Genomic DNA, 56,991 nt, shown 5'->3' on the forward strand with positions numbered 1-56,991 from the left:
GGCCTCCACCTTCCTGGCCATGCTCGGCATCGCCTGCATCCTCATCTGCTACAAGCACCTGGCCAAGCATGCCGATGGCTTTTGAGATGAGCTCTTAGGGATGCTGATGCTCCACGGAGTGGACGTGTTCGCGCCCTTGGAGTGCCGCACGTAGTAGATGTCAGGCTTGCCCTTGCTGTTGTTGACGACGATCTGGATTTGCACGCTGTGTGAGTCTGCTTTGGTGTCGAAGAGCGTGCCATACGCCGTCCATGAGGTGCTGTTTGAGCACGATGTCGTGCGTCCAGTTGCCTTGGCCCCGGTGGTGCTGACCGTCTTGGTGGTCGTGGTCTCGCATGCGGCGGCTTCCGCCGGCGCGCCCATCAAGCCGAGCGCGAGCATAGCGCTTAGCGCCACGGCTGCGGCTCGTAGAGGTTGACGCATTGGGGAACCTTTCTCGCTGGGGGTTGTTTTCGGTTCCAAGTATGGGCGGGGGGATTGGGCCTGGCCAAGGGTTGGCCGTATGTGGCTTTTGGTGGCCGGGTGTGGCCGTAAGGGTTTGGCGCGAGAAACTCCGGCGCCGCGCGCTGGGCCCCGCTCCACCGCCCTCCGCTCCGGGGTGCGCCGTCGCGCGGTCCGAGCGTTGTGGGCCGGGAGGTCCGCCGCTTTGCCACCGACCCGCCGGGTCCACGTGGAGACCGAACGGTGGATTCTCGCGTTCCACCCCGATGATCCGAAGCCGGATCTACGGAATCAGCGGGGACCTCGTCCTTGTTGGGGTCGCGCAGGCCACCGAAGTCACGACCTAAGACGGCTACGCCATACATGGTGCCGTTCACTGTGTTGTTGGTGCCCAGTCCCGAAGTTCGGAGCATTTCGACCAACTCATGTCTGCCCCTTCAGTAATCTCGCGTGCACGTGCTTTCCTCTCACGCTTGATTTACGCGCTCGTGCGCATGGAAATCTCGGTCAACACGAACACGGAGAATGTCGGCGACTCCGCGAGCGAGTCGCGAGTTCGGAGGAAGGACGAATCGTGACCAGGCCCGCCGTGAAGGCCACCCGATCGCCGTCATGGCGCTTTTTCATTCAGAAGCTCCTCGGGGTGTGTCAGGGGGTCTCATTGTTGTCCATGCGGCGATTGAAGGGCTATTTCTGCTCACCTGGATTCATAGTTCCGCAGTGACTCGAAGAATCCCTTTCAGGGCCATTTGCGTGAACATCACCAACCTGAATCACAGTCCCGTTGGTCGGTCCGCTCACGGGAAGTGGTGAACCCCGCGCACGGGGGTGGGGGTGGCCTGTATCGGTCATGGCCTGAGTCGGCGGAACGGTTGAGGTCCCGCAGCCGGGAGAGCAACGTGGAGGGGGTCAAACCACTTCCAGGAATCAGGGGTTCACCTTGTCACTTCGCTCCCGGTTGGTGTCAGTCGTCGGCGCGGTCGTTGTCGGGCTCGGCGTGAGCATGGCTTCCGCGCAGCCCGCGGCGGCCGATCCGCAGGACTGTGTGGACGTGCTCAGGTCCTATCTGGACAGGGTCACGGAGGACCACAAACAGGCCTGTCGGCTCGGAGGGGGGATCGGGGGCGGGACCGGTGCGTGCCAGTCGCAGCTCCGCGACCTCGGTGTGTCCGAGTGGTTGGTGCGGGAGGCGTGCGCGGCCGCCTAGCCCGCGCACCCTCGGGCGTTGTCCAGGACGCGCATGACCAGGCCGGTGCGGGGTTTGGGGCCGAAGGACGTCGACTTGCGGGGGGTCAGCTCCCCGCGGTCGGCGACCGCGTACACCTGTTCCACCCGCATCGGCGGCACGATCACCGCGGTGCCCTTCTCGTCGCGCGCGGCGGCCGCCGCCTCGGCGGGGTCGTCGTGCACCATCCGCACCCTCTCCTCGGGGTAGAGCCACAGCGGCATCAACACCTCGTGCAGGGCCGCGGTGGCCAGGTGGCGCCACTCGGGTGAACGGTCGGGCATGGCTCGGCGGAGCGCGGCCTCGCTGAACCCGCTGAGCAGGTGGGTGTCGCCCTCACCGGAGACCACCAGCAGGGCGGGGGCGGCGACGTCGGCCAGCAGGGCCGGGTCGGCCCCCGCGACGTGTTCGACCGTGGCGACCGTCGCGGCGGCGGCGAGGGCCTCGGCCGTGTCCAGGCCGGGTAGCACCCGGTGGATGGCGCCGAGCTGCGGCGGGTGGGTGTCGCTGTCCACGAGCAGGGCCAACCCGTGGTCCCAGCCCGGGCCGCCGATCTCCCGGCGCAGCTGACGGTAGGCGGCGTAGCGGTGGTGGCCGTCGGCGATCAGGGCGGAGCGTCCGGCCAGGTCGTCGGCCACACGGCGCAGGGTGGCGGGGTCGGTGACGGCCCACAGCCGGTGTTCGGAGCCGTCCCGCGTCCGTGTGGACACCAGGGGCGCCTGGGTGGTGACCTCCTCGGTGGTGGCGGAGGCCGCCCCGCCTCCGCCCCGGTACACCAGGAAGATGGGTTCGAGGTTGGCGCGGGCCACCTCCATGAGGCGGAACCGGTCCCGTACCGGGGGTTCGGCCACGTCCTCGTGCGGGCGCACGGCCGGGGTGGAGGTCCCCTCGTCGGGGAGCCCGAGGGCGCCCACGAGGCCGCGCTGCACCCGGCCCTGGGGGGTGACCTGTTCGTACACGTACAGCGCCGGTTCCTCGTCGCGTGCGAGCACCCCGTCCGTGATCCAGCTGCGCAGGAGGTCGGCGGCGGCCCGGTAGCGCCGGGAGTCGGGGTCGTCCGGCGCGTGCCGGGAGAGTTCGAAGGGGAGTGTGACCCTTGCCGCGTTGTGCGGGTCGGAGCGTTGGAGTTCGCGGGCCTCGTCCGCGTCGGGCATGTCGTAGGGCGGCGCCAGCAGCCGGGCGATGTCGAAGACACCGTCGATGAAGCGGTCGACGTCGGGGGCCGCGTAGCGCAGGCCGTGGAAGGGGGCCAGGACGAGTGGTTGGCGAGGCATCCCAGCAAGGTACCCGCCGCAGGTGACGGCCGCTGCCTTCCGCGGCCGGCTCAGAGCACGCGTCGCAGGCGGAGCATGTCGCTGAGGGTGGCGTCGACCTTCAGGCGCCGGGTGAGCAGTGCCACCGCCGGTTCGAGTCGGTCCTCGGCCAGGGCCACCAGGTCGCCGCTGGAGACGGTCACCCGGACCTGCGGGGTGCCGGAGCGCTCGTCGAGCCCGCGGGCGGTGACGTCGCTGAGTCCGTCCACGGTCAGACGCATGTCGAAGGCGGTCTCCAGGTCGGGGACGACCACGCGCACCGTGCGTTCGCGGATGTGCGCGCGGCGGCGCTCCAAGGGCTGGGCGAGGATGCGCTCGTTCGCCCGGGCGATGCCGTCCAGGCACGCGTCGATGCTGCTCATGGGCTCATGATGCCCTATATGGCGGGTGTGCCCGGGGCGGCGGCCTCGGGAGCCCCTGCGCGTGGAGTTTCGGGAGGGGCGGTCGGGCTCCGCTGTTTGCGTGTCAGGCGCGTGCCGGTCCCGGTAGCGTTGACGTCGAACCCCCCGGAGCACGAGGCCCCTCCCTCCCCGCGCCCACTTTCGTCCCCTTCCCTCCTGCGGTCCCTTCAAGGAGCACGTCATCATGGTCGTCGACGCGGTACGCACCTATCTGGACGCCGCCAATGGCCTCACCGAACTCTCGCGCAAGCAGGCCGTGGCGGCCGCCAAGACGCTGTTGCGCGCCAACGGGGCGACGCCCGCTCCCTCGGTCCCCGACGGTGAGGCGCCGCCGAGGGTGGGGCAGAGCATCCAGGCCCTGGCGAGTGAGCTGATCGAGACCAGCCAGGCCAACCGCGCGGCCGTGGCCGAGCTGGTGCGCGCCGAGGTCCGGGGCGCGCTGGAGCAGATGGACATGGTGCCGCGCGCCGAGCACGAACGCGTGGTGCGCCGGGTGGCGGAGCTGGAGCGCCGGATGGCCGCCCGGCACGCGGTGGAGCGGGTGCTGGAGCCGAGGGGCGGCGCCTCCTCGGAGCTGCCCGACGGTGGGAAGGCCCCCTCCGGGAGGGTGCGCGCTCCCGAAGCCGAGACCCGGGCCGCCGAGGTGGCCGACGTCGCGGACGGGGCGGCGCCGGTCGTGGAGCCGGAGCGGGCCGCCGCCCCGGTGGAGGGTGAGACCTCCGAGACCGGTCGGGAGGACCCGGCGTCCGCCAAGGGCGACCCCTCATCCGAGGAGACCGCGCCGGTGGCGGACGGCGCCGCCGGGGGCGCCGGGGACGCCGACCCGGCTGAGGGAGCGCGGGCCGACACCCCGGCCGGGAGTGGTGCGGGGCGAGCCAAGGCCAAGGCTCCCGCCCGGGCCACCCGGCCGCGTTCGACCGCCAAGCGCACCACCAAGGGCAAGGGCGCCAAGAAGTAGGGTCCGTTGCGGGCGCCGGTGCGTCGGCGCCCGCGGAGCGGTGCCCGGGTGAAGGGACGGGGAGCGATGGACGCGAGTGAGCAGGCCGAGGCGTTGGCCGAGCAGACCCTCGGAGCGACGCAGGAGCGGTTGGCGGCGTTGGACGAACTGCCTACCCACGAGCACGTGGAGGTCTTCGACACGCTCCAACGGGAGCTGTCGGGCGTCCTGGGCGCGCTGGGGCACAACACCCGGGGTACCCGATAGTGCGCGTGACGGCCGGTACCCTAGGTGACCATGGCAAAACGTAGTCGGCTCGACGCGGAACTGGTCCGCCGAGGCCACGCACGCTCCCGGGGTCACGCGGCCGAGCTGATCGAGGACGGCGTCGTCCTGGTCGCCGGGATGGTCGCGACCAAGGCCGCGACCCAGATCGGCACCGACCAGCCCGTGGTGGTGCGTACGCGTTCCGAAGAACCGGCGTACGTCTCGCGGGGCGCGCACAAGCTCGTCGGGGCGCTGGACGCCTTCGACCTGGACGTCAAGGGGAGGCGCGCCCTGGACGCGGGGGCCTCCACCGGGGGTTTCACCGACGTCCTGTTGCGGCGCGGGGTGGCGCACGTCACGGCGGTCGACGTCGGTTACGGCCAGTTGGCCTGGTCGCTGCGCAGCGACGACCGCGTGCGGGTGATGGAGCGGGTCAACGTCCGTGAGCTGACCCCGGAGGCGCTCGGCGAGCCCCGTCCCGACCTGGTGGTCGGCGACCTCTCCTTCATCTCCCTCAAGCTGGTGCTGGGTGCCCTGCGCGCGTCGGCGGCCCCTGACGCCGACTTCTCGATGATGGTCAAACCCCAGTTCGAGGTGGGCAAGGAGCGTGTGGGCGCGGGGGGTGTGGTCCGCGAACCCGCGCTGCGTGCCGAGGCCGTCTCCGACGTGGCCGCGCACGCCCTCACGCTGGGTTTGGGCGTGGTCGGTGTGACCGCGAGCCCCCTTCCGGGGCCTTCGGGCAACGTCGAGTACTTCCTCTGGATGCGGGCCGGGGCACCGCCTCTGGACCCCTCCGCGGTGGAGCGGGCGATCGAGGAGGGGCCGTCCTGAGGGGCGTGGCCTCCTGTCGCAGGAGTCCGGTAGCGTGACCCGGCCGGGTGCGGTCGAGCACTCGGCCTGTACCAGGCTTCCCACGGGGAGCGAACGTAAGGGGACGGCGATGACCAGCGGACGCAGCGTTCTCCTGCTGGCCCACACCGGTCGGCCCGCGGCCGTGCGCAGCGCCCAGTTGGTGCACGCGCGCCTGAGCGCGGCGGGGTTGACCGTCCGGATGCTCAAGAGCGAGGTCGAGGAGCTGGCCGAGGCGGGTTGTCCGCTGTCCCCGGTGGAGCCGGTCGGTGTGGCGGGGGCCGCCGAGGGCGTCGAGCTGGTCATGGTGCTCGGCGGGGACGGAACCCTGCTGCGCGCCGCCGAGCTGGCCCGGCCGGCCGGTGCGCCGCTGCTGGGTGTGAACCTGGGCCACGTCGGTTTCCTGGCGGAGGCCGAGCGCGAGGACCTGGGCGCCACGGTGAGCAGTGTCGTGAACCGCGACTACGTGGTCGAGGAGCGGATGACGCTCGACGTGGCCGTGTTCAACGGCGGTCGGGGCGACGGCGCTCCGCCGGTGCGTTCGTGGGCGCTGAACGAGGCGACCCTGGAGAAGGCCGACTCGCGGCGCATGCTGGAGATGGTCCTGGAGGTGGACGGGCGGCCCCTGTCGAGCTGGGGCTGTGACGGCGTGGTGTGCGCGACCCCCACGGGTTCGACGGCTCACGCCTTCTCCGCCGGGGGGCCGGTGGTGTGGCCGGACGTCGACGCGCTGCTGGTCGTGCCGATCAGCGCGCACGCCCTGTTCGCCCGGCCGCTGGTGGTCGGGCCGGAGGCGACGGTGGCGCTGGAGGTGCTGCCGGACACCACGCCGGGCGTGCTGTGGTGCGACGGACGGCGTATGGTCGAATTGCCCGTGGGAGCACGAATCGAGATCACCCGTGCCGATACGCCGGTCCGGCTGGCACGGTTGCACCGTGCGCCGTTCACCGACCGGCTGGTGGCCAAGTTCGGCCTCCCGGTCACGGGATGGCGGGGACGGGCCGCGCACGGCCGCTGATCCAGCGCCGTCGCATGCAAGGGCGTCAACTATCAGGAGAGGGATCGGTGCTCGAAGAAGTCCGAATCCAAGGCCTCGGTGTCATCGACGACGCCGTGTTGGAACTGTCACCGGGTCTGACGGTCGTCACCGGTGAGACCGGCGCGGGCAAGACCATGGTCGTCACCGGGCTGGGACTGCTCTTCGGTGGACGCGCCGACCCCCAGCGGGTGCGCCCGGGGGCCGATCGCGCCGTGGTCGAGGGCCGTTTGACGGTGCCCCGGGGCGGCCGGGTGGCCGATCGGGTCCTGGAGGCGGGGGGCGACATCGACGACGACGTCCTGATCCTCACCCGCGCGGTGTCGGCGGAGGGCAGGTCGCGGGCGACCATGGGCGGCCGTTCGGCGCCGGTGAGCCTGCTGGCCTACCTGGCCGACGACCTGGTGGCCGTGCACGGGCAGTCCGACCAGCAGCGCCTGCTGCGCGCGGACCGTCAGCGCTCGTCGTTGGACCGGTTCGCCGGGGACGACCTGGCGCGGGCGATGAAGCGTTACACGGCGGCCTACCGGCGCCACCGTGAGGTCTCCGCCGAGTTGGACGAGTTGGTGGAGCGGGCGCGTGAGCGCGCCCAGGAGGCCGACATGCTGCGGTTCGGGGTGGAGGAGATCTCCGCGGCCGAGCCCCAGCCGGGTGAGGACGCCGAGCTGTTGGCGGAGGAGACCCGCTTGGCGCACGCCGACGGTCTGCGGGTGGCCTCGACCACCGCGCACGAGGCGCTCACGGGCGATCCGGCCGCCGCCGACGTCCAGGCCGACGTGGTGGGGCTGTTGTCGGCGGCCCGCCAGGCGGTGGGGGCGGTTCGTGAGCACGACGCGGAGCTGGCCGCCATCGGTGACCGTCTTGACGAGGCGTCCTACATCCTCACGGACGCGGCCACGGAGCTGGCCTCCTACGCGGAGTCGGTGGACGCCGACCCGGCCCGGCTGGCCGTGGTCCAGGAGCGGCGGGCCCTGTTGACGCAGCTCTCCCGTAAGTACGGGGAGACCACGGACCAGGTACTCGCCTGGGCGGAGTCGGCGGCCAAGCGCCTGGGGGAGCTGGACGGCGACGACGAGCGGATCGACGGGTTGCGCGCGGAGGCCGAGGAGCTGTACGCGAGCATGGACGAGGCGGCGGCCGAGCTGACCGCCGTGCGCTCCGGGGCGGCCGAGCGGTTCGGCGCGGCGGTCACCGAGGAGCTCAAGGCGTTGGCGATGCCGCACGCCCGGGTGAGCGTGCGCATCACCACGGGGGAGGAGTTCGGGGCGCACGGGCGCGACGAGGTCGAGCTCCTGTTGGCCCCGCACCCGAGTTCCCCGCCGTTGGCCCTGCACAAGGGGGCCTCCGGGGGTGAGCTGTCGCGGGTGATGCTGGCGATCGAGGTGGTGTTCGCCGGGGCGGACCCGGTGCCCACGTTCGTGTTCGACGAGGTGGACGCCGGGGTCGGGGGCAAGGCCGCGGTGGAGATCGGTCGGCGCCTGGCCCGGCTGGCTCGGTTGGCGCAGGTGATCGTGGTCACGCACCTGCCGCAGGTGGCGGCGTTCGCCGACGCGCACCTGGTGGTGGAGAAGTCCACCGAGGGTTTGGTGACCGAGAGCGGTGTGGTGCGGTTGGACCGGGACGGTCGGGTGCGTGAGCTCTCGCGCATGTTGGCGGGTCTGGAGGACTCCGAGCTGGGGCGCGCCCACGCGGAGGAGCTGATGGTCAACGCCGATCCGGACCGGGCCTACCCGGCCGGATGACCCGGGTGGGCGGGGTCCGGCTTCCGTGGTGTCCGCGCCGGGGGGTGCGGGCACCACTGGTGTGACGGCATGGGCTGTTTTGCCCTGAAAACGCCGTCCGTCCGCCTGTTGTTACTCAGCGTTATCGAGTTCTGACAGTATGCCACCGATGAAGGTATCGGATGCGCTCAGAGCCACAATGCGATTCCGCCGTTCCCGGGCGGAAGCCCCCTTCGGGCTGGTCGCGCCCGTCCGCTCGGACCGCCGCACCAAGAACCTGACCAAACGGCTGCGCCCGGGCGACATCGCGGTGATCGACCACGTCGACCTGGACCGGGTCAGCGCCGAGGCCCTGGTGGGCTGCGGCGTCTCGGCCGTGCTCAACGTCGCCCGCAGTATCAGCGGACGCTACCCCAACCAGGGGCCCGAGATGATCGTGGCCGCCGGTATCCCCCTGGTGGACGACGTCGACCCCGAGATCCTCACGCGCGTGCGCGACGGCGAGCGGCTCCGCCTGGAGGGGGCCACCCTCTACCGGGGCGACGAGGTCGTCGCGCGGGGCACACGCCAGGACAAGGAGAGCGTGGCCTCCGCCATGGCCCTGGCCCGCGCCGGGCTCGCCACCCAGCTGGAGGCGTTCGCGGCCAACACCATGGCCTACCTCCAGCGCGAACGCGACCTGCTGCTGGACGGGATCGGCATCCCCGTGATCGGCACCTCCATGGAGGGCCGACACGTCCTGATCGTGGTGCGCGGGTACCACTACCGCGAGGACATCGTCGCCCTGCGGCCCTACATCCGCGAGTTCCGGCCGGTGATCATCGGTGTGGACGGCGGGGCCGACGCCGTCATGGAGGCCGGGTACCGGCCCGACATCATCGTCGGGGACTTCGACTCCGTCTCCGACCAGGCGTTGTGCAGCGGCGCCGAACTCGTGGTGCACGCCTACCGCGACGGCCGCGCCCCCGGGCTGCAACGCCTGACCGACCTGGGCCACGAGGCGGTGGTCTTCCCCGCGACCGGCACCAGTGAGGACGTCGCGATGATGCTCGCCGACGGCTCGGGCGCCAGCCTCATCGTCGCGGTCGGCACCCACGCCACCCTGGAGGAGTTCCTCGACAAGGGGCGCTCCGGCATGGCCAGCACCTTCCTCACCCGGCTGAGGGTCGGCGGGAAGCTGGTGGACGCCAAAGGTGTGAGCCGGCTCTACCGCTCCCGCATCTCTCCGTGGGCACTCCTGGGCCTGGTGGCCGCGTGCCTGCTCACCATCCTGGTCGCCGCCTACAGCTCGCCGGCCGGGCAGGTCTATCTCACCTTTCTCGCGGCGCGCTGGGACGCGTTCGTCTACTGGATGACGGGGCTGTTCACGTGATCGACTTCCGCTATCACCTCGTGTCCATCATCGCGGTGTTCCTCGCGCTCACCGTGGGTCTGGTCCTGGGCACCACGATGCTCCAGGACCCGCTGCTCAACACGCTCCAGTCCGAGACCGCCGACCTACGGGGCCAGAGCGAGGAGCTGCGCGCCGAGCGCGACGACTCCGAACGGCTCAACGCGGGGGCCGACCAGTTCACCGACGCGGTCGCCGCCGACGTCCTGGAGGACCGTCTGCTCGACCGGGAGGTCGTCATGGTGTCGGCGCCCGGTGCCGACGAGGAGGTCGTGCGGGCCCTGGGGGAGCGGGTCGAGGAGGCGGGCGGCGCGGTGGTCGGCACGCTGTTGTTCGAGGAGGCCCTCCTGGAGGGGGGCAGCGCCACCTTCATCGACGAGCTCGCGCTCCAGGTCGCGGGCGACCCCGGCGATCTCTCCGGCAACCCCTACGACAAGGCTGGAACCGTGCTCGGCCGTGCGCTGGCCGCACCGTCGGCGCCGGAGGAGGCGCCGGAGGGGCAGGACGGGGACGGCGGGGGCTCCGAGGACGAGGACCAGAGCGAGGACGGGGACGGGAACGGGTCCGGGGAGGACTCCGGCGCCTCCTCGGACGAGGACTCCGGGGAGGAGGCCAACGGCCACGACGCCGCCGCGGTCCTGTCCGCCTTCACCGAGGGCGGTCTGCTCGCCGTGGAGGGCTCTCCGGCCGCGGCCGCCGACACGGTGGTCGTGGTGGCCCCGGCCGCCAACGCCCCCGAGGAGGACCAGGAGCGCGTCAACACCGCCCTGACCAGCCTCACCGCCGCGCTGCACCAGCAGGTCGGGCCCACGGTCCTGGCGGGCGGCACCGACTCCGGGCGTCCCGGAGGGCCGGTGGCGCAGGCCCGCGCACAGGAGCGCCCCCACGCCACCGTCGACGTGGTCGGCCGCCCCACCGGCGACGTGATCACCGTCCTGGCCCTGGCCGACTCCCTCAACGGCGACGGCGCCGCCTACGGGCTCGGGGACGGCGTGGTCGGGTTCCTGCCCGACCCGCTGCCCGGACCGATCGGACCCGCCTCCACGGAGGCCGGAGCCGAGGCCGACGCCGAGACGGGTACCGAGACCCGGGTCGAGGACGAGGCCCGCCGCCGGGCGCCCAGGAGCGGGGAGTGAGGCCCGCGCGCAGCGACGCGAAGGCGGGCCCGCGCCCGGCCTCGCCGGCCGCCCAGATGACCCGGGGCCTGACCGGGGCCGTGCTCGGCGCCCTGGCGGCCCGGTCCGCGTACCGGCTGCTGGACCGGACCACCGACCGTTCGTCCGCCTGGCGGCGCGTCAACTTCCGGGGTCGTACCGTCAGCCTCCAGGAGGGCCCCGCCCTCGCCTCCGGCGTCTGCGCGGCCTGCGTGCTCACACCGGGTCTGAGCCCCCGTGTCCGTGCCGCCACCTCCCTGGCGGCCGCGGCCTCGGCCGCCTTCGGGGCCTACGACGACCTGGCGGGGGACGTCCGGGCGAAGGGGCTGCGCGGCCACCTGGGCGCGCTCACCCGGGGCGAGGTCACCACGGGCGCCGTCAAGATGGCGGGGATCGGTGCGACCGGGCTGGCCGCCGCGTCGCTGCTGCGGCGGGGACCGCTCGACACCCTGCTCGATGGGGCGCTCATCGCGGCCAGCGCCAACCTCGTCAACCTCTTCGACCTGCGGCCCGGGCGCGCGGTGAAGTTCGCCCTGCTGGCCTCGGCGCCCGCACTGGCCTCCCCGGCCGCTCCGCTGGTGGGACCGGTCCTGGGGGCCTGCGCGGCACTGCTCCCCGACGACCTGGCCGAGCGCTCGATGCTCGGCGACTCCGGCGCCAACGCCCTGGGCGCCGCTCTCGGGACGGCCGCCGCCGCCCGCGCCCCCCGCCCGGTCCGTCTGGGCCTGCTCGCGGGGGTGGTCGGCCTGACCCTGGCCAGTGAGCGCGTCAGCTTCTCCCGCGTGATCGAGCGCGTGCCCGTACTGCGCGGCCTGGACCGCTGGGGGCGCTCCGACACCGGCCGACCCGTCTCCTCCCGGGCCTTGGCCGCCCGCCCCCGCGGCCCCCGCCCGTCCGGGGAACCGGAGGCGACGCGAACGCGAGTGGCGCACGACGACGGTTCCGGTCGCGTTCCGGGCGCACGGCGCTCCACCGCTTCACCGGCACCGGGGTGACACGCGGGGTCGCCACGGCGGCGGCGCTCATCGCGGTGGTCACCGTGGGCGCCCGTCTGGCCGGGTTCGGCCGCACCGTCGTCTTCTCCCAGACCGTGGGCGACACCTGCCTGGGCACCGCCTACGTCACCGCCAACCAGCTCCCGGCGGTGCTCTTCGAGATCGTCATCGGCGGAGCCCTGACCGCCATGGTGGTCCCGGTCCTGGCCGCCTCGGTCCAGCACGGGGACCACGAGCGGGTCCGGCACACCGCCTCGGCCCTGGTCACCTGGGTGTTGCTGCTCTCGTTGCCGCTGGCGGCCCTGCTGGCGCTGGCGTCGGTCCCGGCGATGACCCTGCTCCTGGGGGCGGGGACCGGCTGCGACCGTGCCGCCCTGGTCTCCCTCGCCGCGCGCATGCTGGTGGTCTTCGCGCCGCAGGTCGTCTTCTACGGGCTCGCGGCGGTGCTCTACGGGGTGCTCCAGTCGCACCGGCGCTTCCTGGGCCCGGCGCTGGCGCCCCTGGTGTCCAGCCTGGTGGTCATCGCCGCGTACCTGGCCTTCGTCCCCCTGGGAGCCGACCAGCGCCAGGACCTGGGCGCCCTGACCCTCCCCGCCGAACTCGTGCTGTCCCTCGGTACGACCGCCGGGGTGGTCGCGCTCTTCCTCACCGTGCTGGGGCCGGCCTGGAGCCTGCGGCTCCGGCTGCGGCCCCGGCTGACCTTCCCGCCGGGGGTGGGCGCCCGGGTGCGCTCACTGGCGTTGGCGTCCCTGCTGCCGCTGGTGGCCATGCAGGTGAGCCTGCTGCTCTCGGTGGCCCTGGCCAACTGGGGCGGCGGCGCGGGGGCCTCCGTGCTCTACAGCTACGCGTGGGCGCTGTTCACCCTGCCCTACGGGGTGATCGCCGTGCCCATCGCCACCAGCGCGTTCACCGCGCTGGCGGTTCACGTGGCCGAGGGGGACCGGGCCGGGTTCGCGCGGCTGCTGTCGGCGAGCGCGCGGGCGTGCGTGGTGATCACCGCCGGAGTGGGCACGGCCCTGGCCGCCGCGGCGGGGCCGCTGGCGGCGGTCCTGGCCCAGGTGGAGCCGGCTCCGCTCGAACGCGCGCTGCTCGCCTACGCCCCTGGTGTGGTGGGCTTCGGCCTGGTGGCGCTGTACAGCCGGGCGCTGTACGCCTCCCACCACGGGCGTCCCGCCGCCGCCGCGCAGGTGACGGGCTGGATCGTGGTGATGGCGTGTGCCGTGGGGCTGGTGTGGGCCCTGTCGCCCGGGTGGGCGATCGCCGGGCTGGGAGCGGCGAGCACCGCCGGACTCAGCCTCGCCGCCGCTCTGCTGTGCGCGGGCGTGGCGCGGGCCCACGGCGGGGGAGCCCTGGCCGGTCTGGGCCGCTCGCTGGTCGCGGCCCTGGTCGCCGGAGCCCTCGGCGGGGCGTGCGGCAGGTGGGTGTCGGCGTCCCTGGAGCGGGCCCTGGGCGAAGGGGTCGGCGTGACGGTGCTGGTGGCCGTCACGGCGGGGGGCGCGGCGATGGTGGTCTTCGGCGCGGTCGCGGTCCTGGTGGACCGTTCCGCGCTGCGCACGGTGGCGGACCGTGCTCGGAACGTTCGCGAACGAGGGAGGGGAACGCGGTGAACGGCAGGATCGCGTTGGTCGTGGGGACGGTCAGCGGCGGCGTGGGCCGCCACGTGCGCTCGCTGGGGGAGGGGCTGGTCGCCCGCGGGTTCCGGGTCGCGGTGGTCGGACCGCCCTCGGCAGACCGGGACTTCGGGTTCTCGGCGCTGGGCATGCGCTTCTCGCCGGTGGGGATCGGACCGGCCCCCTCCGCCGGGGACCCCGGCGCGGTGCTGCGGCTGCGCTCGCTGCTGCGGGGCGCGGACGTGGTGCACGCGCACGGGCTGCGGGCCGGAGCGCTGTGCGCGCTGGCGGGGGCGCGGCCGCTGGTGGTCACCGCGCACAACGCCCCGCCGGTGGTCGAGGGGGTCATGGGGGCGGTCTACCCGGTCCTGGAACGCATCGTGGCCCGCCGCGCCGAGGTGGTCCTGGGCGTCTCCGGCGACCTCGTGCGCAGGCTCACGGCGGCGGGGGCGAAGGACGCGCGGATGGCGGTGGTGGCCGCGCCCAAGACGGGAAGACCGGCGAGGGGGAGGAAGGAGACCCGCGCCGACCTCGCGGTGGAACCCGGCCGTCCGCTGTTGCTGACGGTGGCCCGGCTCGCCGAGCAGAAGGGCCTGGACACCCTGCTGTCGGCCGCCCCGGCGATCGCGGACCGGGTGCCCGAACCGGTGGTGGCGATCGCCGGGGACGGCCCGCTGTGGGGGGAGCTGCACGACACAGCCGCCGGGATGCGTGTGGACGTACGCATGCTGGGGCACCGCGACGACGTCGCGGACCTTCTGGCGGCGGCGGACGTCTTCTGCCTCACCAGCCAGTGGGAGGGTCCCTCCCTGGTCATCATGGAGGCCCTGCGCGCGGGTCTCCCGGTGGTCTCCACCCGGGTGGGAGGCATCCCCGACCTCTACTCGGGGACGGTGCTCATGGTGCCGCCCGGCGATCCGGCGGCGTTCGCCGCCGCGGTCGGTCGGGTGCTGGACGATCCGGACCTCGCCGCCGACCTGCGGGCCCGCTCCAGGGAGGCGGCCCGGCGGCTGCCCTCGGAGGAGGACGCGGTCGAGGCCGCTTGTTCGGTGTACAAGTCGGTCGCGCGGTGGTGAGGGCCGACGGCGGGAGTGGCCCCCGGGTGCGGGCGGGGTGTCCGCGCGCAACGGCGAACACCCCGTGCGGGTGACTTCCCCGGAGAGATCTTCGATGGCATGCTGGGGACCGGCTCGGATGGCGTACGCTTGGACGGTGCGCTCTACGCGCCTGCTTCACCACGTGAGGGGAGTATCCCTGTCGCGGCGGTGCCGTCATCACGGAGTACAACGGCGTGCTCCCGGTTCCGTCGGTTCGCGTCCTCCGGGCGTGAGCGGGAGAGACCTCCGGTTATTCGCCGTGCGTGCAAAACGCTCGCGCGCACCAACCGGAGGAGAATCCTTCTGTGAACGTTCCCCTGTGGGTGTGGGCCGCCACCATCGCGGCCATGGTCCTGATCCTGGCCCTGGACCTGGTGATCGTCGACCACCCGTGGAGCAAGACCAAGGGTCCCAAGGAGTTCGGGATCAAGCAGGCGTCCTGGTGGGCCGTCTTCTACATCGGCATCGCCATCGTGTTCGGCCTCGGGGTCATGTACTTCGGCAGCCCCACCTCGGGCGCCGAGTACTTCGCCGGGTTCGTCACCGAGAAGAGCCTGAGCATCGACAACCTCTTCGTGTTCTACCTTCTGATGACCGCGTTCGCGGTTCCGAAGAAGTACCAGCACGAGGTCCTGCTCGTCGGCATCGTCATCGCGATCGTCATGCGCGGCATCTTCATCGTGCTGGGCGCGCAGGTCATCAACGCCTGGAGCGAGGTCTTCTACCTCTTCGGCGTCTTCCTCATCTACACCGGCTACAAGATCGTCCGCGACCACGTCAAGGGTGACGACGAGGACAAGGACTTCACCCAGACCCCGGTCGTGCGGCTGGTCAAGCGGTTCTGGCCGGTGACCAAGGACTACCACGGCGCCAAGCTGACCGTGAAGCTCGACGGCCGCCGCCACGTGACCCCGATGCTGCTGGTGATCGTCGCCATCGGCGTCATCGACCTCGTCTTCGCCGTCGACTCCATCCCGGCCATCTTCGGCCTGACGCAGGACGCCTACATCGTCTTCACCGCCAACGCCTTCGCCCTGATGGGTCTGCGCCAGCTGTACTTCCTGCTGGCCGGTCTGATGGACCGCCTCGCCTACATCAGCTGGGGTCTGTCGGCGATCATGGTGTTCATCGGCGTGAAGATGATCCTGCACGCGCTGCACGAGAACGGCGTGCACGTGATCGACATCGGTATCGGCACCTCGCTCACCGTCATCCTGGGCATCATGACCGTCACCATCATCGGCAGCCTGGTCAAGTCCGGTGTGGACCAGCGCAGGCAGGCGGCCGAGGCCGTGGACGGGGACCGGGACACCAAGGTCGACCGCCCCTGATCCCGAACCACCCCGTTCCCGGACGTTGTGGCGCCCCGAGGGCACCGACCCGGGAAACCCCTCCGATTCGAACGGTTGTTCGCCTATAGTGGTGGTGTCCCGGCGCTCACGCGTCGGGGCACCGCCATTTTCGCGTGCCGGAAGAAACCGCCCCGGGTGATCGTTAGTGTTGACGGAGACGGGGGGACACGCGCTCCCCGACATCCCCTGAGCGGCCCGGTTCCGGGTCAGCGGCGGCCCCCGAGGGGCCCGCGACCGCCTCAACGCGAAGCCATACACGGGTCCACCGACGTCATGTGACGTGGTCAGCGTCCTGTGCGTCAGAGCCGAAGGATGTCTCACTCGATGGTCGAACAACTCGTGGTCCGTGGAGCACGGGAGCACAACCTCAAGGACGTGTCGCTGGACCTGCCCCGGGACGCGATGATCGTGTTCACCGGCCTGTCCGGTTCGGGCAAGTCCTCACTCGCCTTCGACACGATCTTCGCCGAGGGCCAGCGCCGCTACGTCGAGTCCCTCTCGGCGTACGCGCGGCAGTTCCTGGGGCAGATGGACAAGCCCGACGTCGACTTCATCGAGGGCCTGTCCCCGGCGGTCTCCATCGACCAGAAGTCGACCAGCCGCAACCCGCGCTCCACCGTCGGCACCATCACCGAGGTCTACGACTACCTGCGCCTGCTCTGGGCCCGCGTGGGCGTTCCGCACTGTCCGGAGTGCCACCGCGAGATCGCCCGGCAGACGCCGCAGCAGATCGTCGACCGGGTCATGGAGATGACCGAGGGCACGCGCTTCCAGGTGCTGGCCCCGGTCGTGCGCGGCCGCAAGGGCGAGTACGTCGAACTCTTCAAGGACCTGCAGTCCAAGGGCTACACGCGCGCCGTCGTCGACGGCCAGGCGGTCCGGTTGGACGAGGCCCCCAAGCTGGGCCGCTACGACAAGCACGACATCGCCGTGGTCGTGGACCGTCTCGCCGTCAAGCCCGGCGCGAACGGGCGGCTCACCGACTCGGTCGAGACCGCGCTCAAGCTGGCCGGGGGCACCATCGTCCTGGACTTCGTGGACCTGGAGTCCGACGACCCCGAGCGCGAGAAGGTCTTCTCCGAGCACCTCTACTGCCCCTACGACGACCTCTCCTTCGAGCAGCTCGAACCGCGCTCCTTCTCCTTCAACGCGCCCTACGGCGCCTGCCCGGACTGCTCCGGCCTGGGCACCCGGATGGAGGTCGACGCGGACCTGCTGGTCCCCGACCCGGAGAAGACCCTGGCCGAGGGCGCCATCGCCCCGTGGTCGGGCGGGCCCAACGGCGGCTACTGGGAACGCATCCTCAAGGCGCTGGGCGAGGCGGTGGGCTTCGACACCGACACCTCCTGGGAACGTCTGCCGCGCCGGGCCCGCAAGGCGATCCTGGAGGGCCACGACACCCAGGTCCACGTCAGCTACCGCAACCGGTACGGGCGCAGCCGCTCCTACTACACCGAGTTCGAGGGCGTGGTGCCCTGGGTGAAGCGCCGCCACTCCGAGGTGGAGAGCGACCACACCCGCGAGCGCCTCGAGGGCTACATGCGCTCGGTGCCCTGCCCCACGTGTGACGGCACCCGGCTCAAGCCGGTCGTCCTCGCGGTGACGGTGGGCGGCAAGTCCATCGCCGAGGTGGCCTCGATGGCACTCGGCGAGAGCGCCGCCTTCCTGGCCGGGCTGCGGCTCTCCGACCGCGACATGGTGATCGCCGCGCAGGTGCTCAAGGAGATCAACGCCCGGCTCGGGTTCCTGCTCGACGTGGGTCTGGACTACCTGAGCCTGGCCCGCTCCTCCGGATCGCTCTCCGGCGGCGAGGCCCAGCGCATCCGGCTGGCTACCCAGATCGGCTCCGGCCTGGTGGGCGTGCTCTACGTCCTGGACGAGCCCTCCATCGGCCTGCACCAGCGCGACAACGCCCGGCTGTTGGAGACCCTCCAGCGGCTGCGCGACATCGGCAACACCCTCATCGTGGTCGAGCACGACGAGGACACCATCCGCGCCGCCGACTGGGTCGTGGACATCGGTCCCGGCGCGGGCGAGCACGGCGGTCACGTCGTGGTCTCGGGCATCGTGGACGAACTGCTCACCTCGGCCGACTCGTTGACCGGCGACTACCTGGCCGGGCGGCGCGCGATCGAGCTGCCCGCCGAGCGGCGTCCGCTGACCAGGGGGCACGAGCTGGTGGTCCGGGGCGCCCGGGAGAACAACCTGCACGGGATCGACGTGTCCTTCCCGCTGGGCGTGTTCACCGCGGTCACCGGCGTGTCCGGCTCCGGCAAGTCCACGCTGGTCAACGAGATCCTGTACAAGGCCCTGGCCAAGGAGCTCAACGGGGCGCGCGACGTGCCCGGCCGTCACCTGCGGGTGAACGGAATGAACAAGGTCGACAAGGTGGTGCACGTCGACCAGAGCCCGATCGGCCGCACGCCGCGCTCCAACCCGGCCACCTACTCCGGCGTCTTCGACCACGTACGCAAGCTGTTCGCGCAGACCACCGACGCCAAGACGCGCGGCTACCAGCCGGGCCGGTTCTCGTTCAACGTCAAGGGCGGCCGCTGCGAGGCCTGCTCCGGTGACGGCACGCTCCGGATCGAGATGCAGTTCCTGCCTGACGTGTACGTTCCCTGCGAGGTCTGCCACGGAGCCCGGTACAACCGGGAGACCCTCCAGGTGAAGTACAAGGGCAAGAACATCGCCGAGGTACTGGACATGCCGATCTCGGAGGCCCTGGAGTTCTTCGAGCCGGTCAACGCGATCCGCCGCCACCTCCAGACGCTGGCCGACGTCGGTCTGGGCTACGTGCGCCTGGGCCAGCCCGCCACGACGCTCTCCGGCGGCGAGGCCCAGCGCGTGAAGCTCGCCGCCGAGCTCCAGCGCCGGTCCACCGGTCGGACGGTGTACGTGCTCGACGAGCCCACCACGGGCCTGCACTTCGAGGACATCCGCAAGCTGCTGGGGGTCCTCAACCGGCTGACCGACACCGGTAACACGGTGATCGTCATCGAGCACAACCTCGACGTGATCAAGACGGCCGACCACGTCATCGACATGGGACCCGAGGGCGGTTCCGGCGGTGGCACGCTCGTGGCCGAGGGCACCCCGGAGGAGGTCGCCGCGGTCGCGGAGTCCTACACCGGGCGGTTCCTCGCCAAGATGCTCTGAGCCCGTCCCGACCACCCGCGCGCCCGGCGCCCGCACGGCCTCCGTGCGGGCGCCGCGCCGTCTCCCGGGGGCCTTTCCCGGGCGCGGGTTCTCCGGCAGGCTGGCCACCATGATCGGACGACTGCGCGCTGTGACTCTCGACTGCCCCGACCCCGGGGCGCTGGCCGACTTCTACTCGGAGCTGTTGGGCATGCCCGTGACCCGACGCGACCACGACTGGGCGGGGATCGGTGACGGGACCCGGCCCGTGATCGACTTCCAGCGGGTGGAGGACCACCGGGCTCCGGACTGGCCGGACCCCGATCGCCCCCAGCAGATGCACTTCGAGATCCGGGTGGAGGACATCGGTGTCGCCCACGAGCGGGTCACGGCGCTGGGCGCCCGTCTGCTGGCGGTGTCCGAGGAGCGCCCCGACAACCTGTACCGGGTGTACGCCGACCCCGCCGGGCACCCGTTCTGTCTGGAGTTCACGGCGTGACCGCAGTCGGCCAGTCGTCGCGCGGACCTTCCCCTCCGGCGCCCGGGGGCGCTTCAATGGCCTCAACCCGCTGAGAACAGAGTGTCCCCCGAGCCGCGTGTGGCGGCCGGTCCTTCGGGGCCGGACCCGCTTCGCCGCCGCGTTCTCACGAGTACGAGAGGGCGATGTGCCTCTTCACCGCACGTTCAAGAAGACCCAGCAGCAGAAGCTCCCCCCGGGTGACTGGCGCAGTCTCAGGTTCGACGTCGACGACCGGGGCGAGGAGGGCAAGTTCTTCGCTCTGGTGGGCCAGCACGAGCCCCAGGGAGCGCTCTACGACCTGACCGTCGGCGTGGTCATCGAAGGGGTCGACCCCGGCGCCGAGGTGCAGTTGCGCGCCAGCGAGTACGTCAGGGCCGAGGACGAGTGGGTCGTGGCTCGGGAGCGGCCGATCGACAGCCCGGTGCACGCGAACGGCAGGGCGCACTTCACCTACACGTGGAAGGACTACCTGGAGCCGGGGCGCAGGGTGCGCGTCCGGGTGGCCCAGTTCGGTGGTTCACCGGCCGTCATCCTCAAGGCGGAGGCGACCGCGATCTTCTGGCCGGAGGGCCACGAGGAGCCCGGGCGCGAACAGACCGCTCCGCAGCAGGCGCACGCCCAGCCGTACCCGCAGCCCCACCCCTACGGGCCGCAGCAGCCGTACGGTCAGCCCCAGCCCTACGGCCAGCCTCCGGCCTACGGCGCGCCCGGCCACCACGCGCCGCCGCCCGGCGCTCCCGGCGGGCAGCCGCCGCAGGGCGCCTACCCGCCCCCGGCCCCGGGTGACCACTCGCCGGTGCCGCCCGGCGCAGCGCCCTACGGTCAGCCGTATCCGGGCACGGACGCCCACGGTCAGCCGCATCCCGGTCACGGCGCCTACCCGCCCCCGCACGAGCCCGACGCGTACCCGCCCCGGGATCAGGGCGAGTACCCGCCGCACACGCCGCAGGGCTGACGGCTCGGGCACGGCCGCTCGCTCCCTCCCGGACGGGGGAGCGGGTGGCCTCGCACGTTCGGACGCTCCGTGGCACCACGGGTGGGCGCGGTCGGCCGCACGTCGCTCTCCCCGTGCCCCGGGGCCGGTGCGGGGCACCCGACCCGACCTACTACGATTCGTAGTGGAATTCAGGCGCAGGTGAGGAGCGGTCGGTCGTGGCTGGAACGAGGGCATGCGGGTGCGGGGTGAGCAGGCGCCGTCTGTTCGGGACGGCTGGGGCGGCCGCCGCCGTGACCGCCGTGAGCGCCTGTGGTGAGCCCCCCGCCCCCCAGGAGGTGCGCCGGGGCCACGTGGTCGGTCAGACCACGGACGTCCCGGAGGGCGGCGGAGCGGTCTTCAGCCACAGCAAGCTGGTGGTGACCCAGCCCGAGGAGGGCGAGTACAGGGCGTTCAGCGCGGCCTGCACCCACGGCGGCTGCACGGTCCAGGAGGTCGAGGACGAGGTCATCCGCTGCCTGTGCCACGGGAGCGAGTTCGACATCACCTCCGGCGAGGTCGTCAAGGGCCCGGCGGAGGAACCCCTGGAGGAGTTCACCGTCTCCATCGACGGGACCGACATCATCCTCGACTGACCGCCCGCACACGACGGAGCCCCACCGGATTCGGTGGGGCTCCGTCGTGTGTACGGGGGGCTCAGACCTCTTCGGCGTTGCCCGACCGCGCCGAACCCTCGCTGTCGACGCGCGCCGGGACCGAGGCGGAGGAGTTCCGGCGAAACGCCGAGGTCGGGAACCGTGCCGCGTAGTCGGACTCGTCGTCTCCGGCGCCGACGAACTCCGTGCGGTTGCGCGGCAGGGACTCGGGGTAGTGGGTGGCCAGCCAGGTGACCAGGTGCTCGCGGATCTCGCACGCGATGTTCCACTGGTTGCCGGTGTCGGAGGCGGTGGCCACCACCCGGACCATGACCTCACCGGACTCGGTGATGTCCACGACCTGGCAGGACCAGCTGCGCCCGTCCCAGAACTTGCTGGCGGTGATCAGACGGCCGGTCTCCTCGCGCAGGTCCGCGATGGGCACCTCCCAGTCGAGGGGGAGCTGGACCTTGGCGGTGATGTTCGTCCCGGCCTTGGTCCAGTTCTCGAAACTGGTGGTGGTGAAGTTGGCGACCGGGACCACGAGGCGGCGCTCGTCCCAGATCTTGATGGTGACGTTGACCAGGCTGAGTTCCTCGACCCGGCCCCACTCGCCCTCGACGACCACCACGTCACCGATGCGCAGGGCGTCGCTGAAGGCCAGCTGGAGTCCCGCGAACAGGTTGCCCAGGGTCGACTGGGCCGCGACACCGGCGACGATACCGATGACGCCGGCGGAGGCCAGGAGTCCGGCGCCGAGCGCCTGGACCTCGGGGAAGGTGAAGAGGATCGAGGCGATGGCCAGGACCACGATGATCGAGGTGATGACCCGGCGCAGCAGCCGCACCTGGGTCTGGAGCCGACGGGCCCGGCGGTCGGCGTCGCCGTTGCGCGCGGAGAGGCGCTCCAGCACCATGTCGGTGGCCGCGTAGGCCAGGCTGATCCCGAGCGCGGTCAGGGTGGCGATCATGAGGATCGTCATCGCGTGGTCGATGGTCTGGAAGGTGCTCCAGGCCACGTCGCCCCGGCTGGGGAGCGCGAGGTTGGCGCCCGCGACCGCCGCTGCGGTGTACGCGGTGACCGCCGAACGCGCGACCACGTAGCGGGCCATCGGCCAGACCTTGCCCAACTTGTGGTTGAGCAGCCACTGGAGGACGAAGACCAGGGCCATCGAGACCGAGACGGCGATGCCGATCGCGATCCACTGGGAGACGGACACGTCGAAGCGCCCCCTTGTCGTTCATGTCGGGAAGTTCAGCTGTACCCGCCCAACCTAGACCATGCAGATATCCAATCGTGACCATTGCTTGGACGGATTCCTCCGGAGTGACCCGCTCCACGGGGGCGCGTCGCGCGGACCGGTGGCCGTCTGTCCCCGGGAGCGACCAGAATGGGGGTATGGCTGCGACTCCACACCTGCGCCCCGCCCCCGGTTCCCTTCCGACCGAGCCGGGCGTCTACCGATTCCGGGACGCCTCCGGCCGGGTCATCTACGTGGGCAAGGCCAAGAACCTGCGGTCGAGACTGTCCTCCTACTTCCGGGACTTCGCCGGACTGCACCCCCGTACCCAGCAGATGGTCTCCACGGCCGCCGACGTCGACTGGACGATCGTCGGCACCGAGGTCGAGGCCCTCCAGCTGGAGTACTCCTGGATCAAGCAGTACGACCCGCGCTTCAACGTCAAGTACCGCGACGACAAGAGCTACCCCTACCTGGCGGTGACCCTCAACGAGGAGTTCCCCCGGGTCCAGGTGATGCGGGGCGCCAAGCGCCGTGGCGTGCGCTACTTCGGCCCGTACTCGCACGCCTGGGCGATCCGTGAGACCGTCGACCTGCTGCTGCGGGTCTTCCCGGTGCGCACCTGCTCGCCGGGGGTGTTCCGGGGCGCGCGCAACAGCGGCCGCCCCTGCCTTCTCGGCTACATCGGCAAGTGCGTGGCGCCCTGCGTGGGCCGCGCCAGCCCCGAGGAGCACCGCGAACTGGCGGAGGACTTCTGTTCCTTCCTGGCCGGGGACACCGGACGCTTCATCCGTCAGCTGGAGGCGCGGATGACCGAGGCGGCCCAGGAGATGGAGTACGAGCGGGCCGCGCGCCTGCGTGACGACATCGAGGCCCTGCGCGCCGCCCTGGAGAAGCAGGCCGTGGTCCTGCCCGACTCCACCGACTGCGACGTCATCGCCATGTCCGACGACCCGCTGGAGGCGGCCGTCCAGATCTTCCACGTGCGGGGCGGACGCATCCGCGGCCAGCGCGGCTACGTGGTGGACAAGGTGACCGACGCCGGCCCGGGGGAGCTCATGCAGACCTTCCTGCGCCAGCTCTACGGGTCACTGGACGGTTCCGAGGAGACCGAGGGCACCGGCACGTCGATCCCGCGCGAGGTCCTGGTCTCCCACGAACCGGACGACCCCGACGCCGTGGCGGGATGGCTCGCCGAGCACCGGGGCGCGGGGGTGGACCTGCGCGTGCCTCAGCGCGGCGACAAGAAGTCCCTCATGGAGACCGTGGACAAGAACGCCCGCGAGGCGCTGGCCCGGCACAAGACGCACCGTGCCGGGGACCTGAGCACCCGGAGCCGGGCCCTGAACGAGATCCAGGAGGCGCTGGACCTGTCCGAGGCGCCGCTGCGCATCGAGTGCTTCGACATCTCCAACCTCCAGGGCGAACACGTGGTGGCGTCGATGGTGGTCTTCGAGGACGGCCTGGCCCGCAAGTCCGAGTACCGGCGCTTCTCCGTGCGCGGCAGCGGCGCAGGGGGAGCGGAGCAGCACGACGTGGCCGCCATGTACGAGGTGGTCAGACGCCGGTTCCGCCGCTACCTGGAGGAGAGCTCGCGCTCCGGCGAGGTGGCGCGCATGGGCGGCCCCGAGGACCGCGTGCCCCAGGACGGGCCGGGCGCCCCGGACGGGTCCGCCGGGAGCGGCACCGCCGAGGAGCCGGCCCCCGGCAAGTTCGCGTATCCGCCTAACCTGGTGGTGGTGGACGGGGCCCGGCCGCAGGCCGAGGCGGCGCGGCGCGCGCTCGACGAGCTCGGCATCGAGGACGTGGCCGTCTGCGGCCTGGCCAAGCGCCTGGAGGAGGTGTGGCTGCCCGACGACGAGGACCCGGTGATCCTCCCGCGCGCCGGTGAGGGCCTCTACCTCCTTCAGCGCGTGCGCGACGAGGCCCACCGCTTCGCCATCCAGTACCACCGGCACAAGCGCGCCAAGGCGCTCACGGGGAGCAGCCTGGACGAGCTGCCGGGACTGGGTCCGGCGCGCCGGACCGCCCTCATCAAGGAGTTCGGTTCGGTGCGCAGACTCGCGTCGGCGAGTGTGGAGGAGATCGCGGCGGTACCCGGGATCGGCCCCAAGCTGGCCGAGTCCGTGCACGCACATCTGTCCGGTGACCCCGGCCGGAGGGATGGGGAGGGTGACGGGGTGACGTCAACGCAAGGCACAGACGGGGGAGGAGACACATGACGGTCGAACTGGGCGGGGAACTGCCGCCCGAGGTGGTCATCGTCACCGGGATGTCCGGCGCGGGCCGCAGTACGGCGGCCCGGGCCCTGGAGGACCTGGACTGGTTCGTGGTGGACAACCTGCCACCGGGCCTGCTGCCCACGATGATCGAGCTGGCGGGCCGTACCCACGGGGCGGTCCCCAGGGTGGCGGTGGTGGTGGACGTGCGTTCGCTCGCCTTCACGGAGGACCTGCTGTCCACGGTGGAGGAGCTGCGCAAGCGCGACATCACCGCGCGGGTGCTCTACCTGGAGGCCGGTGACGACGCGCTGGTGCGCCGGTTCGAGGGGGTCCGCCGCCCGCACCCGCTCCAGGGCGACGGGCGCCTGACCGACGGCATCGACCGCGAGCGCGAGACCCTGCGCGCGGTGCGGGGCGAGGCCGACCTGGTCATCGACACCTCACAGCTCAACGTGCACCAGCTCAAGGCGCGGGTGATCGGGTTCTTCGGGGAGAGCGACGAGGTGCGCCCGCGCGCCAACGTGGTCTCCTTCGGGTTCAAGCACGGTCTGCCGGTCGACGCCGACCTGGTCCTGGACTGCCGCTTCCTGCCCAACCCCCACTGGGTGCCCGAGCTCAGACCGATGAACGGGCGCGACGAGCCGGTCCGCGACTACGTGCTCTCCCAGGACGGCGCCCAGGAGATGCTGGACGCGTACTCGGAGGTCCTGAAGCTGACGAACGCCGGCTACCAGCGCGAGGGCAAGCACTACATGACGCTGGCGGTGGGCTGTACCGGCGGTAAGCACCGCAGCGTGGCCATGGCGGAGCAGTTCGCCGACCGGCTGCGCGGCCAGGGCGTGGACGTGCACGTGGTCCACCGGGACGTGGGCCGGGAGTGACACGCGCCCGGCTCGCGGGTGAACCGAATCGCCAATAATGGCGTCTTCCCTTACATTGGCCCGGTCATTGTTGGTGCCGGTCCGCCAAGGGACCGGGACACGGCGGGCCGGGGGCGTGGGTCGGCCGTTCGCGCGTCCCCATCCGGGGCGGGCCGACGCGTCCGCCGGACACGGGACGAGGGGGCAGGCCAAAGGCATGTCGAACAGCACCGCTCCGGACGGGGACGACGCCTCACGGCCGCCACGGGTGGTCGCGCTGGGGGGCGGGCACGGACTTCACGCCTCCCTTTCGGCGCTGCGCAGGGTGACCACGGACGTGACCGCGATCGTGACGGTCGCCGACGACGGCGGGTCCAGCGGACGTCTGCGCGAGGAACTGGGCGTGCTGCCGCCCGGTGACCTGCGGATGGCGCTGGCCGCGCTGTGCGGGGACGACGAGTGGGGGCACACCTGGAGCCAGGTGCTCCAGCACCGGTTCCGCTCGGAGGGCGACCTGCACGGTCACGCGGTCGGCAACCTGCTCATCGTCGCCCTGTGGGAACTGCTCGGCGACTCGGTGGCGGGGCTGGACTGGGTCGGGCAGCTCCTGGGCGCCCACGGGCGGGTCCTGCCGATGTCGTCGGTCCCGTTGGAGATCTCGGCGGAGGTGTCGGGGATCGACCCCGGGCGACCGGACGCGCTCACCACGGTGCGCGGTCAGGTGGCGTGCGCGAGCACGAGCGGCCGGGTGCGCTCCATCTCGCTGATCCCCGAGGACCCCCCGGCCAGCCCGCAGGCGGTCAAGGCCGTGCGGGAGGCCGACTGGGTGGTGTTCGGCCCCGGATCGTGGTTCACCAGCGTCCTGCCGCACCTGCTGGTCCCGGATCTGGCGCACGCCCTGGTCACCTCGCGGGCCCGGCGCCTGGTGGTCCTCAACCTGTCGCCGCAGCGGGGGGAGACCGACGACTTCCGGCCCGAGACCTACCTGGAGGTGCTGCACGAGCACGCTCCCAAGCTGGGGGTGGACGTCGTGCTCGCCGACTCCGGCACGGTCGAGGAGGTCGGACCGCTGTTGTCCGCCACCAACCAGTTGGGCGGGCGGTTGGAGCTGGCGGACCTGAGCCGGGGGGACGGCACCCCGCGCCACGACGCCGACAAGCTGGCCGCCGCGCTGGAACACGTGTTGGAGGACTGACCGCGCTCCGTCCGGGCCGTCGCCCGGGCCCCGGGAGGCCGCGCCCGGGGCACCGGACCCGGCGCGCTGCCGGGGTGTTGACGCCGCGCTGGGGTGGGCGTGACCCGCTCCCGGGAAGGGTGGGCGCATGGCTGAACACCGCATCCACCTGGAACGCGTCTACGACGAGGTCCGTGCCGAGAAGCACCCCGGGCAGGGGGAGGACCCCCCGCCCGGGCCCCGCTTCCTCGTGGACCGGCTCTGGCCCCGGGGCGTGAGCAAGAGCGAGGTCGCCGGGGACGAGTGGGTCAAGGACGCCGCGCCCAGCCCCCAGCTGCGCACCTGGTTCGGGCACGACCCCGACCGGTTCGAGGAGTTCGCGAACCGCTACCGAACCGAGCTGGAGGGGCGCCCGCAGGCGTTGGAACCGCTCCTGGACGCCGCGCGCAAAGGGCCGATCACGCTCTTGTACGCGGCCAAGGACACCCGGCACAACCACGCCATCGTGCTCAGGGACCACCTGGAGTCGCTCCTGGACTCCTCCGAGGGCTCCGGGAGCAATTGACCGCACACCGCCACGAAGGGCGACACGCCGCCTGTGACCTGGGTTTGAGGAAGCGCGACACGCCGTGCGGGGGTCGGCGGGAAGACGCGCGTCACGTAGTCTGCACCGAGACAAGCCGCCCAGGGCACACCTCGTGGCGGCACCCCGGTGACCAGGTGTGAGGCACCGGTGTTCTGCCAGTTCGAGGGGGGACCGCAGCGATGGCGATGACCGGCGTGGTGAAGGACGAGTTGAGCCGACTGGCGATTCTCAAGCCATGCTGCCGCAAGGCGGAGGTGTCCACCATCCTGCGGTTCACCGGAGGCCTCCACCTCGTGGGCGGCCGGATCGTGATCGAGGCCGAGCTGGACACGGGCGCGGCCGCGCGGCGGCTGCGCAAGGACATCTCGGAGGTCTTCGGACACGAGTCCGAGGTGGTCGTGCTGTCCCCGAGCGGGCTGCGCAAGGGCAACCGGTACGTGGTGCGGGTGATCAAGGACGGCGAGTCCCTGGCCCGCCAGACCGGTCTGGTCGACAACAACGGCCGTCCGGTGCGCGGGCTGCCCCGTCACGTGGTGGCGGGCGGGGCCTGCGACTCCGAGTCCGCGTGGCGCGGGGCGTTCATCGCGCACGGCTCCCTCACGGAGCCGGGCCGGTCGATGTCCCTGGAGGTCACCTGCCCCGGCCCGGAGGCGGCGCTGGCGCTGGTGGGGGCGGCCCGTCGCCTGAAGGTGCACGCCAAGGCCCGCGAGGTGCGTGGTGTGGACCGGGTGGTGGTGCGTGACGGCGACTCCATCGGAGCCCTGCTGACCCTGCTGGGCGCCCACCAGAGCGTGCTGGCCTGGGAGGAGCGCCGGATGCGCCGGGAGGTGCGGGCCACCGCCAACCGGCTCGCCAACTTCGACGACGCCAACCTGCGGCGCAGCGCCCGGGCGGCGGTCGCGGCAGGTGCGCGGGTGGAGCGCGCCCTGGAGATCCTGGGGGAGGACGCCCCCAAGCACCTGGTGGCCGCCGGGCAGCTGCGCCTGGCCCACAAGCAGGCGTCGCTGGAGGAGCTGGGGCAGTTGTCGGTGCCGCCGCTGACCAAGGACGCCATCGCCGGGCGCATCCGCCGACTGCTGGCGATGGCCGACAAGAGGGCCAGTGACCTGGGCATCGAGGGAACAGAGGCGAACCTCACTCCCGACATGCTCGTGCCCTGACCCCGGTGTGGGTGTGAACCCGCCGAAACGTGACCGTGCTGTGGATGTTCGGCTTTGTTAACTGGGAAAACTCCGGGATAACTTCCGAAAATGGTATAGACCTCTCCGCTTCGCGATGTCAGGATGGTCGCGAATCCGCGAGGGGAGGGCGGGTCGGCGGGCGGGGGCGAGAACGGCTCCCCGCCGACACTCCGCTAGGCTCTTTGTGAACACCTGTTACGCGTTCACGCTGTTCAACACGGTCGTGCCGACCGTACCGGCCCGGCGCACCGCGAGCAGCCGCACGCTCGGGTGAAACTGCTGTGCGACATATGAGGAGATTGGTTCCGTGACCATCCGTGTAGGCGTCAACGGCTTCGGTCGGATCGGCCGCAACTTCTGGCGCGCGGTCGCCGCTGGCGGCAACGACATCGAAATCGTCGCGGTCAACGACCTCACCGACACCAAGACGCTCGCGCACCTGCTCAAGTACGACACCGTGCTCGGCACCCTCGAGGGCGACGTCGAGGTCGGTGACGACTTCATCCGCGTCGGCGACAGGACCATCAAGGTCCTCGCCCAGCGCGACCCCGCCCAGCTGCCCTGGGGCGAGCTCAACGTCGACGTGGTCGTCGAGTCCACCGGCATCTTCACCAAGGCCGAGGACGCCCGCAAGCACATCACCGCCGGTGCCAAGAAGGTCATCATCTCCGCCCCGGCCAAGGGCGAGGACATCACCATCGTGATGGGCGTCAACGACGACAAGTACGACGCCGCCAACCACGACATCATCTCCAACGCCTCCTGCACCACCAACTGCGTGGCGCCGATGGCGAAGGTGCTCAAGGACAGCTTCGGCGTCCAGCAGGGCTTCATGACCACGGTCCACGCGTACACGAACGACCAGGTCATCCTGGACTTCCCGCACAAGGACCTGCGTCGCGCCCGCGCCGCCGCCCAGAACATCATCCCGACCAGCACCGGTGCCGCCAAGGCCACCGCCCTGGTCATCCCCGAGCTCGCGGGCAAGCTGGACGGCATGGCCATGCGCGTCCCCGTGCCGGACGGCTCCGCCACCGACCTGGTCGTCACCGTCGACCGCGAGGTGACCAAGGACGAGGTCAACGCCGCGTTCAAGGCCGCCGCCGAGGGCCCGCTCAAGAACGTCCTGGTCTACACCGAGGACGAGATCGTCTCCTCCGACATCGTCGGCACCTCGCCCTCCTGCACCCTGGACGCCGGGATGACCATGGTCTCCGGCAACCAGGTCAAGATCCTGGGCTGGTACGACAACGAGTGGGGCTACTCCAACCGCCTGGTGGACCTGGCCAAGCTGGTCGGCTCCAACCTGTGACCCACGGGCCCCGGCCCGTGGCCGCGCACGCGTGACCCGGCACCCCTTCCGCCCCGCGCGGTGGGGGTGCCGTCGCGTGCGCGGCCCCGCCGCCCCCGACTTCGACACCCCAACGAGGAGACCAGCATGCGGACGATCGACGACCTCGACGTCTCCGGCAAGCGCGTGTTCGTCCGGGCCGACCTGAACGTGCCCCTGGACGGTGACCGCATCACCGACGACGGGCGCATCCGCGCGGCCCTGCCGACCATCGAGAAGCTTCGCGAGCGCGGCGCCCGCGTCATCGTCGCCGCCCACCTGGGCCGCCCCAAGGGCGCCCCGGACCCCCAGTACTCCCTGCGCCCCGTCGCCGCCCGCCTCGGCGAGCTGCTCGGCACCGAGGTCGCCTTCGCCGCCGACACCGCGGGCGAGTCCGCCCGCGCCACCGCCGCCGCCCTGGCGGACGGCCAGGTGGCGCTGCTGGAGAACGTGCGCTTCGAGCCCGGCGAGACCAGCAAGGACGACGCCGAGCGCGGCGAGCTCGCCGACCGCTTCGCCCAGCTCGCCGACCTGTACGTGGGCGACGCCTTCGGCGCCGTGCACCGCAAGCACGCCAGCGTCTACGACCTGCCCGGCAAGCTCCCGCACGCCGTCGGCGGCCTTGTGCTCACCGAGGTCGAGGTGCTCAGGCGCCTCACCGAGAACCCCGACCGCCCCTACGTGGTGGCCCTGGGCGGTTCCAAGGTCTCCGACAAGCTCGCCGTGATCGACAACCTCCTGGGCACCGCCGACCGCCTGCTCATCGGCGGCGGCATGGTGTTCACCTTCCTCAAGGCCAAGGGGTACGAGGTCGGCTCCAGTCTGCTGGAGACCGACCAGCTCGACACCGTGCGCGGCTACCTGGAGCGGGCCGAGCGCGAGGGCGTGGAGATCGTCCTGCCCGTGGACGTCGTGGCGGCCGAGAAGTTCGCCGCCGACGCCCCGCACGCAGCCGTGGGCGTCGACGCCATCCCGGCCGACCGGATGGGCCTGGACATCGGCCCCAAGAGCCAGGAACTGTTCGCCGCGAAGCTGGCGGACGCCAGGACCGTGTTCTGGAACGGTCCGATGGGCGTGTTCGAGATGACTCCCTACGCGGGCGGCACGCGCGCCCTGGCCCAGGCCCTCGTCGACTCCGACGCCCTCACGGTCGTCGGCGGCGGCGACTCCGCCGCGGCCGTGCGCTCGCTCGGCTTCGACGAGGCCGCCTTCGGCCACATCTCCACGGGCGGCGGTGCCAGCCTGGAGTACCTGGAGGGCAAGGACCTCCCCGGCATCGACGCCCTGGCCTGAGGGTGACCGCCCCGCCCGGTGCGGGGTCACGCGATCCCTCTCTCTCCCGACGATTGTGAAGTGAGTCAAGGATGACCAAGCGCCAGCCGCTCATCGCGGGCAACTGGAAGATGAACAACAACCACTTCGAGGCGATCGCGCTCGTCCAGAAGCTGGCCTTCGCCCTCAACGAGAAGGACTACGAGAACGCCGAGGTCGTCGTCCTGCCGCCGTTCACCGACCTGCGCAGCGTGCAGACGCTCGTGGACGGGGACAAGCTGAGCATCCGCTTCGGTGCGCAGGACATCTCCGCCCACGACAAGGGCGCCTACACCGGCGAGATCTCCGGTTCGATGCTCGCCAAGCTGGAGTGCTCCTACGTCCTGGTGGGTCACTCCGAGCGCCGCGAGTACCACAACGAGGACGACGCCCTCGTGAACGCCAAGGTCAAGGCCGCCTACAAGAACGACATCGTGCCGATCCTGTGCGTGGGCGAGGGTCTGGAGGTCCGCAAGGCCGGGCAGCAGGTCGAGCACGTCCTGGCCCAGCTGGACGGCGCCCTCAAGGAGATCCCGGCCGAGCAGGCCGAGCGGATCGTCATCGCCTACGAGCCGGTGTGGGCCATCGGCACCGGTGAGGTCGCCACCCCCGAGGACGCCCAGGAGGTGTGCGCCGCGATCCGCGCCCGTCTGGCCGAACTGTACTCCGCCGAGGTGGCCGACGCGGTCCGCGTCCTGTACGGCGGTTCGGTCAAGGGTGACAACGCCCCCGGCATCATGGCCAAGGACGACGTCGACGGCGCCCTGGTCGGCGGTGCCTGCCTCAAGGCCGACGAGTTCACCAAGGTGATCCGTTTCGGCGAGAACGGCTGACCAACCGTCTCGTGAGCCCGGCCCGTCACCCTCCGACGTCCAGGGGTGACGGGCCGGGTGCGCGACGGGTGCCGGGTTCGGGCTAGACTTCGCTGTGGGGATTGCCCTGCCTTGGGGTTTCTCCGCCCGCGCCTTCACCGGCACGGTAAAATCCGAAAACGTCCCCGGTCTCCTCCTTCCGCGACCGCCCCGGACCGACACCTCCCGTCGGCCCGGAACGGTGGGGAAAAGGGGGACCGAGGTGTCCATTCCCCCCTGCTGCGGGGTCGAGCTACGGGTGAGCGTGTGATCCTCGGTCTGTCCATCTTCGTGATGCTTCTCAGTGTGCTGCTGGTCCTCCTCGTGCTGATGCACAAGGGCAAGGGCGGTGGCCTCTCCGACATGTTCGGCGGCGGTGTCACCTCCTCGCTCGGCGGTTCGTCCGTGGTCGAGCGCAACCTCGACCGGATGACCATCGGTATCGGGATCACCTGGATCGTGACGATCGTCATCCTCGGTCTGCTGATCAACCGGGGAATGTAGCGCGCCGATCGGCCGCAGGCCCCTCGTACAAGACCATCGCGCCCGAGTCAGGCAGCGAGTTCGCTGAAGGAGTTTTTCGTGGGTAGTGGCAGCGCCATCCGTGGCAGCCGAGTCGGAGCCGGCCCTATGGGCGAGGCCGAGCGCGGCGAGGCCGCTCCGCGTGTCCGGGTTCCGTTCTACTGTGCGAACCTGCACGAGGTCGTGCCCAGCTTCGCCAGCGAGGCCGCCGTTCCCGACGAGTGGGACTGCCCGCGCTGCGGGTTCCCCGCGGGCAAGGACAAGGCCAACCCGCCGTCGCCGCCGCGCACCGAGCCGTACAAGACCCACCTGGCGTACGTGAAGGAGCGGCGCAGCGAGGAGGAGGGCAAACTCATCCTCGACGAGGCGCTGGCCAAGCTCCGCGCCGACCGCGCCGCCGTCGAGGCCCACATGAGGGCCTCCCAGAACTAGGCTCCGGACGGCCCCCGCGGCCGTCGGGGTTCCCAGGGGTCCGCCCCCGGTCACCGGACCGGGCGCGGGCCCCCGTGCGTGCCGGGGGAGGACGCCTCGGCGACGGGGGTGCTTCGGACATGAGGGAACGACCGATCTTCTCATTCCCGAGACCGGTGTGACCTGTGGGAATTACGATGACCGACACACACCCCCGAAGCCCCCTTCCTGAGGAGTTGGTGTCGATGTCAGCGTGCCCCACCGGCGGAGACCACGACTGGATTCTCGGCGACGACCGCAAGTTCCAGTGCGCCAAGTGCGGAGCTCAGAGCGCCAGGCGGTTCTGAAGCACCTGCCCGGGCCGCGCGGTACCCCGGGCCTCGGGTTCGTTCTTGGCCTCGGCACACCAGGTCACCGGCCTTCCCAGGCTCTCGGCCACGGTCGTGGCCCAGCGCTCCAACGGCGCGAACCGCTCCGCCCCCTCCTCGTCCAGCATGGTGCGACCCCGGTAGACGATCCCCTCGATCACCAGGACCTCGCCGTCCACCAGGAGTGCGGTCTCGTACTCTCGCGTGCTGCGCCTCATGGGACAGGACTGTAGCGCCGAGGAGGGGCGGAGATCAGCCGTTCGCCGGTATTGACCGCACATGGCCGGGAAAGCGCGTGACGCGGCGCACCAAGCACCCCCGAACCTTGGAAGAATGGGAGGTATGGCCTCCCCCGAACCACCGGACGTCCCCCCTGAGACACGGGGTGTCCCCTCGGACCTGACCCAGCCGCCCGCGAGCGTGTCCCACCTGCGCCGCTACGTCAGCCTGCGCGGCCCCAACACCCGCATGTGGATGACGGCGGCCTACTTCTCCGGCGGTCTCACCCTCGGCTTCGCCGTTGTGGTGGGGTCCATGCTCTGGCACGTTCTGCGGGAGGAGACCACGGTCGGCTCGGTGTCCCTGTGGGCGTTCGCGGCGCTGGTCATGTTCTTCATCGGCCCCGGCAGCAACGTTTTCCTCGTGCGCGGGCTGCCGCAGCGCATCACCCGGCAGGGCATCAGCGCCGACAGTGACGGCGTCACCGTGCTCCAGGAGCGCAAGTGGTGGTTCCCGGGGGAGGGCACCTTCATCGCCTGGCCGGAGATCCGCCGCATCCGCGAGGTGCACACCGGCGGACGCAGGATCACCTACTTCATCGAGTTCGCGCTGGACACCCACCGCACCGACCCCGAACTGCCCACCTGGGCCGAAACCCCCGAGAGCCTGGACCTGGAGGTCGACCCCGAGGCCGCCACGCAGTTCTACGTGCAGGTTCCGCGCGACCGCAAGGAGCACATCCTCAAGATGGTGGAGCGCACCGCGCCGCTGCCGTCGATCGTCGAGCGGACCCCGCCCCTGCGCGCTCGCCGCGGTTAGGGCGACCTCCCGCTGAGCCTGCGGGTGAGCTCCCCGGCCGCGTCCCGCACTCGGGAGGCCAGCGCCCGGGGGGTGACCGGCCGGGCCGCCGGCACGGTGAGGCTGATCGCGGCGGCCGGGCGCCCGTTGTGGTCCGAGGCCGCCGCCGCCACCGAGAGGAACCCCTCGGTGACCTGGCCGCTCTCGATCGACCACCCCTGACGGCGCTCCTCGGCCAACAGCTCTCGCAGTTGCCCCAGGGTGGTCGGACCGCGCCCGGTGCGGTCGGTGAAGGCCCCCGTGTCCGGGTACAGCGCCCGCACCTGGGCGCGTGGCAGTCGGGCCAGCATGGCCCGCCCCGACGCGGTCAGGTGCGCGGGCAGGCGCACTCCCACACCGGTGATCAGGGTGGGCGCGTGCGGGGGCTGCTCCTTGAGCAGGTAGAGCGTGTCGGCTCCGTGCAGGACCCCCAGGTGCGCGGTGGCGCCGGTGGTCTCGGTGAGCTGGTGCAGCAGGGGCCGGGCCAGCCGTTCGACGCCGTCGTGGCGCAGGTAGGCCGAACCGATCTCGAAGGCGGCCACGCCGAGCCCCCACCGCCGATCCTCGGGCAGGTGGGTCACGAACCCCTCCTCGGCCATCGCCTCCAACAGCTGGTAGACGCTGGACCGGGGCAGGCCGAGGCCGGTGGCGATCGCCGAGGCCGAGACGGGGCCCGGCCGGGAGGCCAGGAAGCGCAGCAGCCGCAGCGCGCGCGTGGCCGCCGGAACAACACTCATGCCCCAAGGGTGTCATGGACTCGGCACGTGCGGTTGTGGCGCCATAGTGGCGCCGCTCTGTGTACGCGGGCCATCAGTGATGTGGACGCCACGGGGTCGATCTATCACCGGGCGTGGGAGCTCCGCCATCATCTGAGCGCCTACGACGCGGTCTACGCGGCCGTCGCCGAAGCCCTGGACTGTGCGCTGGTCACCGTGGACGCGCGTATCGCGGCGGCTCCCGGTCTCGGGTGCGAGGTGCGGGTCATCCGCTAGCTCTCCGAGGTGTCTGGTATCTCGGACAGAACCCTCGTGTTGGCACTTCCGGAGCGGGCCCGGGCACGGTCGAATGGGGGCATGTCCACAGCAGTTCCTTCCGTTGCCGTCGGCGGTGCTCCGCTCACCCCGGCCCAGGTCCTCTCCGTCGCCCGCGAGGGCGCCCAGGTCGTCCTCAGCGAGGACACCCGCAAGGCCGTGCGCCACGGCCGCGAACAGGTCGAGGCGCTCGCCCGGGGCGAGGTGCCCGCCTACGGCGTCAGCACCGGGTTCGGCGCGCTGGCCACCCGGCACATCGCCCCCGACCTGCGCGCCCGCCTCCAGCGCTCCCTCATCCGCTCCCATGCCGCCGGGGCCGGACCCGAGGTGGAGCGCGAGGTCGTGCGCGCCCTGATGCTGCTGCGCCTGCGCACCCTGGCCTCGGGCAACACCGGGGTCCAGGTCGTCACCGTCGAGACCCTGGCCGCCCTGCTCAACGCCGGGATCACCCCCGTCGTCCACGAGTACGGCAGCCTGGGCTGCTCCGGCGACCTCGCGCCGCTCTCCCACGTCGCCCTGGCACTCATGGGCGAGGGGCGGGTCCGGGGCGCCGACGGTGAGCTCAGGGAGGCCGGGCAGGCCCTGGCCTCGGCGGGAATCACGCCCGTGGAGCTCGGCGCCAAGGAGGGCCTGGCCCTCATCAACGGCACGGACGGCATGCTCGGCATGCTCGCCATCGCCTGCGTGGACCTGGAGCGCCTGCTCAAGGTCGCCGACATCACCGCCGCCATGAGCGTCGAGGCCCTGCTCGGCACCGACCGGGTCTTCGCCGAGGAGCTCCAGAGACTGCGCCCGCACCCGGGTCAGGCCGCCTCCGCCTCGAACCTGCGCGCGATGCTCGCCGACTCGCCGATCGTCGCCTCCCACCGGGGGCCGGACTGCAACCGCGTCCAGGACGCCTACTCGCTGCGCTGCGCCCCGCAGGTGGCCGGGGCCGCCCGCGACACCCTCGCCCACGCCCTGCTCGTGGCCGGGCGCGAACTCGACAGCGTCATCGACAACCCGGTGGTGCTCGACGACGGCCGGGTGGAGTCCAACGGCAACTTCCACGGGGCCCCGGTCGCCTACGTCCTGGACTTCCTGGCCGTGGCCGTGGCCGACACCGCCTCGATCGCCGAACGCCGCACCGACCGCATGCTCGACGTCTCCCGCTCGCACGGGCTCCCGGCCTTCCTGGCCGACGACCCCGGAGTGGACTCCGGCCACATGATCGCCCAGTACACCCAGGCCGCGATCGTCTCCGAGCTCAAGCGCCTGGCGGTTCCCGCCAGCGTCGACTCCATCCCCAGCTCCGCCATGCAGGAGGACCACGTGTCCATGGGCTGGTCCGCCGCGCGCAAGCTGCGCCGCGCCGTCGACGGGCTCACCACCGTGCTGGCCGTGGAGCTGCTGACCGCCGCCCGCGCCCTGGACCTGCGCTCCCCGCTGGAGCCCGGACCCGCCACCGGCGCCGTCCTGCGCACGGTGCGCGAACGGGTCGCGGGACCCGGTCCCGACCGCTACCTGGCCCCCGAGATCGCCGCCGTGGCCGCCCTGGTCGCCGACGGTTCGGTCGTTGAGGCCGCCGAGACCGTCACCCCCCTCGCCTAACCCCCCGGAGACTACGATGAGCACACCCCGCACCGTCCGCGCGGCCCGCGGCCTCACCCTGTCGGCCAAGGGCTGGCAGCAGGAGGCGGCCCTGCGCATGTTCCACAACAACCTCGACCCCGAGGTGGCCGAACACCCCGAGGACCTGGTCGTCTACGGCGGCACCGGCAAGGCCGCGCGTGACTGGCGCAGCTTCGACCGCATCACCGCCTCCCTGCGCGACCTGGAGGGCGACGAGACGCTGCTGGTGCAGTCCGGCCGCCCGGTCGGCATCATGCGCACCCACGAGTGGGCGCCGCGCGTGCTGCTGGCCAACAGCAACCTGGTGGGGGACTGGGCCAACTGGCCCGAGTTCCGCCGCCTGGAGGCCGAGGGCCTGACCATGTACGGGCAGATGACCGCCGGGTCGTGGATCTACATCGGCACCCAGGGCATCCTCCAGGGCACCTACGAGACCTTCGCGGCCGTGGCCGCGAAGAAGTTCGGGGGTACTCTCGCCGGAACCATCACCCTGACCGCCGGGCTCGGGGGCATGGGTGGCGCCCAGCCCCTGGCCGTCACCATGAACGACGGTGTGGCGATCGTGGTCGAGTGCGACGGCAGCCGGATCGACCGCCGCATCGAGCACCGCTACCTCGACGTGCGCGCCGCCGACCTCGACGAGGCCCTGGACCTCGCGGTGCGCGCCCGCGACGAGCGCCGACCGCTGTCCATCGGCGTCCTGGGCAACGCCGCCGAGGTCTTCCCCGAACTCCTCTCCCGGGGCGCGCCGATCGACGTCGTCACCGACCAGACGTCGGCGCACGACCCGCTCGCCTACCTTCCGGCGGGCGTGGCCTTCGAGGACTGGAAGGGGCTGGCCGCCGCCAAGCCCGAGGAGTTCACCCTCCGGGCCAGGGAGTCCATGGCCGCGCACGTGGAGGCCATGGTGGGCTTCCTCGACGCGGGCTCGGAGGTCTTCGACTACGGGAACTCCATCCGTGACGAGGCGCGCGAGGGCGGCTTCACCCGCGCGTTCGACTTCCCCGGCTTCGTGCCCGCCTACATCCGTCCCCTGTTCTGCGAGGGCAAGGGCCCGTTTCGGTGGGCCGCGCTGTCCGGGGACCCCGCCGACATCGCCCGCACCGACGAGGCCGTCCTCGACCTGTTCCCCGACAACGAGCACCTGGCCCGGTGGATTCGCATGGCGCGCGAGCGGGTCGCCTTCCAGGGTCTGCCCGCCCGGATCTGCTGGCTGGGCCAGGGTGAGCGGGCCGCGGCCGGGCAGCGCTTCAACGAACTGGTGGCCTCCGGGGAGATCACCGCGCCGCTGGCGATCGGTCGCGACCACCTGGACACCGGGTCGGTGGCCTCGCCCTACCGCGAGACCGAGGGCATGAAGGACGGTTCGGACGCGATCGCCGACTGGCCGCTGCTCAACGCCCTGGTCAACACCTCCTCCGGTGCCTCCTGGGTGTCCATCCACCACGGCGGCGGGGTCGGCATGGGCCGCTCCATCCACGCCGGTCAGGTGAGTGTCGCGGACGGCACCGAGCTGGCCGCCGCCAAGCTCCAGAGGGTGCTCACCAACGATCCGGCCATGGGCGTCGTCCGGCACGTGGACGCCGGGTACGAGGAGGCCGAACGGGTCGCCGAGGCGCACGGCATCCGCGTCCCCATGAAGGAGGGCGAGTGAGCTTCGACCAGCTCTGGGCCGACCTGGCTCCGGTGGGCCGCTCCGCCGACAGCGGCGGCTACCACCGGTACACCTGGGCGGGCGCCGACACCGACGCCCGCGCCTGGTTCACCGAGGCGGCCGCCGCCCGGGGCCTGGACGTGCGCACCGACCGCAACGGCAACCTGTGGGCCTGGTGGGGCACGCCCGGCCCGGGCGCGGTGGCCACCGGCTCGCACCTGGACTCGGTGCCCGACGGCGGGGCCTTCGACGGGCCCCTCGGCGTGGCCAGCGCCCTGGCGGCCGTCGACGAACTGCGCGCACGCGGGTTCATCCCCGCACGGCCGCTGGTCCTGGGCGTGCTCGTCGAGGAGGAGGGCGGCCGGTTCGGGGTGCCCTGCCTGGGCAGCCGCCTGACCACCGGGGAGATCGACCCGGCACGCGCGCGCTCCCTCACCGACGCCTCCGGTGTCACCTGGGAGCGGGCCATGGCGGGGGCGGGGTTGGACCCCGAGGCGATCGGACCCGACCCCGAACTCCTCTCCTGGCTGGACGTGTTCGTCGAGCTGCACGTCGAGCAGGGGCGTGCGCTGGAGGACACCGACCACGCGGTGGGGGTGGCCAGCGCGATCTGGCCGCACGGCCGGTGGCGGATGGACTTCCGGGGCCGGGCCGACCACGCGGGCACCACCCGTCTGGAGGACCGCGCGGACCCCATGCTCCCGTTCGCCCACACGATCCTGGCCGCCCGCGCCCTGGCCGAGCGGCACGGGGCCCGGGCCACCGTGGCCAAGGGCCTGATCACCCCCAACGGCACCAACGCGATCCCCTCGCTGGTCAGCGCCTGGCTGGACGCCCGAGCCGCCGACCGGGCCGCTCTGGAGTCGGTGGTCGAGGGTGTACGCGAGGCCGCCGACCGGGCCGCCCACGACCACGGGGTCTCCCTCGCGATGACGGCCGAGTCCACCACCCCTCTGGTGGAGTTCTCGCACGACCTCAGGGACCGGCTGGCCGGGATCGTGGGTACCCGGGCCGCCGAGGCGGCAGGTCCGGTGCCGGTCCTGCCCACCGGGGCCGGGCACGACGCCGGGGTGCTCTCCGCTCACGTGCCCACCGCGATGCTGTACGTGCGCAACCCGAGCGGGATCTCGCACTCGCCGCAGGAGTGGGCCCGGCCCGAGGACTCCCACGCCGGGGTCCTCGCCCTGGCGGACGTTCTGGCCGACCTTCTCGCCGTTCCCGGAGGCGGCCGGTGACCGACCGATCGGAACACCCGCGCGCCCCGCGCGCACGGAGTCCGCGCGGGTCGGGTTCCCCGACGGTCCCGGGCGCCCCGGCCCCTCACGCCCGGGCCCCGCTCGGGCCGAACGCGCGGGGGCTCGGCCCGAGCACACCGGGTGCGCGGGCGCGCCGGTACTGGTGCGAGTGGGCGTGGCTGGGCGGTGAGGCTCCCGAAGCCGGGGTGCTCCTCACCGTCGAGGACGGGCGGCTGACCTCCGTCGTCACGGGGGCTGACCCGGGCGGCGCCGAGCGCCTGCCCGGCCTCACCCTGCCCGGCCTGGCCAACGCCCACTCGCACGCCTTCCACCGGGCGCTGCGCGGCCGCACCCACACCGACGGCGGGTCCTTCTGGACCTGGCGCGAGGTGATGTACCGCGCGGCCGAGCGCCTCGACCCCGACTCCTACCACCGTCTGGCCCGCGCCGCCTACGCCGAGATGGCCCTGGCCGGGGTGGCCTGCGTGGGCGAGTTCCACTACCTGCACCACGGCCCCGGCGGACGCCCCTACGACGACCCCAACGCCATGGGCGAGGCCCTGATGGCGGCCGCCGCCGAGGCGGGCGTGCGCATCACCCTCCTGGACGTGTGCTACCTGTCCGGAGGGATGGCGGAGGACGGCACGCACCGGCCGTTGGCCGGGCCGCAGCTGCGCTTCGGCGACGGCTCCGCCGAGGCCTGGGCCGCCCGGGTCGGCGCGTTCACGCCCCGGGGCGCGCACGCCCGCGTGGGAGCGGCCGCGCACTCGGTCCGCGCCGTCCCCGCCGCCGACCTGCCGACCGTCGTCCGTCTCGCGGACACCGGCGGGCTGCCCCTGCACGTCCACGTCTCCGAGCAACCCGCCGAGAACGCCGCCTGCCTGGCCGCGTACGGCACCACCCCCGTGCGGGTGCTGGCCGACGCGGGCGCCCTCACCGAACGCACCACCCTGGTGCACGCCACCCACCTCACCGACGCCGACGTCGACACCGTCCGGGGGAGCGGCTGCGCCGTGTGCCTGTGCCCGACCACCGAGCGCGACCTCGCGGACGGGCTGCCGCGCACCGGCGACCTCACGGACGGTCCGCACCGGGTTCCCCTGAGCCTGGGCACCGACCAGCACGCCCAGCTCGACCTGTTCGAGGAGGCGCGCGCGGTGGAACTGCACGAACGCCTGCGCACCCACCGCCGTGGCACGCTGGGCAGCGCGGAGCTGCTGCGCGCCGCCACCTCCGACGGGCACGCGGGGCTCGGCTGGCACGACGCGGGAACGCTCACCCCCGGAGCCCGCGCCGACCTGGTCACCGTGTCCCTGGACGGCGTGCGGCTGTCCGGGGCCGATCCCGAGCGGGCCACCGACGCCGTGGTCTTCGCCGCCTCCGCCGCCGACGTCCGCCACGTGATGGTCGACGGCGCGTGGACCGTCCGCGACGGCGCGCACCTGAGCCTGCCCGACACCGCCCGAGAACTCGACGCCGCCATCAAGGAGCTGCTGTGACCCCGAACGGCCCCGACACCCCGACCGAGCCCGCGACGCCCGGCACCGTCCTCGTCGACGCCATCGGCACCCTGGTGACCAACGATCCCGAACGGGGCAAGGGCCCCCTCGGTGAGATCGAGGACGCCGCCCTGGTGATCGAGGACGGCCGGGTGGCCTGGGCGGGGCCGCGCGCGCAGGCTCCCGACGCCGACGTCCGGGTGGACGCCGCCGGACGGTGCGTGCTGCCGGGGTTCGTGGACAGCCACTCCCACATCGTGTTCGCCGGGGACCGCAGCCGCGAGTTCGCCGCCCGGATGAGCGGTACCCCCTACTCGGCGGGCGGTATCCGCACCACCGTCGCGGCCACCCGCGCCGCCTCCGACGCCGAACTGCTGGCCGGGGCCCGCCGCTTCGTCCGCGAGGCGCACAGCCAGGGCACCACCACCCTGGAGGTCAAGTCCGGGTACGGGCTGACCGTGGAGGACGAGCGCCGCTCCCTGGAGGTCGCCGGCCGGGTCACCGACGAGGTCACCTTCCTGGGCGCACACGTGGTCGCTCCCGAGTACGCCGACGATCCGGGCGCCTACGTCGACCTGGTCACCGGGCCGATGCTGGACGCCTGCGCGCCGCACGCCCGCTGGGTGGACGTGTTCTGCGAGCGCGGCGCCTTCGACGAGGAGGCCTCGCGCCGGGTGCTCGCCGCCGGGATGGAACGCGGGCTGCTGCCCCGCGTACACGGCAACCAGTTGGGCGAGGGGCCGGGGGTCCGGCTCGCGGTGGAGCTGGGGGCCGCCTCGGTGGACCACTGCACGTACCTGACCGGTGAGGACGTGGACGCCTTGGCCCAGGCGGCGCGGCGGCCCGAGCCCACGGTGGCGACGCTGCTTCCGGGGGTGGACTTCTCCACCCGTCAGCCCTATCCGGACGCCCGCGCCCTCATCGACGCGGGCGCTCTGGTGGCCCTGGCCAGCGACTGCAACCCAGGCTCGTGCTTCACGTCCAGTCTGGCGTTCTGTGTCGCCGTGGCCGTACGGGACATGGGGATGACCCCGGACGAGGCGGTGTGGGCGGCGACCCGGGGCGGGGCGCTGGCACTGCGCCGCGACGACGTGGGCCGCCTGTCGCCGGGGGGCCGGGCCGACCTGACCCTGCTCGACGCGCCCAACCACCTGTATCTGGCCTACCGCCCGGGTGTGCCCCAGGTGGCGGCGGTGTGGAAGGACGGTGCCCTGGTCGCGGGCAGGCCGTAGGCGGGGCCCGCACGCCGGGGCCGCGGGTCGTCACGCCCGCGGGGCGCCCTCGCGGCGGGCGGCCCAGGCCCGGTCCGCCAGCCGGTGCGCGGCGCGGCGGAGCATCGCGCACCGGCTGGCGGGTGCAGGGTCGGGCCTCCACGGCGAAGGCGTCGCGTGGTGGGAGTCGTCGAAGGCGTCGTGCGCGAGCCGCGCGGCCACGGTGTGGCCGCCACCGTCTCCCGGGTCACCGAACGACGGATCGCCTACGTGGCGGCCCTGTACGAGGAGTTGGGCGCCTCGCCCGACCGCGCCCGGCAGCGGGCCCTGCTCGCCTTCTCCACCTGGCTCGGCTACACACAACTCGTCCACGCGACCCCCGAGGCGCTGCCCTTGGGGCCGGACGCCGAGGCCTACGTGGAGTTCGTCCTGGACCAGACCGTCACCCCCGGAGGCATCGACGACGCGGGCGGTGCGTGACCCGTGCCCGCCCGGCCGGCGTGTGGCTCGCCGAGGCCGGGGAGCCCCGCCTCGCGCGCGGGAGCACGCGGACGGCACGTACGCGAACGGGGGCCGACGGGCACACCGGTGCCCGCCGACCCCCGTTTCGCGGTTGACGCGATGAGGCCGGTCCGGCCGTTTCCGAGCGGGAACGGCCGGATGAACCTAGGGAGTGGTCCGGGGGCGGCCCCGGACCTCGCACGACCTAGTTGTCGTCGTCGCCGTCCGCGTCGCTGTCGGAGCCCTCGGGCTTCTCGGCGGTGGGGGCGGCGGCCTTCTTGGTCGTGGCGCGACGCTTCTTCACCGGACGCGAGTAGTCGACGAGGGGCTCGTAGCGGGTCTCGTGCTCCTTGAAGCACTCCTCGCAGGCGTCGACCTCGCGGACGGCGCCCTCCCAGGCGAACTGGATGACCTCAGTCGCCTCGACCTTCTCCTCGCGGACGGCGTGGGGATCGCAGTACTTGCGCGTGAAGACCTCGGTGACCACGGCGGGGATTTCCCTTCGGTATCGCGTGAACTGTGCGGACCCTGTAATCATACACGTGTACGAACACGGAAACGGGTGATGAGACCGGTTTCCGTGATGGGTCGGGGTCGCCCCGAAGCCTAGCGAAGTCGGAGGGGTCGTCGCGCCGTCCCGCGACGCGTGTGCCCGGGATGACCAGGCGGTCCATTCGGGTGACGGTCCGTGATCCCGGGGGTCGGAGCCGAGTCCGCGTGTTCCCGGTGCGCGTTCCGCATAACCGTTCTCCCCTTTTCGTTCCTGTTCCCGCATTCGCCCCAACCGATTTGTGTATGTGGCGAACAAGGCGGGCGGGCTGTGGTTAGTGTGAGTTCCACTCGGGTTCGAGGGGCCGTGCCGGTGACGAAGGCGGATCGGCCCGGGAAACCGGCCGACGCGTCCAGGCGGGCGCGCGCCGGGGAAAGGCCGGTCCGTGGGGGAACGGAATCGGCGCCACAGACCAGGGCCCCGCGCGGACGCGGGGAGCGATGTCGTGTGTTCGGGGGGATGATCGTGGTCGAGTACATGGAAGGTACGTCCGGAAGGCGCGGCGGCGGGCCGGGGGAAACGCTCGCCGCCGACCACGGCGGATCGGCGCGGGGTCGGGCCGGGGCGGATATGGCGCACGCCTGTGAACGTCTGTCGGTCGATCCCGCATTCGTGAAACTCCGAAGGAGATTCGCAGTCCAATCCGGACTGTTGGTCGGCACCTTCCTGCTGAGTTACCTTTCCTATCTCCTCCTTTCCGCCTACGCGCGTGATTTCATGAGTGTGCGCGTCGCCGACCAGGTCAACGTCGCCCTGGTGATGGGCATCGGTCAGTTCCTGCTCACCTTCGCCCTCGCCTGGGCGTTCGGCCGGTTCTCCGCGCGTGCCATCGACCCCCTCGCGGAGGGGCTCCGCGACCGGGCCCGGGCCGAGGACACCCTCGACGGACGGGCGGTCCTTTGATGGAGATCCTCGCCCCGGTGCCTCCGAGCACGGTCCTCGACACCCCGATCCAGACCGCGCACGCCTGGACCATCGGTCTGTGCGCCCTGTTCGTGCTGGTCACGCTGGTCATCACGGTGCGGGCCCGGCGTACCACCCAGGGCGCCGTCGACTTCTACGCCGGAGGGCGCGGCTTCTCCAGCACCCAGAACGGCCTGGCCCTGACCGGCGACTACCTCTCCGCGGCGTCCTTCCTGGGCATCGCAGGGATGATCGCCCTCCAGGGATACGACGGCTTCCTGTACTCCATCGGCTTCCTGGTGGCCTGGCTGCTGGTCCTGCCCATGGCGCAGCTCACACGCAACACCGGCCGCTTCACCATGGCCGACCTGCCCGCCTTCCGCATGCGCCGGATGCGCGTGCGCCTGGCCTGCACCGTGTCCACGGTCACCGTGTGCGTGTTCTACCTGGTCGCGCAGATGGTCGGGGCGGGCGCCCTGGTCTCGGTCCTGCTGGGTCTGCACGACGGCGGCACCTTCCTCGGCCTGAGCGCGGGCCAGGCGCGCACCGGAGCCATCGTCCTGGTGGGCGTTCTGATGATCGTGTACGTCATGTACGGCGGCATGAAGGCGGCCACCTGGCTCCAGATCATCAAGGCCGTGGTGTTGCTCACCGCCAGCGGTCTGCTCACCGTCCTGGTGCTGGCCCTGTTCTCCTTCGACCCGCGCGCGCTGCTCGGCGGCGCCGCCGAGGCCAGCGGTCACGGGCAGGCCTTCCTCGAACCCGGGCTCCGGTTCGGCGTCGAGGTCCCCGGGGACGCGGCCCGTACCCTCTTCAACAAGCTGGACCTGATCAGCCTGGGACTGGCACTGGTCCTGGGCACCGTCGCCCTGCCGCACATCCTCATCCGCTTCTACACGGTGCCCGACGGCCGGGCCGCACGCTCCTCGGTCAACCGCACCATCGCCATGGTGGGCGCCTTCTACCTGATGACCCTCGCCCTGGGGTTCGGCGCCGCGGCCCTGGTGGGCTCCGAGCGGATCACGGCCCTGGACCCCTCGGGGAACTCCGCGGTCCCGTTGCTCGCCGAGGAGGTGGGCCGTCAGACCGCGGGGCCGGTGGGGGCCGCCGTACTCCTCGCGCTCATCTCGGCGGTGGCGCTGGCGACCATCCTCGCGGTCATCGCCAGCCTCACGCTCGCCTCGTCCTCGTCGATCGCGCACGACCTGTTCGGACACGTCCTCATGTGGGGCCGCCCGCGCGAGTCCCAGGAGGTGGGGGTCGCCCGGTTCTCGGCCTGTGTGATCGGCGCCCTCGCCATCGCCCTGGCGGTGCAGGCCCAGGGGCAGAACGTCGCCTTCCTGGTGGGGTTGGCCTTCGCGATCGCGGCCGCCGCGAACCTGCCCGTCATCGTGCTCACCCTGTTCTGGCGCCGCTTCAACACCCGGGGCGTGGAGTGGGGCGTCTACGGGGGGCTGTCGGCCACGCTGGTGCTGATGCTGCTCTCCCCGGTGATGTCCGGCAAGACCGATCCGGTCACCGGTGAGAACCTGTCGGTGCTGCCCGCGTGGATCGACATCCAGGTCTTCCCGATGGAGAACCCGGCACTGGTCGCCGTGCCCGTCGGCTTCGCGTGCGCGATCGTCGGCAGCCTGCTCTCCCGGGAGCGCAACAGCGCGCGCTTCACGGAGCTGCGGGTGCGCTCGCTCACCGGGTGGGGCGCCGATCGCGACTGATCGCCGGTGCCCGGTGCCCGGTGCCCAGGGACCCCGGGCCCACGGGCGTCCGGACCGTGCTCGGGGCCGCCCGGGCGGTCGGGCGTCCGGATCGGTCGGCCCTACTGGGGGCGGGCGTCGGCGAGGACGGCGGCCAGTTCGTCGAGCAGGGCGGGGAACTCGGGGAGCGCGCGGGCGATCCCGTCCCAGCCCGCCTCGAACGCGGCGGCACGCGCCTCCAGGGACCACGCGTCGGAGCGGCGCAACGAACGGCCCAGGGCCCACCCGGCCGCGGCCACGAGGGGGCGGGACAGCCCGACTCCGCGCACCTCCAAACGGCCGGAGACCGACCACGCCCCCTCCGGGCCCGGCGCGGGGACCGCCTCCCCGCTCGCCCGGACCAGCCGGTGCTCCACCTCCAGGGTCACCGGAGGCACGGTCGCGGCTCCGGAGGCGGCCGCGTACCAACCGGGCAGGTCGACCCGCACCCGCACACGGGCCCGCAGGAGGCCCGACCCCCAGCGCGCCATGGCGCTCTCGACGGGCAGGCGCAGGTCGGCCTCGACGGTCAGGGTCTCCTGGACGTGGTCGTGGACCACCGTCCCGGTCGTGGTGGTGCTCTCGCCCCGGGGCGAGGCGCCGTCCGCGGCCCCGGCGTCCTCGCGCATGGCGAAGTCGACCGCGCACCGCCCCGACTCGTTCCAGGAGGTGACGGTGAGGTCGGTGCCCACCCAGCCGTCGCCGTCGGTCTCGAAGACCGGACGCCCCTCGGCATCGACCTCGGTGACCAGGTAGGCGCTGCCGGGGGCGAGGTGCTCACCGGACAGCAGCCGCAGGGAGAGCCGGGCCTCGCCCAACGCGGCCTCTTCCGCCAGGTCGTGCGCGTCCAGTTCCCGTTCGGCCGAGCCGCGGTCGTCACCTTCGGAAACGGCCTCCCCGGAACCCTCGGCGTGGCCCGGCGGGTCCTCGAAGGCCCGCTGGTAGGCGGCCCTCTCCTCGGCGTCCGGCACGATTCCCCGTGCCTCGGCGCGGCGCTCCAGGCGCCGCAGCTCCTCTTCGGTGGGAGGGAGCAGAGCCCCGTCCGGGCCGAAACGCGCGCCGCGCACGACCCCGTACGCCGAGGACACGGTCCGGGCGACGTCCCCCCGGTCCAGGGCGGTGAGCGTGAAGGTGTGGTGCAGGCGGGGCATACGCCCTCCGGGGTGGAGATCGGGGCCGACGGGGTCCGACCCATTGTCGTCCCCGGGCCTGCGCGCGGACAACCTCGCCGCTGTCGTCGGTCCGCGACACCATGGCCGGTATGACCAGACACATCGTGCTGCTGCGCGGCATCAACGTCGGCGGGCACCGCAAGGTGGCCATGGCGGACCTGCGGGACCTGCTCTCCGGTCTCGGGTACACGGACGTGGCCACCTACATCCAGAGCGGTAACGCCGTGCTGACCTCGTCGGAGAGCGATCCCGGGGCGGTGGGCGCCGCCGTGCGCTCCGCTCTCCGCGACCGGTTCGACCTGGACGTCCCGGTGGTGACCCGCACGCTCGACCAGCTCCGCGCCGCCGTGGCGGCCAACACCCTGACGGTGGGCGACCCCTCCGCGTTCATGGTGCTGTTCTGCTCGGAACCCGTGGACACCGCCGCGCTCGCCGCGATCGACCCCGCCACCCATCCGCGCGAGGAGATGGTCGTCACCGCCACCGAGGTGTTCACCCACCACGAGCTCGGGGTGCGCGCGGCCCGGCTGCCCGCGGTGGTCGCCCGGAACTGCCCGGGGGAGGTCACCGCCCGCAACTGGCGTACCGTGCTGCGTCTGCTCGAGATGGCCGAGGGCGCGTGAAGCCCGAGCGCACCCCCGGATGACGCGGCGCGCCGGGACTGTCCGAGAGTAGTCGTGGGACGACCGAGGACGGTGCCCGGTGCGCCGTCCCGACCACGGGAGGGGTGGAGTCCGGTGCCCAGACGGTGGACCCTGATCCTCAGGGACCGGGCCGACGCGGCGCGGCCCGTCCGCCCCGAGGACTGCCACGGGCTGCTCAACCGCTGGTGGCCGCAGACGCGGGCCGAGCACACCTCGGCCAAGCGCTGGGTGATGAACGGTTGGCCGACCCCGCTGGGCGACCGCCTGTACCTGTGGACCCTCACCTGGCTGGACGACGATCCTGCGCCCGTCGACCCCGGCGAACTGGTCGGCCGGGTCCACCGGGTCGGCGACCACCGATTCGAGCTCCTCTCGGTCACCCGGACCTTCGACACCCCCTACACCGCGTTGCTCGGCCCCGGGCGCCGGAGCGTCGCCGTGCGCGCCGCCGAGGTGCGCACCGGCACTCCGGTGGTGACGACCACCCGCGACACCACGGGGGAGCGCGTCCCGCACGTGTGGCCCGACCCCCGGCGGCTCTTCGGGGCCGTGCACCGGTCCGGTGGCGGCATCGTCGGGGGCAGCGGCGCCGTGGGCGCGGTGGCCAGGTTCGCCCCGCCCGCGCTGGTCGGGCCCTGGCTGGAGAACGCCCTGGCCGTGCTGGGCCGGGTCCGCCGTTCGGCGCTGCCCGGCGAGGAGGTGGCGCTCGCCGAGCACCCGCACACGGAGGGGCACACCGTGCGGGGCTGGCAGGGGGGCCTGCGCCTGGACCTGGTCGACGGCGGTCCGGGCGAGGCCGGGACCTTCGCCGCCCTGTTGGAGCTCCTCGAACTCGCGGGGGTCGGCAAGCACACCGCACGGGGCTTCGGCGCGGTGCGGGTGGACACGGTCACACGAACCCCGATCACGGCGCGCGTGCCCGCCCCACGGCCGGTTCCGCGCACCGCCCACCGCGTCCGGCACGTCCGCCCCGGGCCGGTCGACGCGCACGCGGTGGCCGAGGCGGAGGAGTTCGGGGGCACGTTGTTCGACTGACCCACAGACCGCCGGTTCCCGCCCGAGGACGGCGGGCGGGGGCCGGTGCCCCACCCCGGCGGCCGCGCGGCCGCCCTCACGGCTCCCACCCGGTGGACGGGGTGGGAGCCCCTCTCTCGTCCTCGCCCGTGCCCGGCCCGGATGGTTACCCGGGCCGGGAGTCAGCGCGTTCGTTCGTGCGGCACGGGTTCGGGCGGGGTGCGCCCGTCCCCCTCGCGCAGGGTCCGGGCCAGCCCGAGCAGGTGGGGTACGAGGTCCTCGGGAGACAGGGCGGGGCCGGTGCGCTTGCCTCCGGAGGGGCGGTCGCGTTCGGATCGGGTGAGCCGGTCGTGTCTGCTCGGGGTCGCCATGAGGGGCCTCTCTGCTGTCGGGCGGGGGAGGGTCCGTGCACTGTGCTCTCTCGGACAGGGCCGGACTCTCCCGGGCAGAGGGGGCGTCGCCGCACCGGGCGGACGGACCACCGCGCACCGGCAGGAGGCCGACCGAGGAACGGAAGGGCCCGAGAACGTGAGGGCCCGGAGGGGGACCGCAGACACGGGCGAGCCTCCGGGCCCGGGGGCGCGGGGTCCTTTCGTGCCCGCGTCATCGCGGCCCCACGGCCCACGGGGGCGGGAGTGACCGGATGGGGCCATCGGGGTGACGGGAGGCGATCGCTCCTGGTTGGGTGGTGAGGACGCCGTCACCGTCCGAGAGAGGTCGGAAGGGCTCCCGTTCCCGCGCGGAGCCCCGCGCGTTCCCGCCGTCCACCGGTCACGAGGAGTCCGTCGCGGTGACCCAGGCCCCCGAGCACCGACCGACCGAACCCCGCCCCGCCCACCGACCCCGCGTCCCCCACGCGTCCGACCAGCCCCCCGACGTCCCGGCCCCCGAAGCCCCGGTTCAGGAAACCCCGGCCCCCGCCCCTCCGGCCACCGGGGTACTGGTCGGCGTCGACCTGCGCGGCATCCAGGCCTTCGTCTACAGCGGCCGCCGCATCCTGGACGCCGTGGGGCGCGCCGCGCTGGTCGCGGAACTCACCGACACCACCGACCCCGTGTACGGGGTGGCCGACCTCGTCCCCGAGGACTGCCTGGTGCTGCGGGACGCGGGCGGCGCCCTCACCGTGGTCCTGCCCGACCCGGAGTCGGCACGCCACTTCACCGGCCGCTACACCCGCAGACTGCGCGACCGGGCCGGCGGGCTGACCCCGGTGGTCGCGTTCGTGCCCTTCGGCCCCGGAGCCTCCCCCCTCCCCGGCACGGACGCCGTCGCGGACCTGGACACGGCACTGGCGGAGCTCCCGGTGCGCCTGCGCCGGGCCCGCCGTCACATGTCCGTCCTGCACACCCCCGCGCCGGGGTACGGCATCACCGCCGTGTGCTCGGTCAGCGGGGCCCCGGCCGAGGCGGTGGACGGCAGCAGACCCCTGGAGGACGCCGCCGGGGCGGGACGGCGCGTACACGAGCGGGTCGCCGCCGACGTCGCCCGCGCCCGGGGGATCGGGCGCCGCTGGCACCGCGCCCACAGCGACGCCTGGCTGACCGGCCCGCACCGCGATCTAGCGCTGCCGATGGAGGTGGACCGGCTCGGCCGCGACCACGGAGAGGTGAGCCGTGTGGCGGTGGTGCACGTGGACGTCAACGGTCTGGGCGCGCTGCTCGGAGAGTACCGGGAACGGGCCGGGACCCCGGGCGCACCCGGTTCCGGGGCGCTGGCCCAACGGGAGCTGTCCCTGCGCGTGTCCGGGCTCGTGGAGGGGTTGGCCCGGGCCCTGGTGCGGGCGGTGGCGGCGCGGGTCCGGACCGCTCCGGGGCGCTCTCCCTGGTTGCCGGGGGTCGACACCGCGGGACGCGTCACCCTGGACCACGAACCGCCCGGACCGATCCTGCTCCCGGTGCGCCCGATCGTGGTCGCCGGGGACGACCTCACCGTGCTCTGCGACGCCCGGATCGCCCTGAGCCTGGTCCGGTACGCCCTGGAGTGGTTGGACGCGGACCCCGAGCGGATCGGTGACCCGGCCGACCCCCGGGCGGCCCTGCACCGGGCGCTCGCGCGCGCCGACGTCCGGGGGCGGACGGTGAGGGGCCCCGGCGGACGCGCGCACCGCACCCGCGTGCCGACCGTGGGCGCGGGTGTCGCGGTGCAGCCCGTGGGCGCCCCGCTCGCGCTCGGCTACGACCTCTGCGAGGCCGTGTGCCGCCTGGCCAAGGCGCGGCGGGTGAGCGAGGTCGCCGCCGACCCCGCCGCGGCCCAGGAGCACACCGTGGCCTGGACCACTCGCTTCGACGGCGTCGACCGGGTCCTGGACCGCATGGCGGCGGCCCGCGCGGCCGTGCCCGCGCGCACCGCCCTGCCGATGACCGGCTCCGCCTTCGCCCGGTTCCTGGACCGCTACCTGTCCGCGCGGGGACCGTTCACGGACGGGGACGCACGCCACCGGGGATGGCTGGTCTCGGCCCTGGTCCCGCTGCTGGAGTCCGGCGCGGACCCCGGGCCCGAGCTGGACCGCCGTGCCCGCGTCACCGGCTGCCCCGTCGTCCTGCCCACGGGGTGGACCCACGGCGAGCTGTTGGACGCGGCGGCCGTGCGCGACCTCTACCTGGACCCGGGGCTGACGGAGGGCGGGGACCGATGAACCGACCCGACCGGATCGTGCTGCGCCTGGCCTCCCCCGCGCTGTTCGTCGGCGCGAGCGCGGACGGCACGGGCGCCGACACCGACGTGGTCACCGACGGGCACGGGCTGCCCTACCTGCCCCGGCACCGGCTCGCCGCCCGGCTGCGTACGGCGGCCCTGGACGCGGCGACGGTCGCACCGGACCTGGCGGAGGCGGTGGAGCGGTTGTTCGGCAGTGAGGGGTCGCACGGCGCCGACCGCGCGCTGCGGGTGGGGCACGCGCTTCCCTCGGACCCGGTCCGCGCCGCCGTCGCCCACGCCCTGGCGGGGCGTGCCGGACCCGCGCGCACCACTCTTCGCCGGGCGGTGACCGAGGCGCACACGACGCTGGAGACAGGAGTGGAGATCGGGCCCGACGGCGCCGCCGAACCCGGTCGACTGCGCACCCACCGGGCGCTCCTGCCCGGGCTGCTGCTCACCGCGTCCCTCACCTGGGCGCTCGCGCCGTCCGGGGAGGACTGGCGCTGCCTGGCCCGCGCGTGTTTGGCCACCGACCGGATCGGGCTCCGCTCGACCCGAGGCCGGGGGCGCGTCGACGTGTACCTGGCCCGCCCCGAGGACCCCGATCCCCGTGCCACCACGCTCGCGCTGGCACGGCCGCCGGTGCGGCCGGGTCCGGCCGACCCGCCTGCGGAAACTCCCACGGGCCCGCCTCCGGGACCACTACCGGACCCCGCGCGGAGAACACCCACGGGCCGCGCTCCGGACCCTGGACCGGGGAAGCCCCCGGACCCGCGACAGTGGCCAGGGAGCCCCGGCGGGGAATCGGACGCATCCGTGTCCGGGCGGGAGGGCCGCCGACCATGAACCCCGCCCCGTCCTCCGCTCCGTCCCCCGCCGCACCCGTCAGCGCCTACCTGCCGTTGCGGTACGTGCTCACCGACTCCCTCGCGGTGCGCACCTCCTTCGACCCCCTGCGCGTGGACACCGAGACCACCATCAGCGGTCGCGCCCAGCGCGGCATGCTCGCTGCCGCGCTCCGGCGCGCCGGGCTGCCCGACGAACTCCACTCCTGGGTGGCCCGAGGCGAACGGGTCCGGTTCGCCCCCGCCCACCCCCGCCTGGAACAGCACGAGCGTCCCGGAGTCCCGGTGGTGGCCCACACGCCACCGGCCCATCTCTACACCCCGGGCAAGGACGGCGACACCCTCGTGGACCTGTTTGCGGACGGGGTCGACCGACCCGGTGTCCCGCACCGCGCGGTCCGGGACCCGCTCACCCCCGACCTCTCCCTGCGGGCCGCCGTGCGCACCACCTCCGAGAGCTACCTCGGACGGGGCGCCCCCTTCTTCACCACGAGTCTGGACCCGGGCCAGGTGTTCGAGGCCCGCTGGCAGCTGCGCGGGCCCGACCACGCCTCCCTGCGAGCGCTCGCCGAGCGGATCACCGCGGTGCTGGCCGACGCCGAGGGGACACTCACCCTGGGTTCCGGCGGCACCCGCGCGCACGGAGGGGTCTCGGTGACTCCCGTACGCCCCGACCGCCTGCTCTCCCCGGACCGGGTGGAGGCGCCCGGCCCGGACCGGTCCAGGCGCGGCGGCCGTGAGGTCGACCTGGTCCTGCTCTCCCCGGCGGTACTGGTGGGAGCGCAGGGACAGGAGCGTCCGCACGCCCTGGTTCCCGCCGTCCGCGAACTCCTCGCCCGCCGTCTGCCGCACACCCCCGTCACGGTGGTGGCCGCGCACGTCGAACCGGTCCTGGTGGGCGCCTACCACCGGGCCTACCGGGGTCCGATGGCGCAGCGGTGGGCGGCGGCCCCGGGGTCGGTCGTGCGCCTGCGCCCCGGCGGGGGAATCACCACCGCCGAGGTACGCGACCTGGAGGCCCACCCCCTCGGCGGACGCCTCGTGGACGGCCACGGCCAGTTCGCCCTGTTCGACCCGCCCCCGCGCGCGCCCCTGCCGCTGGCCCCGCCCTCGGCCCCGCTTCCGGCCCGCCGGAAGGGAACGGTGACGCTGTCCGACGGCCGGGCCCTGCCGGAACCGGCCCCGCTCGACTCCGGCCCCTCCCCGGAGCTGGACTCCCTCTACGACGCCCTGTTGTGGGACGCCGCGGCACCCGCCGTCCGCGACCACGCCCGCGCCCTCGCCTCGGCGGGCACCCTCGCCCCGCTCACACCCAGCCTCCTCGGGAGGTTGCGCGAGGTGGTGAGCCGCCCGCACGGAGACCCCGGCGAGGCGCTGGACGCGCTCCGACGCACCCTCGACGCCCCGGAGGGGGAGGGCGATCCCGTGCACCGGGTACTGCGGGAGAGGGCCGTGGGGGCCCTGCGCCGGGCCCGGCTGGCCCGGCCCGGCCCGGGGCGCGCGCTCACGGTCCACGCCTGGCTGACCGGTCTGTCCGCCGGTCCGGTGGCCTGGTGGCGGGAGAACCGTCCCCGGTTCGCCCACGACCCCGCCTACGCCCGCGCGCTGGCCGCCGTCGACCTGTCCGTCCCGGACGGGCTGCCCCCCGCCGACCGTGCGAGCGGGCTGTCCACCCGGGCCGAGCAGTGGGAGCACGGGGCCTCGGCCCGGTTGTGCCTGTTGTTGGTCTCGTCCTGGCTGGCCGAGGCGGCCCGGACCCTGAGCACCGAGCGGGACCGGGCGTGACGGGCGCCGAAGATCCGCACGGGCCGGGAGCCACCCGCGTCGTCTGGGAGTTCGCGGTCCGGCTGCGGCTGCTCACCGACACCCACGTCGGGGCGGCGCGTGCCACGCCCCGGCACGTCGCGGAGAGCGACGTGGACCTGCGCCTGGACCGTGACCCCCGCACCGGGGTGCCCCGGCTCCGGGGGACCACACTGGCCGGTCTGCTCCGCCACGAACTGCTCGCCCGCACGGCCGATCCGGAGAGCGCCGTCGCTCTGCTGGGCTCGGGGGAGGCCGAGGGGGCGGGCGCCCGGGCCAGCGCGGTGGACCTCGACGACGCCCACGCGGACCTCCCCGAGGGCGGAGCGGTGACGGTCCGGGTGGGGACACGGGTGGACCCGGCCTCCGGCAGTGTGCGCCCGGGTCTCCTGTGGCAGCGGGAGGTCCTTCCCGCGGGCACCGTGTTCACCGCCCATCTGCGGCTGCGTTCGGGCCGAGAGGCCGAGGAGGCGCACCTGCTCGGCCTGCTGGCGCGTGCCGCGCGCGGGTTGGCGGACGAGGGGCCGGGCATCCGGATCGGCGCGCGCACGGGGCGCGGACACGGCGCGGTGCGGGCCGTCCGCTGGGCGGCCCGCCGGTACGACCTCACGGAGGAACCGGGATGGTTCGCCTACCACGCCCGCGACTGGCGGACCCGGTGGCGGGAGGCCGAACGGGCTCTCACCGAGTCGCCTCTTGACGAGGAGCCCACCGGAGGGCGCCCCGAAGCGTCGGCCGCCCTCGACCCGCCTTGGACGCCACACGTCGGGACGGACCTGGCCGACCTCGTCCGCACCGTCCTTCGCACGGACGGGGCGACCACCGCGACCGCCCCGCTCCACGAGGGGGCGATCCGATCCGACCGCAGGCGCCGCGCCGAGCTGCGCCTGGAACTGCGCGTGGCCGAACACCCCGACCCGGCGGCCCCGGCCGCGGAACCGCTCCCCGGCACCCTCCTGATCGGCGATCCCCCCGCCTCCGGCCGGGCGTTCGCGGCCGACCGCGTCCACCGGCGGCGCCCGGCCGTCACCGGCCCCGGGGACTCCGAGGCGGAGCTCTCCCCGGTCCTCGGTGACACCGCTCTGTTCTCGCTGGTCAAACGGGTCGGGGGACGGCTCGTCCGGGACGCCGCCGAACACCTCGCGGGGGAGGGGGCCCCGTGGCGCGCCTGGCACGCGCACTGGTGGGGGGACGACACGGCCGCACCCCCCGGGTCCCGGCCCGCGCCCTCCCGCATCCGTCTGCGGTCCACCCCCGTGCTGACCGGCGGCGCGGCGGTCACCACCACCCGCCTGACCGTCGACCCGCTGTTCGGCGACGCGGTCGACGGCCACCTGTTCACCACCGAACTCCACAGCGGGGGCGCGGCCGAGGCCGTCCTCGACGTGGCCGAACCCGACGACGCGGTGCTGGGGATGCTCGCCCTGGTCGTGCGCGAACTGGCCACGGTCCCCCTCGACACCCTCGGCGCGGGTGCGGGCACGGGCGCGGGCCGCCTGCTCGCCACCCGTGCCGTCCTGGTGACCTTCGACGGGAGCGGGGCACCGCCCCGAGAGACGGACCTGCTCCGAGCCCTGTCCGCACCGGCGGGTCCGGACGCCGCCACCGTGCGCGGTTGGCTCCCCGACCTGCACCGACAGATCACCCGTGCCCCGGACCCCGGGCCCGCTGACGAGGGGACCCCCTCATGAACCCGCACGCATCCGCGTCCTTCCACGAGCCCCCGGCGCCGGTCGGCGCCGACGTGCGCCCGCTCCCGGCGCAGGCCGTCGACGAGGTCCTGCACGACGTCTTCGTCCGCGGGCGCCGCTGCCGCGCCCTGGACTCCGTGGGGCCCCCGGGCGGCCCCCAGTGGCTGTTGGCGGAGCTCGGTGACGGCCGGATCACCGGCTCCTGCCCGGGTTCGTGGTGGCGCAGGTCCGACGCCCCGCCCACCGAGCACCTGTCGGCACCGTCCCTGGACCCCGACACCGACCGCTGGCGGGTCCTGGAGGTCCTGGTCTTCGGACCGCACGCGCAGATCCGCCTGGGGGAGTTCGCCGAGCGGGGCTGGATCTGCTCCGACGCCCCCGGCACCCTCCCGGAGTGGTTGCGCCCCCGTGACCGCTCCTTCCTGCTCCAGGGCTGGGCGGGCCCCGACTCCGGTCGCACCCTGGAGGGCGCGGTGCCGTTGTCGGTCACCCGGGAGCCCTCCGGTACCGAAGCGGTGCTCCCGGTGGCCTGGGCCGACTTCTCCGGCCGGGTCCGCCCCCTGGCGGAGCCGGGGCACGGCGCCCTGGAGAGCACGGGCGCCTGGCTGACGGTGCGGGAGTACTGGGCCGCCGACCCGGTGACCGGAGCGGTGGGGGTGGCGCTCCACCGGTTGACCGGGCTGACGACCGGGCGCAAACCCACGGGGCCGGAGTTCGACGTGGGTACCGGCGCCGTGGTCGGAGCCGAGCAGGGGGAGCGGGGCGGCGAACGGTGACCGCCGGCCCCCATCGCGCCACGGCCCCCTACGGCCTGGTCGGATTGGCGGAGGAGCCCCTGCCCGCCGCCGCCCTGCACCCCGGACTCGACACGGCCGCACTGCTGTGCTCGCACGACCGCACGGTCGCGGGAACACACTCGGGATGGATCGACCTCACCGTCACCACCCTGACGCCCACGTTCGTCGGCCAGACCCCGGGGAGCGGCCGGGTGCGCCGCTCCGCACGGCTCCCGCACGGCGACCGCTCGCTGCCCCTGATCCCCGGATCGACCCTGCGGGGCCTGGTCCGCAACACGCTGCGCATGCTCACCAGCGGTGAGAGCGGTCCGGTCAACACCCCCATGCTGTTCT

At 73.0% G+C, this 56,991-nt stretch carries 52 protein-coding genes and 1 pseudogene (1 of these 53 only partly in view); 44 read left to right on the forward strand and 9 right to left on the reverse strand.

Annotated elements, in window-relative coordinates; all coding sequences use genetic code 11:
- Positions 1 to 48: 48 nt before the first annotated feature.
- Positions 49 to 381, reverse strand: coding sequence for a hypothetical protein (locus ABZ635_RS14015; protein WP_357764004.1), 333 nt, complete (start codon positions 379 to 381; stop codon positions 49 to 51).
- A 1,063-nt stretch (positions 382 to 1,444) separates the two neighbouring features.
- Between ABZ635_RS14015 and ABZ635_RS14020 the strand changes: the two genes are divergently transcribed.
- On the forward strand, positions 1,445 to 1,648 hold the full coding sequence (locus ABZ635_RS14020) for a hypothetical protein (protein ID WP_357764006.1): 204 nt from the start codon (positions 1,445 to 1,447) through the stop codon (positions 1,646 to 1,648).
- Here ABZ635_RS14020 and ABZ635_RS14025 read toward each other — a convergent pair.
- Positions 1,645 to 2,940 carry a DUF1015 domain-containing protein gene (locus ABZ635_RS14025; protein ID WP_357764009.1) on the reverse strand — a complete coding sequence of 432 codons (1,296 nt, stop codon included), beginning with the start codon at positions 2,938 to 2,940 and terminating at the stop codon, positions 1,645 to 1,647. The genes ABZ635_RS14020 and ABZ635_RS14025 overlap by 4 nt on opposite strands.
- A 50-nt stretch (positions 2,941 to 2,990) precedes the next feature.
- Positions 2,991 to 3,341, reverse strand: a complete 351-nt coding sequence (locus tag ABZ635_RS14030; RefSeq protein ID WP_357764012.1) for an SCP2 sterol-binding domain-containing protein — start codon at positions 3,339 to 3,341, stop codon at positions 2,991 to 2,993.
- Between the two features lie 223 nt (positions 3,342 to 3,564).
- Between ABZ635_RS14030 and ABZ635_RS14035 the strand changes: the two genes are divergently transcribed.
- The 15 genes from ABZ635_RS14035 (at position 3,565) to ABZ635_RS14105 (ending at position 21,015) form a co-directional block, all read left to right on the forward strand.
- Positions 3,565 to 4,338 (forward strand): membrane fusogenic activity family protein, encoded by a 774-nt coding sequence (locus ABZ635_RS14035; RefSeq protein ID WP_357764016.1) that lies wholly within the window; start codon positions 3,565 to 3,567, stop codon positions 4,336 to 4,338.
- Between the two features lie 66 nt (positions 4,339 to 4,404).
- A complete protein-coding gene (locus tag ABZ635_RS14040) occupies positions 4,405 to 4,584 on the forward strand; it encodes a hypothetical protein (RefSeq protein WP_357764019.1) in 180 nt (59 codons plus the stop codon).
- A gap of 30 nt (positions 4,585 to 4,614) precedes the next feature.
- Complete coding sequence (locus ABZ635_RS14045; protein ID WP_357764021.1) at positions 4,615 to 5,415, forward strand: TlyA family RNA methyltransferase; 801 nt, start codon at positions 4,615 to 4,617, stop codon at positions 5,413 to 5,415.
- Between the two features lie 109 nt (positions 5,416 to 5,524).
- Complete coding sequence (locus tag ABZ635_RS14050; protein WP_357764023.1) at positions 5,525 to 6,451, forward strand: NAD kinase; 927 nt, start codon at positions 5,525 to 5,527, stop codon at positions 6,449 to 6,451.
- A 47-nt stretch (positions 6,452 to 6,498) separates the two neighbouring features.
- On the forward strand, positions 6,499 to 8,211 hold the full coding sequence (gene recN, locus ABZ635_RS14055) for a DNA repair protein RecN (RefSeq protein ID WP_357764026.1): 1,713 nt from the start codon (positions 6,499 to 6,501) through the stop codon (positions 8,209 to 8,211).
- A gap of 178 nt (positions 8,212 to 8,389) precedes the next feature.
- The gene (gene steA / locus ABZ635_RS14060; RefSeq protein ID WP_357764029.1) at positions 8,390 to 9,562 is read left to right on the forward strand and encodes a putative cytokinetic ring protein SteA; all 1,173 of its coding nucleotides are present in this window, start codon (positions 8,390 to 8,392) and stop codon (positions 9,560 to 9,562) included.
- Positions 9,559 to 10,716: a copper transporter gene (locus tag ABZ635_RS14065; RefSeq protein ID WP_357764032.1), complete on the forward strand. Its 1,158-nt coding sequence runs from the start codon at positions 9,559 to 9,561 to the stop codon at positions 10,714 to 10,716. Before steA ends, ABZ635_RS14065 begins: the two co-directional genes overlap by 4 nt.
- 56 nt (positions 10,717 to 10,772) lie before the next feature.
- Complete coding sequence (locus ABZ635_RS14070) at positions 10,773 to 11,729, forward strand: hypothetical protein (RefSeq protein WP_357764266.1); 957 nt, start codon at positions 10,773 to 10,775, stop codon at positions 11,727 to 11,729.
- Entirely contained in the window at positions 11,726 to 13,336 is a 1,611-nt protein-coding gene (locus ABZ635_RS14075) for a lipid II flippase MurJ (protein ID WP_357764035.1), read from the forward strand. The genes ABZ635_RS14070 and ABZ635_RS14075 overlap by 4 nt, the downstream gene beginning before the upstream one ends.
- Positions 13,333 to 14,415 (forward strand): glycosyltransferase family 4 protein, encoded by a 1,083-nt coding sequence (locus tag ABZ635_RS14080; RefSeq protein ID WP_357764038.1) that lies wholly within the window; start codon positions 13,333 to 13,335, stop codon positions 14,413 to 14,415. The genes ABZ635_RS14075 and ABZ635_RS14080 overlap by 4 nt, the downstream gene beginning before the upstream one ends.
- A 326-nt stretch (positions 14,416 to 14,741) precedes the next feature.
- A complete protein-coding gene (locus tag ABZ635_RS14085) occupies positions 14,742 to 15,767 on the forward strand; it encodes a TerC family protein (protein ID WP_357764041.1) in 1,026 nt (341 codons plus the stop codon).
- A gap of 345 nt (positions 15,768 to 16,112) precedes the next feature.
- Positions 16,113 to 18,947, forward strand: a complete 2,835-nt coding sequence (gene uvrA, locus ABZ635_RS14090; RefSeq protein ID WP_357764044.1) for an excinuclease ABC subunit UvrA — start codon at positions 16,113 to 16,115, stop codon at positions 18,945 to 18,947.
- A 109-nt stretch (positions 18,948 to 19,056) separates the two neighbouring features.
- The gene (locus ABZ635_RS14095) at positions 19,057 to 19,425 is read left to right on the forward strand and encodes a VOC family protein (protein ID WP_357764047.1); all 369 of its coding nucleotides are present in this window, start codon (positions 19,057 to 19,059) and stop codon (positions 19,423 to 19,425) included.
- A 166-nt stretch (positions 19,426 to 19,591) separates the two neighbouring features.
- Entirely contained in the window at positions 19,592 to 20,401 is an 810-nt protein-coding gene (locus ABZ635_RS14100) for a hypothetical protein (protein WP_357764048.1), read from the forward strand.
- Between the two features lie 227 nt (positions 20,402 to 20,628).
- Positions 20,629 to 21,015, forward strand: coding sequence for a Rieske (2Fe-2S) protein (locus tag ABZ635_RS14105; RefSeq protein WP_357764051.1), 387 nt, complete (start codon positions 20,629 to 20,631; stop codon positions 21,013 to 21,015).
- A gap of 61 nt (positions 21,016 to 21,076) precedes the next feature.
- On the opposite strand, the gene ABZ635_RS14110 is transcribed toward ABZ635_RS14105, so the two are convergent.
- Positions 21,077 to 22,234: a mechanosensitive ion channel domain-containing protein gene (locus ABZ635_RS14110; RefSeq protein WP_357764054.1), complete on the reverse strand. Its 1,158-nt coding sequence runs from the start codon at positions 22,232 to 22,234 to the stop codon at positions 21,077 to 21,079.
- A 179-nt stretch (positions 22,235 to 22,413) separates the two neighbouring features.
- Here ABZ635_RS14110 and uvrC point away from each other — a divergent pair, with 179 nt between their 5' ends.
- The 10 genes from uvrC to ABZ635_RS14160 all read left to right on the forward strand — a co-directional run bounded on the left by uvrC (position 22,414) and on the right by ABZ635_RS14160 (position 32,724).
- Positions 22,414 to 24,477: an excinuclease ABC subunit UvrC gene (gene uvrC / locus ABZ635_RS14115; RefSeq protein ID WP_357764057.1), complete on the forward strand. Its 2,064-nt coding sequence runs from the start codon at positions 22,414 to 22,416 to the stop codon at positions 24,475 to 24,477.
- Complete coding sequence (rapZ, locus tag ABZ635_RS14120; protein WP_357764060.1) at positions 24,474 to 25,358, forward strand: RNase adapter RapZ; 885 nt, start codon at positions 24,474 to 24,476, stop codon at positions 25,356 to 25,358. Before uvrC ends, rapZ begins: the two co-directional genes overlap by 4 nt.
- Before the next feature lie 196 nt (positions 25,359 to 25,554).
- Complete coding sequence (yvcK, locus tag ABZ635_RS14125; RefSeq protein ID WP_357764063.1) at positions 25,555 to 26,532, forward strand: uridine diphosphate-N-acetylglucosamine-binding protein YvcK; 978 nt, start codon at positions 25,555 to 25,557, stop codon at positions 26,530 to 26,532.
- A 127-nt stretch (positions 26,533 to 26,659) separates the two neighbouring features.
- Positions 26,660 to 27,076: a DUF488 family protein gene (locus ABZ635_RS14130; protein WP_357764066.1), complete on the forward strand. Its 417-nt coding sequence runs from the start codon at positions 26,660 to 26,662 to the stop codon at positions 27,074 to 27,076.
- A 200-nt stretch (positions 27,077 to 27,276) separates the two neighbouring features.
- Positions 27,277 to 28,257 carry a DNA-binding protein WhiA gene (gene whiA / locus ABZ635_RS14135; protein WP_017546454.1) on the forward strand — a complete coding sequence of 327 codons (981 nt, stop codon included), beginning with the start codon at positions 27,277 to 27,279 and terminating at the stop codon, positions 28,255 to 28,257.
- A 328-nt stretch (positions 28,258 to 28,585) separates the two neighbouring features.
- On the forward strand, positions 28,586 to 29,590 hold the full coding sequence (gap, locus tag ABZ635_RS14140) for a type I glyceraldehyde-3-phosphate dehydrogenase (RefSeq protein ID WP_357764071.1): 1,005 nt from the start codon (positions 28,586 to 28,588) through the stop codon (positions 29,588 to 29,590).
- A gap of 126 nt (positions 29,591 to 29,716) precedes the next feature.
- Positions 29,717 to 30,901: a phosphoglycerate kinase gene (locus ABZ635_RS14145; RefSeq protein ID WP_357764074.1), complete on the forward strand. Its 1,185-nt coding sequence runs from the start codon at positions 29,717 to 29,719 to the stop codon at positions 30,899 to 30,901.
- Between the two features lie 71 nt (positions 30,902 to 30,972).
- Entirely contained in the window at positions 30,973 to 31,752 is a 780-nt protein-coding gene (gene tpiA / locus ABZ635_RS14150) for a triose-phosphate isomerase (RefSeq protein ID WP_357764077.1), read from the forward strand.
- Between the two features lie 285 nt (positions 31,753 to 32,037).
- Positions 32,038 to 32,274 (forward strand): preprotein translocase subunit SecG, encoded by a 237-nt coding sequence (gene secG, locus ABZ635_RS14155; protein WP_017546450.1) that lies wholly within the window; start codon positions 32,038 to 32,040, stop codon positions 32,272 to 32,274.
- 78 nt (positions 32,275 to 32,352) lie between these two features.
- Positions 32,353 to 32,724, forward strand: a complete 372-nt coding sequence (locus tag ABZ635_RS14160) for an RNA polymerase-binding protein RbpA (protein WP_357764081.1) — start codon at positions 32,353 to 32,355, stop codon at positions 32,722 to 32,724.
- Between the two features lie 304 nt (positions 32,725 to 33,028).
- On the opposite strand, the gene ABZ635_RS14165 is transcribed toward ABZ635_RS14160, so the two are convergent.
- Positions 33,029 to 33,289 (reverse strand): hypothetical protein, encoded by a 261-nt coding sequence (locus ABZ635_RS14165; protein WP_357764084.1) that lies wholly within the window; start codon positions 33,287 to 33,289, stop codon positions 33,029 to 33,031.
- A gap of 124 nt (positions 33,290 to 33,413) precedes the next feature.
- Here ABZ635_RS14165 and ABZ635_RS14170 point away from each other — a divergent pair, with 124 nt between their 5' ends.
- Positions 33,414 to 34,109 (forward strand): hypothetical protein, encoded by a 696-nt coding sequence (locus ABZ635_RS14170; protein WP_357764087.1) that lies wholly within the window; start codon positions 33,414 to 33,416, stop codon positions 34,107 to 34,109.
- Here the strand turns inward: ABZ635_RS14170 and ABZ635_RS14175 are convergent.
- Entirely contained in the window at positions 34,106 to 34,864 is a 759-nt protein-coding gene (locus ABZ635_RS14175) for an IclR family transcriptional regulator (RefSeq protein ID WP_357764090.1), read from the reverse strand. The genes ABZ635_RS14170 and ABZ635_RS14175 overlap by 4 nt on opposite strands.
- Before the next feature lie 81 nt (positions 34,865 to 34,945).
- Between ABZ635_RS14175 and ABZ635_RS14180 the strand changes: the two genes are divergently transcribed.
- The 7 genes from ABZ635_RS14180 (at position 34,946) to ABZ635_RS14210 (ending at position 42,848) form a co-directional block, all read left to right on the forward strand.
- A complete protein-coding gene (locus tag ABZ635_RS14180) occupies positions 34,946 to 35,119 on the forward strand; it encodes a PIN domain-containing protein (protein WP_357764093.1) in 174 nt (57 codons plus the stop codon).
- A gap of 81 nt (positions 35,120 to 35,200) precedes the next feature.
- A complete protein-coding gene (gene hutH / locus ABZ635_RS14185; RefSeq protein WP_357764096.1) occupies positions 35,201 to 36,748 on the forward strand; it encodes a histidine ammonia-lyase in 1,548 nt (515 codons plus the stop codon).
- Positions 36,749 to 36,764: 16 nt separating this feature from the next.
- On the forward strand, positions 36,765 to 38,423 hold the full coding sequence (hutU, locus tag ABZ635_RS14190; RefSeq protein ID WP_357764099.1) for a urocanate hydratase: 1,659 nt from the start codon (positions 36,765 to 36,767) through the stop codon (positions 38,421 to 38,423).
- Positions 38,420 to 39,658, forward strand: a complete 1,239-nt coding sequence (locus ABZ635_RS14195; RefSeq protein ID WP_357764102.1) for an allantoate amidohydrolase — start codon at positions 38,420 to 38,422, stop codon at positions 39,656 to 39,658. Before hutU ends, ABZ635_RS14195 begins: the two co-directional genes overlap by 4 nt.
- Entirely contained in the window at positions 39,655 to 41,157 is a 1,503-nt protein-coding gene (locus ABZ635_RS14200) for a formimidoylglutamate deiminase (RefSeq protein ID WP_357764105.1), read from the forward strand. The genes ABZ635_RS14195 and ABZ635_RS14200 overlap by 4 nt, the downstream gene beginning before the upstream one ends.
- The gene (hutI, locus tag ABZ635_RS14205; protein WP_357764108.1) at positions 41,154 to 42,389 is read left to right on the forward strand and encodes an imidazolonepropionase; all 1,236 of its coding nucleotides are present in this window, start codon (positions 41,154 to 41,156) and stop codon (positions 42,387 to 42,389) included. Before ABZ635_RS14200 ends, hutI begins: the two co-directional genes overlap by 4 nt.
- Positions 42,390 to 42,548: 159 nt before the next feature.
- Positions 42,549 to 42,848, forward strand: coding sequence for a hypothetical protein (locus ABZ635_RS14210; protein WP_357764111.1), 300 nt, complete (start codon positions 42,549 to 42,551; stop codon positions 42,846 to 42,848).
- Between the two features lie 226 nt (positions 42,849 to 43,074).
- Here ABZ635_RS14210 and ABZ635_RS14215 read toward each other — a convergent pair whose 3' ends face one another.
- A complete protein-coding gene (locus tag ABZ635_RS14215) occupies positions 43,075 to 43,356 on the reverse strand; it encodes a hypothetical protein (protein WP_357764114.1) in 282 nt (93 codons plus the stop codon).
- 522 nt (positions 43,357 to 43,878) lie between these two features.
- Between ABZ635_RS14215 and ABZ635_RS14220 the strand changes: the two genes are divergently transcribed.
- Positions 43,879 to 44,322, forward strand: coding sequence for a DUF485 domain-containing protein (locus ABZ635_RS14220; protein WP_357764117.1), 444 nt, complete (start codon positions 43,879 to 43,881; stop codon positions 44,320 to 44,322).
- Positions 44,322 to 46,037 carry a cation acetate symporter gene (locus ABZ635_RS14225; protein ID WP_357764120.1) on the forward strand — a complete coding sequence of 572 codons (1,716 nt, stop codon included), beginning with the start codon at positions 44,322 to 44,324 and terminating at the stop codon, positions 46,035 to 46,037. The genes ABZ635_RS14220 and ABZ635_RS14225 overlap by 1 nt, the downstream gene beginning before the upstream one ends.
- 101 nt (positions 46,038 to 46,138) lie before the next feature.
- Here ABZ635_RS14225 and ABZ635_RS14230 read toward each other — a convergent pair whose 3' ends face one another.
- Positions 46,139 to 47,206 (reverse strand): hypothetical protein, encoded by a 1,068-nt coding sequence (locus tag ABZ635_RS14230; protein ID WP_357764123.1) that lies wholly within the window; start codon positions 47,204 to 47,206, stop codon positions 46,139 to 46,141.
- 101 nt (positions 47,207 to 47,307) lie between these two features.
- Between ABZ635_RS14230 and ABZ635_RS14235 the strand changes: the two genes are divergently transcribed.
- Entirely contained in the window at positions 47,308 to 47,850 is a 543-nt protein-coding gene (locus tag ABZ635_RS14235) for a DUF1697 domain-containing protein (protein WP_357764126.1), read from the forward strand.
- Positions 47,851 to 47,964: 114 nt separating this feature from the next.
- Entirely contained in the window at positions 47,965 to 48,906 is a 942-nt protein-coding gene (cas6, locus tag ABZ635_RS14240) for a CRISPR system precrRNA processing endoribonuclease RAMP protein Cas6 (protein WP_357764129.1), read from the forward strand.
- A 161-nt stretch (positions 48,907 to 49,067) separates the two neighbouring features.
- On the opposite strand, the gene ABZ635_RS14245 is transcribed toward cas6, so the two are convergent.
- Complete coding sequence (locus ABZ635_RS14245) at positions 49,068 to 49,256, reverse strand: hypothetical protein (RefSeq protein ID WP_357764132.1); 189 nt, start codon at positions 49,254 to 49,256, stop codon at positions 49,068 to 49,070.
- Between the two features lie 569 nt (positions 49,257 to 49,825).
- Between ABZ635_RS14245 and ABZ635_RS14250 the strand changes: the two genes are divergently transcribed.
- From ABZ635_RS14250 to ABZ635_RS14275, 6 genes and pseudogenes are all read left to right on the forward strand, one after another.
- Positions 49,826 to 51,520: a hypothetical protein gene (locus tag ABZ635_RS14250; protein WP_357764269.1), complete on the forward strand. Its 1,695-nt coding sequence runs from the start codon at positions 49,826 to 49,828 to the stop codon at positions 51,518 to 51,520.
- Positions 51,517 to 52,158, forward strand: a pseudogene (locus ABZ635_RS14255) (RAMP superfamily CRISPR-associated protein); the annotation flags it as partial. The gene ABZ635_RS14250 and the pseudogene ABZ635_RS14255, both read left to right, overlap by 4 nt.
- 206 nt (positions 52,159 to 52,364) lie before the next feature.
- A complete protein-coding gene (locus ABZ635_RS14260) occupies positions 52,365 to 54,152 on the forward strand; it encodes a hypothetical protein (RefSeq protein ID WP_357764135.1) in 1,788 nt (595 codons plus the stop codon).
- Entirely contained in the window at positions 54,149 to 55,861 is a 1,713-nt protein-coding gene (locus ABZ635_RS14265) for an RAMP superfamily CRISPR-associated protein (protein WP_357764138.1), read from the forward strand. The genes ABZ635_RS14260 and ABZ635_RS14265 overlap by 4 nt, the downstream gene beginning before the upstream one ends.
- Positions 55,858 to 56,637 (forward strand): hypothetical protein, encoded by a 780-nt coding sequence (locus tag ABZ635_RS14270; RefSeq protein WP_357764140.1) that lies wholly within the window; start codon positions 55,858 to 55,860, stop codon positions 56,635 to 56,637. Before ABZ635_RS14265 ends, ABZ635_RS14270 begins: the two co-directional genes overlap by 4 nt.
- Positions 56,634 to 56,991, forward strand: partial view of a TIGR03986 family CRISPR-associated RAMP protein gene (locus tag ABZ635_RS14275; RefSeq protein ID WP_357764143.1) — the start only. It continues 1,781 nt past the right edge of the window; the window shows 358 of its 2,139 coding nt (coding positions 1-358); it begins with the start codon at positions 56,634 to 56,636; its stop codon lies off the right edge, out of view. The genes ABZ635_RS14270 and ABZ635_RS14275 overlap by 4 nt, the downstream gene beginning before the upstream one ends.

It is taken from the genome of Nocardiopsis sp. NPDC007018, from assembly GCF_040635075.1.
Taxonomy (GTDB): Bacteria; Actinomycetota; Actinomycetes; order Streptosporangiales; family Streptosporangiaceae; genus Nocardiopsis.

What these genes read in the sequence shown, in the direction of transcription:
- ABZ635_RS14015 (WP_357764004.1), bottom strand. Translation starts at nt 381, where the DNA reads ATGCTCGCGCTCGGCTTGATGGGCGCGCCGGCGGAAGCCGCCGCATGC.
- ABZ635_RS14020 (WP_357764006.1), top strand. Translation starts at nt 1,445, where the DNA reads ATGGCTTCCGCGCAGCCCGCGGCGGCCGATCCGCAGGACTGTGTGGAC.
- ABZ635_RS14025 (WP_357764009.1), bottom strand. Translation starts at nt 2,940, where the DNA reads ATGCCTCGCCAACCACTCGTCCTGGCCCCCTTCCACGGCCTGCGCTAC.
- ABZ635_RS14030 (WP_357764012.1), bottom strand. Translation starts at nt 3,341, where the DNA reads ATGAGCAGCATCGACGCGTGCCTGGACGGCATCGCCCGGGCGAACGAG.
- ABZ635_RS14035 (WP_357764016.1), top strand. Translation starts at nt 3,565, where the DNA reads ATGGTCGTCGACGCGGTACGCACCTATCTGGACGCCGCCAATGGCCTC.
- ABZ635_RS14040 (WP_357764019.1), top strand. Translation starts at nt 4,405, where the DNA reads ATGGACGCGAGTGAGCAGGCCGAGGCGTTGGCCGAGCAGACCCTCGGA.
- ABZ635_RS14045 (WP_357764021.1), top strand. Translation starts at nt 4,615, where the DNA reads ATGGCAAAACGTAGTCGGCTCGACGCGGAACTGGTCCGCCGAGGCCAC.
- ABZ635_RS14050 (WP_357764023.1), top strand. Translation starts at nt 5,525, where the DNA reads ATGACCAGCGGACGCAGCGTTCTCCTGCTGGCCCACACCGGTCGGCCC.
- steA (WP_357764029.1), top strand. Translation starts at nt 8,390, where the DNA reads ATGCGATTCCGCCGTTCCCGGGCGGAAGCCCCCTTCGGGCTGGTCGCG.
- ABZ635_RS14070 (WP_357764266.1), top strand. Translation starts at nt 10,773, where the DNA reads ATGACCCGGGGCCTGACCGGGGCCGTGCTCGGCGCCCTGGCGGCCCGG.
- uvrA (WP_357764044.1), top strand. Translation starts at nt 16,113, where the DNA reads ATGGTCGAACAACTCGTGGTCCGTGGAGCACGGGAGCACAACCTCAAG.
- ABZ635_RS14095 (WP_357764047.1), top strand. Translation starts at nt 19,057, where the DNA reads ATGATCGGACGACTGCGCGCTGTGACTCTCGACTGCCCCGACCCCGGG.
- uvrC (WP_357764057.1), top strand. Translation starts at nt 22,414, where the DNA reads ATGGCTGCGACTCCACACCTGCGCCCCGCCCCCGGTTCCCTTCCGACC.
- rapZ (WP_357764060.1), top strand. Translation starts at nt 24,474, where the DNA reads ATGACGGTCGAACTGGGCGGGGAACTGCCGCCCGAGGTGGTCATCGTC.
- yvcK (WP_357764063.1), top strand. Translation starts at nt 25,555, where the DNA reads ATGTCGAACAGCACCGCTCCGGACGGGGACGACGCCTCACGGCCGCCA.
- ABZ635_RS14130 (WP_357764066.1), top strand. Translation starts at nt 26,660, where the DNA reads ATGGCTGAACACCGCATCCACCTGGAACGCGTCTACGACGAGGTCCGT.
- whiA (WP_017546454.1), top strand. Translation starts at nt 27,277, where the DNA reads ATGGCGATGACCGGCGTGGTGAAGGACGAGTTGAGCCGACTGGCGATT.
- ABZ635_RS14145 (WP_357764074.1), top strand. Translation starts at nt 29,717, where the DNA reads ATGCGGACGATCGACGACCTCGACGTCTCCGGCAAGCGCGTGTTCGTC.
- tpiA (WP_357764077.1), top strand. Translation starts at nt 30,973, where the DNA reads ATGACCAAGCGCCAGCCGCTCATCGCGGGCAACTGGAAGATGAACAAC.
- ABZ635_RS14165 (WP_357764084.1), bottom strand. Translation starts at nt 33,289, where the DNA reads ATGAGGCGCAGCACGCGAGAGTACGAGACCGCACTCCTGGTGGACGGC.
- ABZ635_RS14170 (WP_357764087.1), top strand. Translation starts at nt 33,414, where the DNA reads ATGGCCTCCCCCGAACCACCGGACGTCCCCCCTGAGACACGGGGTGTC.
- ABZ635_RS14175 (WP_357764090.1), bottom strand. Translation starts at nt 34,864, where the DNA reads ATGAGTGTTGTTCCGGCGGCCACGCGCGCGCTGCGGCTGCTGCGCTTC.
- hutH (WP_357764096.1), top strand. Translation starts at nt 35,201, where the DNA reads ATGTCCACAGCAGTTCCTTCCGTTGCCGTCGGCGGTGCTCCGCTCACC.
- hutU (WP_357764099.1), top strand. Translation starts at nt 36,765, where the DNA reads ATGAGCACACCCCGCACCGTCCGCGCGGCCCGCGGCCTCACCCTGTCG.
- ABZ635_RS14220 (WP_357764117.1), top strand. Translation starts at nt 43,879, where the DNA reads ATGATCGTGGTCGAGTACATGGAAGGTACGTCCGGAAGGCGCGGCGGC.
- ABZ635_RS14225 (WP_357764120.1), top strand. Translation starts at nt 44,322, where the DNA reads ATGGAGATCCTCGCCCCGGTGCCTCCGAGCACGGTCCTCGACACCCCG.
- ABZ635_RS14230 (WP_357764123.1), bottom strand. Translation starts at nt 47,206, where the DNA reads ATGCCCCGCCTGCACCACACCTTCACGCTCACCGCCCTGGACCGGGGG.
- ABZ635_RS14235 (WP_357764126.1), top strand. Translation starts at nt 47,308, where the DNA reads ATGGCCGGTATGACCAGACACATCGTGCTGCTGCGCGGCATCAACGTC.
- ABZ635_RS14245 (WP_357764132.1), bottom strand. Translation starts at nt 49,256, where the DNA reads ATGGCGACCCCGAGCAGACACGACCGGCTCACCCGATCCGAACGCGAC.
- ABZ635_RS14260 (WP_357764135.1), top strand. Translation starts at nt 52,365, where the DNA reads ATGAACCCCGCCCCGTCCTCCGCTCCGTCCCCCGCCGCACCCGTCAGC.
- ABZ635_RS14270 (WP_357764140.1), top strand. Translation starts at nt 55,858, where the DNA reads ATGAACCCGCACGCATCCGCGTCCTTCCACGAGCCCCCGGCGCCGGTC.